Origin of the sequence: Streptomyces sp. NPDC005728, assembly GCF_040630895.1 — a bacterium.
Lineage (GTDB): Bacteria > Actinomycetota > Actinomycetes > Streptomycetales > Streptomycetaceae > Streptomyces.
In genome coordinates this window covers 328,207-385,187 of the sequence record NZ_JBEXYL010000001.1, presented here as the reverse complement: position 1 = coordinate 385,187, position 56,981 = coordinate 328,207, and the positions used below count along the sequence as shown (strand labels likewise).

At 71.5% G+C, this 56,981-nt stretch carries 46 protein-coding genes and 2 pseudogenes (2 of these 48 only partly in view); 20 read left to right on the top strand and 28 right to left on the bottom strand.

Annotation, left to right across the window (positions count from 1 at the left end; translation table 11 throughout):
• On the top strand, positions 1-36 hold the 3' end of the coding sequence (locus ABZ471_RS01670; RefSeq protein WP_359061215.1) for a hypothetical protein. 234 nt of this gene lie to the left of the window's left edge; the window shows 36 of its 270 coding nt (coding positions 235-270); its start codon lies off the left edge, out of view; the stop codon is at positions 34-36.
• Between the two features lie 97 nt (positions 37-133).
• On the opposite strand, the gene ABZ471_RS01665 is transcribed toward ABZ471_RS01670, so the two are convergent.
• A complete protein-coding gene (locus ABZ471_RS01665; protein WP_359061213.1) occupies positions 134-337 on the bottom strand; it encodes a hypothetical protein in 204 nt (67 codons plus the stop codon).
• Between the two features lie 30 nt (positions 338-367).
• The gene (locus ABZ471_RS01660; protein WP_359061211.1) at positions 368-1,432 is read right to left on the bottom strand and encodes a substrate-binding domain-containing protein; all 1,065 of its coding nucleotides are present in this window, start codon (positions 1,430-1,432) and stop codon (positions 368-370) included.
• Positions 1,433-1,853: 421 nt separating this feature from the next.
• Here ABZ471_RS01660 and ABZ471_RS01655 point away from each other — a divergent pair, with 421 nt between their 5' ends.
• Positions 1,854-3,422 carry a carboxylesterase family protein gene (locus ABZ471_RS01655; RefSeq protein ID WP_359061209.1) on the top strand — a complete coding sequence of 523 codons (1,569 nt, stop codon included), beginning with the start codon at positions 1,854-1,856 and terminating at the stop codon, positions 3,420-3,422.
• A gap of 121 nt (positions 3,423-3,543) precedes the next feature.
• Here ABZ471_RS01655 and mmuM read toward each other — a convergent pair whose 3' ends face one another.
• On the bottom strand, positions 3,544-4,461 hold the full coding sequence (gene mmuM / locus ABZ471_RS01650) for a homocysteine S-methyltransferase (RefSeq protein WP_359061207.1): 918 nt from the start codon (positions 4,459-4,461) through the stop codon (positions 3,544-3,546).
• A gap of 101 nt (positions 4,462-4,562) precedes the next feature.
• On the opposite strand from mmuM, the gene argG reads away from it, so the two are divergent.
• Entirely contained in the window at positions 4,563-6,011 is a 1,449-nt protein-coding gene (argG, locus tag ABZ471_RS01645) for an argininosuccinate synthase (protein ID WP_359061205.1), read from the top strand.
• 73 nt (positions 6,012-6,084) lie between these two features.
• Here argG and ABZ471_RS01640 read toward each other — a convergent pair whose 3' ends face one another.
• Positions 6,085-8,193: an autotransporter-associated beta strand repeat-containing protein gene (locus tag ABZ471_RS01640; RefSeq protein WP_359061203.1), complete on the bottom strand. Its 2,109-nt coding sequence runs from the start codon at positions 8,191-8,193 to the stop codon at positions 6,085-6,087.
• Between the two features lie 186 nt (positions 8,194-8,379).
• On the opposite strand from ABZ471_RS01640, the gene ABZ471_RS01635 reads away from it, so the two are divergent.
• Both ABZ471_RS01635 and ABZ471_RS01630 read left to right on the top strand, forming a co-directional pair.
• Complete coding sequence (locus ABZ471_RS01635) at positions 8,380-9,459, top strand: glycoside hydrolase family 43 protein (RefSeq protein WP_359061201.1); 1,080 nt, start codon at positions 8,380-8,382, stop codon at positions 9,457-9,459.
• A 1-nt stretch (position 9,460) separates the two neighbouring features.
• Positions 9,461-10,870, top strand: coding sequence for an RICIN domain-containing protein (locus tag ABZ471_RS01630; RefSeq protein ID WP_359061199.1), 1,410 nt, complete (start codon positions 9,461-9,463; stop codon positions 10,868-10,870).
• Between the two features lie 129 nt (positions 10,871-10,999).
• On the opposite strand, the gene ABZ471_RS01625 is transcribed toward ABZ471_RS01630, so the two are convergent.
• Positions 11,000-11,740 (bottom strand): hypothetical protein, encoded by a 741-nt coding sequence (locus tag ABZ471_RS01625; protein WP_359061197.1) that lies wholly within the window; start codon positions 11,738-11,740, stop codon positions 11,000-11,002.
• Between the two features lie 84 nt (positions 11,741-11,824).
• The gene (locus ABZ471_RS01620; protein ID WP_359061195.1) at positions 11,825-13,504 is read right to left on the bottom strand and encodes a rhamnogalacturonan lyase B N-terminal domain-containing protein; all 1,680 of its coding nucleotides are present in this window, start codon (positions 13,502-13,504) and stop codon (positions 11,825-11,827) included.
• A gap of 189 nt (positions 13,505-13,693) precedes the next feature.
• Between ABZ471_RS01620 and ABZ471_RS01615 the strand changes: the two genes are divergently transcribed.
• Both ABZ471_RS01615 and ABZ471_RS01610 read left to right on the top strand, forming a co-directional pair.
• Positions 13,694-14,737, top strand: coding sequence for a rhamnogalacturonan acetylesterase (locus ABZ471_RS01615; protein WP_359061193.1), 1,044 nt, complete (start codon positions 13,694-13,696; stop codon positions 14,735-14,737).
• 251 nt (positions 14,738-14,988) lie between these two features.
• A complete protein-coding gene (locus ABZ471_RS01610) occupies positions 14,989-16,707 on the top strand; it encodes a DUF2264 domain-containing protein (RefSeq protein ID WP_359061288.1) in 1,719 nt (572 codons plus the stop codon).
• On the opposite strand, the gene ABZ471_RS01605 is transcribed toward ABZ471_RS01610, so the two are convergent.
• A complete protein-coding gene (locus ABZ471_RS01605; protein WP_359061191.1) occupies positions 16,652-18,040 on the bottom strand; it encodes a hypothetical protein in 1,389 nt (462 codons plus the stop codon). The two genes, ABZ471_RS01610 and ABZ471_RS01605, sit on opposite strands and share 56 nt — an antisense overlap.
• 77 nt (positions 18,041-18,117) lie before the next feature.
• Here ABZ471_RS01605 and ABZ471_RS01600 point away from each other — a divergent pair, with 77 nt between their 5' ends.
• Together ABZ471_RS01600 and ABZ471_RS01595 are read left to right on the top strand one after the other, a co-directional pair.
• Complete coding sequence (locus ABZ471_RS01600; RefSeq protein ID WP_359061189.1) at positions 18,118-18,486, top strand: VOC family protein; 369 nt, start codon at positions 18,118-18,120, stop codon at positions 18,484-18,486.
• A gap of 59 nt (positions 18,487-18,545) precedes the next feature.
• A complete protein-coding gene (locus ABZ471_RS01595; protein ID WP_359061187.1) occupies positions 18,546-19,355 on the top strand; it encodes an isocitrate lyase/phosphoenolpyruvate mutase family protein in 810 nt (269 codons plus the stop codon).
• Here ABZ471_RS01595 and ABZ471_RS01590 read toward each other — a convergent pair.
• From ABZ471_RS01590 to ABZ471_RS01535, 12 genes and pseudogenes are all read right to left on the bottom strand, one after another.
• Positions 19,289-20,005, bottom strand: coding sequence for an alpha/beta hydrolase (locus tag ABZ471_RS01590; RefSeq protein ID WP_359061186.1), 717 nt, complete (start codon positions 20,003-20,005; stop codon positions 19,289-19,291). The two genes, ABZ471_RS01595 and ABZ471_RS01590, sit on opposite strands and share 67 nt — an antisense overlap.
• Positions 19,998-20,582, bottom strand: a complete 585-nt coding sequence (locus ABZ471_RS01585; protein WP_359061184.1) for a TetR-like C-terminal domain-containing protein — start codon at positions 20,580-20,582, stop codon at positions 19,998-20,000. Before ABZ471_RS01585 ends, ABZ471_RS01590 begins: the two co-directional genes overlap by 8 nt.
• Positions 20,583-20,668: 86 nt before the next feature.
• On the bottom strand, positions 20,669-21,985 hold the full coding sequence (locus ABZ471_RS01580; protein WP_359061286.1) for a jacalin-like lectin: 1,317 nt from the start codon (positions 21,983-21,985) through the stop codon (positions 20,669-20,671).
• Between the two features lie 231 nt (positions 21,986-22,216).
• Positions 22,217-22,390 (bottom strand): annotated as a pseudogene (locus ABZ471_RS01575) (ABC transporter ATP-binding protein); the annotation flags it as partial.
• Complete coding sequence (locus ABZ471_RS01570) at positions 22,387-23,562, bottom strand: MFS transporter (protein ID WP_359061182.1); 1,176 nt, start codon at positions 23,560-23,562, stop codon at positions 22,387-22,389. The gene ABZ471_RS01570 and the pseudogene ABZ471_RS01575, both read right to left, overlap by 4 nt.
• Complete coding sequence (locus tag ABZ471_RS01565) at positions 23,559-26,450, bottom strand: glycoside hydrolase family 2 TIM barrel-domain containing protein (protein ID WP_359061180.1); 2,892 nt, start codon at positions 26,448-26,450, stop codon at positions 23,559-23,561. The genes ABZ471_RS01570 and ABZ471_RS01565 overlap by 4 nt, the downstream gene beginning before the upstream one ends.
• 12 nt (positions 26,451-26,462) lie before the next feature.
• The gene (locus tag ABZ471_RS01560; RefSeq protein ID WP_359061178.1) at positions 26,463-27,335 is read right to left on the bottom strand and encodes a carbohydrate ABC transporter permease; all 873 of its coding nucleotides are present in this window, start codon (positions 27,333-27,335) and stop codon (positions 26,463-26,465) included.
• On the bottom strand, positions 27,332-28,300 hold the full coding sequence (locus ABZ471_RS01555) for a sugar ABC transporter permease (protein WP_359061176.1): 969 nt from the start codon (positions 28,298-28,300) through the stop codon (positions 27,332-27,334). Before ABZ471_RS01555 ends, ABZ471_RS01560 begins: the two co-directional genes overlap by 4 nt.
• Positions 28,301-28,320: 20 nt before the next feature.
• The gene (locus ABZ471_RS01550; RefSeq protein WP_359061174.1) at positions 28,321-29,583 is read right to left on the bottom strand and encodes a sugar ABC transporter substrate-binding protein; all 1,263 of its coding nucleotides are present in this window, start codon (positions 29,581-29,583) and stop codon (positions 28,321-28,323) included.
• 240 nt (positions 29,584-29,823) lie between these two features.
• Positions 29,824-31,677 (bottom strand): glycoside hydrolase, encoded by a 1,854-nt coding sequence (locus ABZ471_RS01545; protein ID WP_359061172.1) that lies wholly within the window; start codon positions 31,675-31,677, stop codon positions 29,824-29,826.
• Positions 31,678-31,688: 11 nt separating this feature from the next.
• The gene (locus ABZ471_RS01540; protein WP_359061170.1) at positions 31,689-32,942 is read right to left on the bottom strand and encodes an ROK family transcriptional regulator; all 1,254 of its coding nucleotides are present in this window, start codon (positions 32,940-32,942) and stop codon (positions 31,689-31,691) included.
• A gap of 95 nt (positions 32,943-33,037) precedes the next feature.
• Positions 33,038-34,309, bottom strand: coding sequence for an FAD-binding protein (locus tag ABZ471_RS01535; protein ID WP_359061168.1), 1,272 nt, complete (start codon positions 34,307-34,309; stop codon positions 33,038-33,040).
• 108 nt (positions 34,310-34,417) lie between these two features.
• On the opposite strand from ABZ471_RS01535, the gene ABZ471_RS01530 reads away from it, so the two are divergent.
• The 4 genes from ABZ471_RS01530 (at position 34,418) to ABZ471_RS01515 (ending at position 39,337) form a co-directional block, all read left to right on the top strand.
• Positions 34,418-35,425, top strand: coding sequence for a hydroxyacid dehydrogenase (locus tag ABZ471_RS01530; RefSeq protein WP_359061166.1), 1,008 nt, complete (start codon positions 34,418-34,420; stop codon positions 35,423-35,425).
• A gap of 116 nt (positions 35,426-35,541) precedes the next feature.
• Positions 35,542-36,216 carry a pyridoxamine 5'-phosphate oxidase family protein gene (locus tag ABZ471_RS01525; RefSeq protein WP_359061164.1) on the top strand — a complete coding sequence of 225 codons (675 nt, stop codon included), beginning with the start codon at positions 35,542-35,544 and terminating at the stop codon, positions 36,214-36,216.
• Positions 36,217-36,273: 57 nt separating this feature from the next.
• Positions 36,274-37,593 (top strand): radical SAM protein, encoded by a 1,320-nt coding sequence (locus ABZ471_RS01520; RefSeq protein WP_359061162.1) that lies wholly within the window; start codon positions 36,274-36,276, stop codon positions 37,591-37,593.
• Positions 37,594-37,828: 235 nt separating this feature from the next.
• Entirely contained in the window at positions 37,829-39,337 is a 1,509-nt protein-coding gene (locus ABZ471_RS01515; protein ID WP_359061160.1) for a cellulose binding domain-containing protein, read from the top strand.
• A gap of 180 nt (positions 39,338-39,517) precedes the next feature.
• On the opposite strand, the gene ABZ471_RS01510 is transcribed toward ABZ471_RS01515, so the two are convergent.
• A complete protein-coding gene (locus ABZ471_RS01510; protein ID WP_359061158.1) occupies positions 39,518-40,087 on the bottom strand; it encodes an SDR family NAD(P)-dependent oxidoreductase in 570 nt (189 codons plus the stop codon).
• Between the two features lie 618 nt (positions 40,088-40,705).
• Between ABZ471_RS01510 and rsgA the strand changes: the two genes are divergently transcribed.
• The 3 genes from rsgA to ABZ471_RS01495 all read left to right on the top strand — a co-directional run bounded on the left by rsgA (position 40,706) and on the right by ABZ471_RS01495 (position 43,939).
• Positions 40,706-41,800, top strand: coding sequence for a ribosome small subunit-dependent GTPase A (rsgA, locus tag ABZ471_RS01505; protein ID WP_359061156.1), 1,095 nt, complete (start codon positions 40,706-40,708; stop codon positions 41,798-41,800).
• A 235-nt stretch (positions 41,801-42,035) separates the two neighbouring features.
• Positions 42,036-43,430, top strand: a complete 1,395-nt coding sequence (locus tag ABZ471_RS01500; RefSeq protein WP_359061284.1) for an AlkA N-terminal domain-containing protein — start codon at positions 42,036-42,038, stop codon at positions 43,428-43,430.
• Positions 43,430-43,939: a methylated-DNA--[protein]-cysteine S-methyltransferase gene (locus ABZ471_RS01495; protein ID WP_359061154.1), complete on the top strand. Its 510-nt coding sequence runs from the start codon at positions 43,430-43,432 to the stop codon at positions 43,937-43,939. The genes ABZ471_RS01500 and ABZ471_RS01495 overlap by 1 nt, the downstream gene beginning before the upstream one ends.
• Before the next feature lie 37 nt (positions 43,940-43,976).
• On the opposite strand, the gene ABZ471_RS01490 is transcribed toward ABZ471_RS01495, so the two are convergent.
• The 6 genes and pseudogenes from ABZ471_RS01490 to ABZ471_RS01465 all read right to left on the bottom strand — a co-directional run.
• Positions 43,977-44,846 carry a carbohydrate ABC transporter permease gene (locus ABZ471_RS01490; protein ID WP_359061152.1) on the bottom strand — a complete coding sequence of 290 codons (870 nt, stop codon included), beginning with the start codon at positions 44,844-44,846 and terminating at the stop codon, positions 43,977-43,979.
• Entirely contained in the window at positions 44,843-45,802 is a 960-nt protein-coding gene (locus ABZ471_RS01485) for a sugar ABC transporter permease (protein WP_359061150.1), read from the bottom strand. The genes ABZ471_RS01490 and ABZ471_RS01485 overlap by 4 nt, the downstream gene beginning before the upstream one ends.
• Positions 45,796-47,136 (bottom strand): ABC transporter substrate-binding protein, encoded by a 1,341-nt coding sequence (locus tag ABZ471_RS01480; RefSeq protein WP_359061148.1) that lies wholly within the window; start codon positions 47,134-47,136, stop codon positions 45,796-45,798. The genes ABZ471_RS01485 and ABZ471_RS01480 overlap by 7 nt, the downstream gene beginning before the upstream one ends.
• A complete protein-coding gene (locus ABZ471_RS01475; RefSeq protein WP_359061146.1) occupies positions 47,133-48,113 on the bottom strand; it encodes a GNAT family N-acetyltransferase in 981 nt (326 codons plus the stop codon). Before ABZ471_RS01475 ends, ABZ471_RS01480 begins: the two co-directional genes overlap by 4 nt.
• Before the next feature lie 77 nt (positions 48,114-48,190).
• A complete protein-coding gene (locus ABZ471_RS01470; RefSeq protein ID WP_359061144.1) occupies positions 48,191-49,387 on the bottom strand; it encodes a DUF1343 domain-containing protein in 1,197 nt (398 codons plus the stop codon).
• Positions 49,388-49,584: 197 nt separating this feature from the next.
• Positions 49,585-49,767, bottom strand: a pseudogene (locus ABZ471_RS01465) (PPOX class F420-dependent oxidoreductase); the annotation flags it as partial.
• Between the two features lie 119 nt (positions 49,768-49,886).
• On the opposite strand from ABZ471_RS01465, the gene ABZ471_RS01460 reads away from it, so the two are divergent.
• Positions 49,887-51,092 carry an SGNH/GDSL hydrolase family protein gene (locus ABZ471_RS01460; RefSeq protein WP_359061142.1) on the top strand — a complete coding sequence of 402 codons (1,206 nt, stop codon included), beginning with the start codon at positions 49,887-49,889 and terminating at the stop codon, positions 51,090-51,092.
• A gap of 177 nt (positions 51,093-51,269) precedes the next feature.
• Here the strand turns inward: ABZ471_RS01460 and ABZ471_RS01455 are convergent, their stop codons facing one another.
• Both ABZ471_RS01455 and ABZ471_RS01450 read right to left on the bottom strand, forming a co-directional pair.
• Positions 51,270-51,752, bottom strand: a complete 483-nt coding sequence (locus ABZ471_RS01455; protein ID WP_359061140.1) for a DUF456 domain-containing protein — start codon at positions 51,750-51,752, stop codon at positions 51,270-51,272.
• A 36-nt stretch (positions 51,753-51,788) separates the two neighbouring features.
• Entirely contained in the window at positions 51,789-52,778 is a 990-nt protein-coding gene (locus ABZ471_RS01450) for a helix-turn-helix domain-containing protein (protein WP_359061138.1), read from the bottom strand.
• Between the two features lie 458 nt (positions 52,779-53,236).
• Between ABZ471_RS01450 and ABZ471_RS01445 the strand changes: the two genes are divergently transcribed.
• The 3 genes from ABZ471_RS01445 to ABZ471_RS01435 all read left to right on the top strand — a co-directional run.
• Positions 53,237-54,835 (top strand): protein phosphatase 2C domain-containing protein, encoded by a 1,599-nt coding sequence (locus tag ABZ471_RS01445; protein ID WP_359061136.1) that lies wholly within the window; start codon positions 53,237-53,239, stop codon positions 54,833-54,835.
• Positions 54,836-54,902: 67 nt separating this feature from the next.
• Positions 54,903-56,645 (top strand): pyruvate dehydrogenase, encoded by a 1,743-nt coding sequence (locus ABZ471_RS01440; RefSeq protein WP_359061134.1) that lies wholly within the window; start codon positions 54,903-54,905, stop codon positions 56,643-56,645.
• Between the two features lie 182 nt (positions 56,646-56,827).
• Positions 56,828-56,981, top strand: partial view of an ATP-binding protein gene (locus tag ABZ471_RS01435; RefSeq protein WP_359061132.1) — the 5' portion only. It continues 296 nt past the right edge of the window; 154 of the gene's 450 nt are visible here — the first part of the coding sequence; its start codon is at positions 56,828-56,830; the stop codon falls past the right edge of the window.

Genomic DNA, 56,981 nt, shown 5'->3' with positions numbered 1-56,981 from the left:
GCCATCCTCGGCGAGCGCGAGCCGGACGACGACTGAGACAGGGAGAGCGCACAGCGGCCGGGCACCCCGTGCGGGAGATGCCCGGCCGCTTTCCGTGCGCGGTGCCGCTCAGTCCTCGCCGAGGTCCGGCGCGTCAGTCCTCGCCGAGGTCCGGGCGGCCGTTCTCGCCGATCTCGACGTCCTCCTTCGGATCGTGCTCGTCGGCGGGCGCGGCCACGACGGTGCGATGCTGCGCGGGGGCGAGGGTCCGGCTCGCGGTCCGGGCGGTGCCGTACGCGGCGGTCAGGGCGACGGCGGCCACGGCCAGGGCCGCTGCGGTGCGCGGGATGGGATTCATGCCCGGGAAACCATCCTGAGCTGGGTGCGGTCACCGTGGTGCGGCCGAACGGGCGGCAGGCGGCGCGGCCGTACTCGCCCGCCCGACCAGCCGGGTCGACAGCTCCGTACGCGTCCCCTCCGGACGCTCACCCTGCATCATCCGCACCAGCAGCCGCAGCGCGGTCGCCGCCATCTCCCCGAGCGGCTGGCGGACGGTGGTGAGCGCCGGGGTGACCCAGCGGGCCTCGGGCAGATCGTCGAAGCCGACCACGCTGATGTCGTCCGGCACCCGGAGCCCGCGCTCGGCCAGCGCCGAGTACACCCCGAGCGCCATCCGGTCGGAGCACACGAACACCGCCGTCGGCGGCTCGGGCAGGTCCAGCAGCTCGTGCATGCGCAGCCGGGCCGTCGGCTCCTCGGCCCCGGCGTGCCGCACGTATTCGGCGCGGTGCCACGACCCGGCCGCGGCGAGCGCCGAGCGGTAGCCCGCCACCCGGGCGCTGCTGCACATCCTGCGCCGGTGCCCGGCGATCACCGCGATCCGCTCGTGCCCCAGCGCCAGCAGATGCTCGGTCGCGCTCACCCCGCCCTGCCAGTTGGCGGCCCCCACCGACACCACGCCGGCCGGCGGCTCGTGCACCGGGTCGATCAGCACGAACGGGATCCGGTGGTGGTTCAGCCAGGCGTACTGGGCGGGGGACAGCTCCGCGAGGTTGAACAGGACGCCCGCGGAGCCGCGCACCGTCAGCTTGTCCAGCCAGCCGCGCTCCGGGCGGTCGCCCCGGGTGCGGTTCAGACCCGCCGAGACCACCACCTCCAGGCCCGCTTCGTACGCCGCCTGCTCCACTCCGTGCAGGACCGCACCCGACCGGGAGTTCTCCAGCGAGTGCACCACGAGGTCCACCAGGCCTGGCGCCTTCGCCGCGTCGAAACGGGGTCTGCGGACGTACCCGAGACGGTCCAGTGCCTCGGTGACCCGGCGGCGGGTCTCGGGCGCCACGTCCTCCCGGCCGTTGACCACCTTGGACGCGGTCGGCACCGAGACCCCCGCCTCGCGGGCGACGACGGCCAGCGTCGGCCCAGCGGCCACGCTCGCACTCCCCGCACGGACCATAGGGAACCCGCCTCTCCGACCCGCCCTTGGGCCCTCGAACGTTGCGACCGACGCTGTCTGTGCGGCCTGCTCGCCGACCACGCAGAAAGCGCTTCCTAAGATATGTGCGCGTCAACACGGCGTGAAGACATGGGAATTCACGGGATGGGGGCGGGCAAGGCTTTCGAAACTCCGAACGGCGACAGGGAGGGAAGGAAGCGGTCGCCTCTGTGACGGCCTCCTCGTGTGCCCCGAACGGCCCAGCGCAGAGTCCGTGCACCGGAATACATCCGCGCGATGTGGTGCTCTGATGTGAACGGTGCGCGACGCACAGCGTGAACGGTGCACGACGCGGAGTGCGCACGGTGCACGACGCGGAGCGCGATGGTGCACGACGCGGAGCGCGCACGGTGCACGACGCACGGCGAAGGGCTGGTGGGCGATGACGGCAGACCAGGCGGGCCCCGTGGTCAGAACGCCCCACGGGGCCGTACGCGGCCGGTACGAGCAGGGCGTCGCGGTGTTCCGGGGCATCCCGTACGCCGCCCCGCCCTTCGGACCCCGGCGGTTCCGGCCGCCCGAGCCGCCCGAGCCCTGGAACGGGGTGCGCGACGCCGGAGCCTTCGGGCCCACAGCGCCGAAACCGCCGTATTCCGAGGCGTTCGCCCAGTACCTGTCCGACCCGGTCATCCCCGGTGACGACTGCCTCAACCTCAACGTGTGGACCCCCGAGCCGGCCCCCGGCTCCCGGCTCCCGGTCCTGCTCTGGTTGCACGGCGGTGGCCTGACCAGGGGATCCTCGGCCGTGCCCGTGTACGACGGGCGCACCTTCGCCCGCGACGGAGTCGTCTGTGTCTCGGTCAACTACCGGCTGGGCGTCGAGGGCTACGGACTGTTCCCGGACGCACCCCCCAACCCCGGACTCCGCGACCAGCTCGCCGCCCTGCGCTGGGTGCACGACACCATCGCGGCCTTCGGCGGCGACCCGGCCAACGTGACCCTCTGCGGACAGTCCGCGGGTGCCATCAGCGCCGGCGCCCTGATCGCCGCACCCCAGAGCCAGGGCCTGATACGCCGGGCGGTCCTGCAGAGCGGGCCGCCGGAAGCCTCCGAACGCGACAAGGTGCGGCGCATGGTGCGCCGCATGGCCACCCGTCTGAAGATCCCCGCCACCGCCGAGGCCTTCGCCGCCGTCGACCGTGACCAGTTGCTGCGCACCCAGGCCGAGATGGGGCGGCTGGGCAGCCCCGTCCTGGGCGGCCCCTCGTTCGGCATCGTCGTGGACGGCGACCTCGTACCCCGCGACCCGCTCCGGGCCCTGATCGACGGCGAGGCCGCCCAGGGCGTCGACCTGCTCATGGGCTGGACCCGGGACGAGTACCGGCTGTGGCTCGTGCCCGGCGGACTCCTCGACCACGTCGACCGGCTCGGCGCGGTCGCTCTGGCCGGCGCCATGGCCCGCTGCCACGTCGGCCACGAGGTGCCGCGCGGCTACCGCGCCCTGCACCCCGACGCCCGTACCGCCGACATCGTCGGCCAGATGGTCACCGACCACCTGCTGCGCGTCCCGCTGCACCGGCTGGCCGACGCCCGCCCCGGCACCTCGTACGTCTACGAGTTCGCCTGGCCGTCCCGCCTCCCCGACCTCGACGCCTGCCACGCACTGGAACTCGGCTTCGTCTTCGACACCGGTGGCGTGCCGGAGTCGGCCATGCTGGCGGGTGAGGGCGCCCCGCCGGAGCTGTGCGAGACGATGCACGCGGCGTGGGTGCGGTTCGCCGCGACCGGGGATCCCGGCTGGCAGGCCTGGGACGCCACGCATCCGGTACGGATCTTCGACGACGGTGTACCGCATACCGTATACGGTCCACGGGATGCGGAATTCGCCCTCTGGTCGACCGCCCCCACCGTCCCGGAACCGGCCCCCGCCCCCGACATCCGCGCCCCGGGAGCCGAACTCGCCTCGGCGGTACGGCGCCTGCGCCGCTCGGTGGGAGCCAGGCGCCGCTGACCGATCCGCCGCCCGCACCCCGAGGGGGCGCGGGCGACTGCGCGACCGGCCCGGAACGGCCCGTGGCTGTCCGACGACAGGACCCCTACGACCCCTGCGGCGATCAGGTGACCCCTGCCCCTCACAGCGCCCGTGCGATCGCGGCGATCTCCTCCGGCCCCACCCGGCAGCACCCCCCGATCAGCCGGGCCCCCGCATCCCTCCACGCCTTCACCTGCTCGGCGCCGAACGTGGCCCGCCCCTTCCAGGTACGCGCCTGCGCGTCCCACGCCTCCCCGCTGTTGGGGTAGACGACGACCGGCTTGCCCGTCACGCGGGCCGCCGTCTCGACCGCGTGTTCCGCATCCTCCGGGGCGCAGCAGTTGACGCCGACCGCGATCACCTCGTCCACGCCGGCGGCCAGAGCGAAGGCGTCTTCGAGCGGCTGACCGGCACGGGTGCGTCGACCGTCGACCGTATACGAAAGCCAGGCCGGCACCCCCAGCCCCCGCACCGCGCGCAGCAGTGCCGCCGCCTCCTCCGCGTCCGGGACCGTCTCCAGCGCGAGGACGTCCGGCGCGGCAGCGGCCAGCACCTCCATCCGCGGCCGGTGGAAGCGCTCCAGCTCCCCGACGCTCAGCCCGTACCGCCCGCGGTACTCGGACCCGTCCGCGAGCATCGCCCCGTACGGCCCGACCGACGCCGCCACCCACAGCGGCCGCAGGGCCCCGGCGTCCCGCGCCTGCCGGGCCGCCGCACGGGCCAGCTCCACGCTCGACGCCAGCAGCCGCGCCGCCTCCTCGCGACCGGTCCCGCGCTTGCCGAAGCCCTCGAAGGTCGCCTGGTAGCTGGCGGTGATCGCCACGTCCGCGCCCGCCGTGAAGTAGGCGAGGTGCGCCTCGGTGACCGCCTCGGGCTGTTCGGCCAGCAGCCGCGCCGACCACAGCTCGTCGCTCAGGTCGTGCCCGGCCGACTCCAGCTGGTTGGACATGCCGCCGTCGAGCACGACCGTTCCGGCGGCGAGGGCTTCGGCGAGGCTGGGGGAGGTGTCGCTGCTCATGTCACGACGCTAGTCCAAGCGGAACGGCCGGCGCGCGTACCCGGACCTGCGGTGGACCTGCGGACGTTGCATGAAAATGCGAAGTGCTGCATAGTGATTCCATGTCCAAGGTCCTCACCTCCCTCCCCACCGGCGAACGGGTCGGTATCGCCTTCTCCGGCGGCCTCGACACCTCGGTCGCCGTCGCCTGGATGCGCGACAAGGGCGCCGTCCCCTGCACCTACACCGCCGACATCGGCCAGTACGACGAACTCGACATCGAGTCCGTGCCCGGCCGCGCCTTCGCGTACGGCGCCGAGATCGCCCGTCTCGTGGACTGCCGTGCCGCGCTGGTCGAAGAAGGGCTGGCGGCGCTCTCCTGCGGCGCGTTCCACATCAGGTCGGGCGGTCGCCCGTACTTCAACACCACGCCGCTGGGACGCGCCGTGACCGGCACACTGCTGGTACGGGCCATGCTCGAGGACGGGGTGCAGATCTGGGGCGACGGCTCCACCTTCAAGGGCAACGACATCGAGCGGTTCTACCGCTACGGGCTGCTCGCCAACCCGCACCTGCGGATCTACAAGCCCTGGCTGGACGCGGACTTCGTCACGGAGCTGGGCGGCCGCAAGGAGATGTCGGAGTGGCTGCTCGCGCACGGGCTGCCGTACCGGGACTCGACGGAGAAGGCGTACTCCACGGACGCCAACATCTGGGGCGCCACGCACGAGGCCAAGACCCTGGAGCACCTGGACACCGGCATCGAGACGGTCGACCCGATCATGGGTGTGCGGTTCTGGGACCCGTCGGTGGAGATCGCCACCGAGGAGGTGACGATCGGTTTCGACCAGGGCCGCCCGGTCACCGTCAACGGCAAGGAGTTCGCCTCGCCGGTCGACCTCGTCATGGAGGCCAACGCGATCGGCGGCCGGCACGGGCTCGGCATGTCCGACCAGATCGAGAACCGGATCATCGAGGCCAAGAGCCGCGGCATCTACGAGGCGCCCGGCATGGCACTGCTGCACATCGCCTACGAGCGCCTGGTCAACGCGATCCACAACGAGGACACCGTGGCCGCGTACCACAACGAGGGCCGGCGTCTCGGCCGGCTGCTCTACGAGGGCCGCTGGCTGGACCCGCAGGCGCTGATGGTGCGTGAGTCGCTGCAGCGCTGGGTCGGCGCCGCGATCACGGGAGAGGTGACCCTGCGGCTGCGGCGAGGCGAGGACTACTCGGTCCTCGACACCCGGGGCCCGGCGCTCAGCTACCACCCGGACAAGCTCTCCATGGAGCGGACCGAGGACTCGGCGTTCGGCCCGGTGGACCGGATCGGCCAGCTCACCATGCGGAACCTGGACATCGCCGACTCCCGTGCGCGGCTCGAGCAGTACGCGACCCTGGGCATGGTGGGCAGCGACCAGCCGAGGCTCGTCGGCGCCGCGCAGGCGGCCTCGACCGGTCTGATCGGCGCCATGGACAAGGGCGGCGCCGAGGTGATCGCCTCGCGCGGCGAGGCGACGGACGAGGAGACGATGCTGGACCGCGCCGCCATGGAGTCCGGCACGGACTGAGCCCGCGGTCGTACGTCCTCAGGCAGTGGGCCCCGGCGGATTCCGTTTCGCCGGGGCCCACTGCCGTACGCCCCTACTCCTGTGCCGCGTGCCGTCCGCCCCTGCTCCGGCCCCTGCCCCGACGGGTGCGCAGGGCCGCCGGGAACACCAGGCCGCCGAGCAGGCCGAGTACGAGGACGTACGGCCACCAGCCGAAGCCCTCGGCCGCGGTGTTCGCGGTCCGGGTGGCCACGGCACTCGGACCGGCGGCGGCCTCGGCGTGGGCGCCGGGGGCGCGGCTCGCGCCGGTCGAGGTCAGGACGACGTCGTTGCCGTCGCCGCCGTTGTAGCGGATCCGGTAGTCGGTGTCGGCGAGCCTCAGCCGGGCGCCCTCCGGCAGACCGTCGAAGGCGCCCGTGGTCCGGGAGCGGCCGCCGTGCTCGACGACGGTGATCTCGGGCGCCGGGTCGGTCCCCGCGGCGGACATGTCGAAGGCCCCGGCCAGACGCAGCCTGCCCGTCACCTTCAACGGCCTCTCTCGCAGCACCAGTTCGCCCTTTGCGTGCTGCGTGTAGTCCCCGGTCACCGTCAGACCGCCCGTCACCAGGCCGTCGTTGGTCACGGCGCCCCGCACCGTGCCCTTGCCGGAGAGCGAGGTGGCCACCCGCAGCCCCGAGGTGCCCGCGTCGAGCCGCGCGGCCGCCGACGTGAGCTCGATCGCCTTGCTCTGCAGCAGAGTCGCCCCGGAGCGCAGGGCCAGCGTGCCCCTCGAGACGGTCGTCGTCCCGGTGTACGTCACCGCGTCGCCCGTGAGCGTCGTCGTCGCGGCGCCCGACTGGACCAGCGCGCCGCTCCCGCCGACGTGGGCCAGCCGCACGGGGGTCGAGACGTTCCGCAGGAACAGGGTGCCGTCGTTCACGATCCGCCGGCCGGCCGTCCCCGTCAGCAGGCCACCGTCGCCGCCCTTCGCGCCCGAGCCCAGCCGCAGCACCGCGCCCTTCCCGACGGTCGTCGAGCCGTCGTAGTACTGCGCGGCCGCGAAGGTCACGTCGTTGCCGCGCGTCCCCGCGATCACCACATCCCCGGCGCCGGGCGCGGCCAGCGTGTCGTGGTACCTGCCGCCGCCGATGGGGGCGCCCAGTGTCACCGGGCCGTTGTAGTCGAAGGTCAGCCGGGACCGTCGACCGCCGGCGGTATGCAGATTGATGTATACGGTATCCCGCGTACCTGGCATGAAGATCCGGTGCGTGGTTCCGTCGCCCCACTGAACATCGGCACCCTCGATGTTCGTACCCCGCTTGTTCAACTGGTGCGGCACGGCCCGCCAGTTCAGGCCCGGGATGCTGAGCGAGGGGTTGGTGTCGCCGCCCCGGTCGCTGTAGCTGTACTGCCCGGTGAGCACCACCTTGCTGCCCGGCCGGGTGTGCACGTTGATGTCACTGCCGTACTCCCGCTGGTAGAAGTCCTGCCGCAGGGTGATCGTCCGGTACAGCGGGGTGTCGATGATCCACGAGCCCTGGTTGAGGATCGCCCGGGCCCGGGGTAGCGCCACCGGGAACTCGGGGCGGCCCACGGCCATGCCGGTGCCGTTGTCTATGACCCCGGAGAACGGATGGGTGCCGGCGAGGTCGAGGGTGCCCCACATGTTGCGGGGCTGGGTGACCAGGCCCGAGCCGCTGATGGTACCGATGTTGAAGGTGCGGGTCAGGGACAGGCGGAGGGTGCCGTCGACGCGGACGTTGAGCTGGTTCAGCCGGTAGCCGGGCGTGTTGTAGGGGAAGTGGCCGATGAGGCCGGTGGCGCCGCCGGTGCCGTACTGCAGGGTCGCCCCGCGTTCGACCGTGATCGCGGGCGGGTCGGGGTTGGTCACGGTGGTGTACGGGTGATTGCCGCCCTGGGTGCGCACGACCTGCCGCCGCCGGGACTGGGGCAGCGTGAAGTCGCTGTCCCTGCCGAGGATCAGCGTGCCGTCGCCGCGCACCGTGAGCGTGCCCTGGCCGCGGAAGACGCCGTCGTACATGGTCGTCCCCGACGGGACGGTGACCACCGTGTCTCCGGTGAGCGTCACGTCCCGCCCCGCGAGAACCTCGGCGGTGACGTCCTGGGTGCCGGCGGCGGCGGAAGGGGAGGGAGCGCCGATCGTGAAGGCGACCGCCGCGAGGGCGCCTACGGCCGCTGCTGTCCTGTGGGTATGGGTGCGCACGACTGGGAGACGTACGGGCCCGCCGGCGGATAACAGAAAATCGCCCCCGTCAGAAATCGCTTACTCCCTTGTCCGTCAGACCCGTTGACCTCCTGGTTGCTCGCCCTTACCTTTTCGGCGTTCGGGATGACAGATGATGTTCGATAGATCGAACATCCTCGCTCACCTCACCGAGAGGCAGTCCGCATGAGCCGCGACCCCCACGCCCCCCACCCCTCCCGCCGCCTGCTGCTGAAGGGCGCCGCGGCCGCCGGCGCCCTGGCGGCCACCTCCGCGACCCCCGCCCTCGCGGCCCCGGCCGCGTCCCGCGCGACCGCCCCCTTCGTGAACCCCCTCGTCCAGCAGCGCGCCGACCCCCACATCACCCGCCACACCGACGGCCGGTACTACTTCACCGCGACCGTCCCCGAGTGCGACCGCATCGTCCTGCGCCGCTCCCGCACCCTGAACGGGCTTTCCACTGCCCCCGAGTCGGTCATCTGGCGGGCGCACGCCACCGGTCCGATGGGCGCGCACATCTGGGCGCCGGAGCTGCACCGGACAGGCGGCAAGTGGTACATCTACTTCGCCTCCGCACCCGCCGAGGACGTGTGGGCGATCCGCATCTGGGTGCTGGAGAACGCCAATCCCGACCCGTTCCGGGGAACGTGGGTGGAGAGGGGGCAGATCAAGACCGCCTGGGAGACCTTCTCCCTCGACGCCACCACCTTCAAGCACCGCGGCACCCGCTACCTCGTCTGGGCCCAGCACGAACCCGGCATGGACAACAACACCGCGCTGTGGATATCGAGGATGTCCGACCCCTGGACGCTGACCGGCCCCCAAGTCAGGCTTTCCACCCCGGAGTTCGACTGGGAATGCGTCGGCTACAAGGTCAACGAGGGCCCGTACGTCCTCCAGCGCAACGGCCGCGTCTTCCTCACCTACTCGGCCAGCGCCACCGACTACCACTACTGCATGGGCCTGCTCACCGCCGACGCCGACAGCGACCTCATGAGCGCGGCAAGCTGGTCCAAGTCCCCGACCCCCGTCTTCACCAGCAACGACACGACGAAGCAGTACGGGCCCGGCCACAACTGCTTCACCGTCGCCGAGGACGGACACAGCGACGTCCTCGTCTACCACGCCCGCCAGTACAAGGAGATCACCGGCGACCCGCTGCACGACCCCAACCGCCACACCCGCATCCAGAAGCTCGGCTGGAAGCCGGACGGCACCCCGGACTTCGGCATCCCCGTCGCCGACACGGTGAAGGAGAGTGTCTGAGATGAGACGCGCGTACGCGATCCTGCTCGCCCTGTGCTGCGCGCTCGCCGCGGCCCTGGCGACTGCCGGCCCCGCCCAGGCGGCACCGCAGACGATCACCAACGGCACCCAGTTCAAGGACACTTCGGGCAACCCCGTGCACGCACACGGCGGCGGGGTCATCAAGGCCGGCTCCTTCTACTACTGGTTCGGCGAGGACCGCAACTCCGACAACACCTTCCGCTACGTGGACGCCTACCGTTCCACCGACCTGAAGAACTGGGAGTTCCGCGGCCACGTCCTGTCCCAGTCCTCCGCCCCGGAGCTGGCCACCGCCTACATCGAGCGCCCCAAGGTCATCTACAACGCCACGACCGGCAAGTTCGTCATGTGGATGCACAAGGAGAACGGCGTCGACTACAGCGAGGCCCGCGCCGCCGTCGCCGTCTCCGACACCGTCGACGGCACCTACACCTACCGGGGCAGTTTCCGGCCGCTCGGCCAGTACATGTCCCGGGACATCACGACCTACGTGGACACCGACGGCACCGCCTACATGGTCTCCGCCGCCAACGAGAACTACGACCTGCACCTCTACAAGCTGACCGCCGACTACACCGGCATCGAGAGCCGGCTCGCCAACCCCTGGCCCGGCGGCCACCGCGAGGCACCGGCACTGTTCAAGCGGGGCGGCGTGTACTTCATGCTGACGTCGGGCGCCACCGGCTGGAACCCCAACCAGCAGCAATACGCCACCGCCACCTCCCTCGCCGGCCCCTGGACCGGGTGGAAGAACATCGGCGACTCCACCGCCTACGGCTCCCAGACCGCCTACGTCCTTCCCGTGCAGGGCAGTTCGGGCACCTCGTACCTCTACATGGGCGACCGCTGGGGCAACTCCTTCGGCGGCACGGTCAACGACTCCCGGTACGTGTGGCTGCCACTCACCTTCCCGACCTCCACCTCGATGTCCATGTCCTGGTCCCCGGAGAACACGGTCGACACCACCGCCGGCACGGTCACCGGCACGAGCGCCACGTACAACACCCTGGTCGCACGGCACAGCTCCAAGTGCGCCGACGTACCGAGCCAGTCCCTCGGGCAGGGCGTCGCGATCAGCCAGTACACCTGCAACGGCGGTGCCAACCAGAAGTGGTGGTTCAAGGACCTCGGCAACGGCTTCTACGAACTGATGGGCCGGGGCAGCTCCCTGTGCCTGCAGGAGAACGCCGCCGACGTCACCCAGGAGAACTGCACCGGCGCCACCGCCCAGCAGTGGTCGCTCGTCACCTCCGGCTCGTACGTGAACCTCAAGGCCCGAGCGAGCGGCGAGTGCCTGGACGTGTCCGGCGCGTCCACCGCCGACTCCGCCGCGATCATCACCTACACCTGCAACGACGGAACCAACCAGCAGTGGACAGGGGGTAGTTGACCGCAAGGACCGGACCGCGACGCCGCATTCGGGCCCGCGGCGGAACTCCGGAACGAACTCGCCCAGCGGGTGACATGGAGGCGGGCGGTCGCCGTTGTGCTCGGTGAGGTCCCGGAACGGTGAGCGCCGTCAACGCGCGAACGCGGCGGCGGTGACATCCCGTTCCAGGTCCGCGCGATGGAACTCGTAGGTGCCGATGTCAGAGATCTTGATCAGGATGCAGAAGCGCTCCAGCGAGGACAACTCCATGGCCACCCGCGCATACGCGCGGCGCAGGAAGTGAATCGCCGCCAGGTTGGCCATGGACGTCTGTCCGGAGACCAGGAAGACCGGGAGGCTCGACTCGGCGGGCGTGAACTTCGCCACCAGGGCGTACTCCTGGTTGCCCCGGTCGAACAGGAACTTCTCGCCGCCGACCTCTATGGCCGCCGAGTCCTGGCGGCTGCCGAGGTGGGGGTGGATGGTGACTCCGGGCAGATGGGCGGCGAGGTGGCCGCCCGTGCGGATGTTGGAGTCGCCGGTGGGGCCGCCCACGCAGAACTCGGTGCGATCGCCGTTGCTGCCGCGGAAGTCACCGGCCTCCACCGAGACCCCACAGCCCAACTCGCCTGCGAGCAGGGTCAGTTCTACGACCGCCCGCACATCCCGGTAATGCGCGGTGCCGGGTGCGTTGTACTTGCTGCCCAGCACGATCAGGCACGTCTGCCCCGGCCGGACGCCGAAGAAGGCCGCGCGCCTGTTCACCGCCCGCGTGCGCTTGGCCCGTTCCCACAACCAGACGAACCCACCGCCGAGCAGGCTGGTCACCAGCCCGATCACGACGTTCGCGACGACCGACAGAATCGTGTGCCCCCTCTCCCCGCCCGGCATCGTGCCACGGCCGGTCGCGGTCGCACCACTGGAACTGTCGACGAAGAGCCGAACCGACCCGCCCGCTCAGGCGCTGCTGCGGAATCAGGCCAGCAGATCGATCGCGTCGACCGCGGTGCCCGCGCTGAGATAGTCCGTCGTTCCCGAACCGCTCACCACGTTGATCTTCAGCACGTTGTACTGGCTGGTGTCCGTCAGCCATGCGCCGGCCGGGATGCTGTAGGTGAACGTGTAGTTGTTGCCCCGGTAGGAGCCCACCGTCAGGGACCGGGTGCTCGGCTGGGTGGGCGGGGAGGGGATCGCCGAGGTCCAGGTGTCGTTGACGGTGATCTGCGGCCGGCCGTTGGCGTACGTCGTCGTCACGCCGATCCGCAGGGTGTGCGCGGCGGCGGCCTGGGCCGCGGTCAGCCTGAAGTAGACCAGCAGACCGCTGTTGACGTCCTTCCAGAGGTACGCGGGGAAGGCGGAGGTCTCGCTGCCGCTGCCGATCACCACGTTGCCGGTCCAGACGGCGGCCCGTACGTCGGAGGGATGCGCGTACGTCATCAGGTCCGCGTTCTTGAAGCCGCTCGGAGTGCCGTTCCAGTCGCCGATCCGCCAGATCGCGCTCGCGTTGGAGGGGTCGTTGGACGAGGGGATGGTGATCGTGTTGAGGGTCGTCGTCGCGCCCGCGGATACGGTCACCTGTGTACTGTATGCAGCCAACTCGCCTTTGTAGACAGTCAGCGTGTATGCACCCGGCAGTACACCGCCGACCGAGAAGTACCCGTCCGACGACCGCGCCGCACCCCAGTACTGCGCCGCCGAGTTCGCGAGCCCCACCGTGTACGGGTACGCCGTGTTCCGCCCGGCGATGCCCACGCCCGCCACCCGGCCCCGCCCGCTCGCGCCGACGTACCCGGAGATGCCGAGCGAGTCCGCCCACGAGGTGGTGAGGTTCGCGTGGTACAGCGAGGCGGAGGGCGCACCGCCGTCCGTGAACGCGATGACGTACGGCCCCTGGAGACCGAAGCGCTGGTCCTCCGTCTGGTTCTCGCCGTAGTACAGGATCTCGTACAGGCCGCCGCCGTCGGCGCTCTGGTGGCGCAGCAGCGAGCGGTAGAACGGGCCGCCGGACGCCTTCTCGTGGTTGCTGCGCACGATCCACAGGCCGACGCTGCCGGTCGTCCAGCCGGTGTAGTCGTAGTCGATGACCCGGAGCTTCGAGTAGTGCTTGGACCGCGTCTGCCCGTCGGACTTCGCGAACACGTCCGAGGCCTCGACGGTGCTGTTCGTGTACGTGTAGGAGTCCGGCTCGTCGTTGAGGAACAGCCCCGCCTTGACTCGCACGATGTATCGGGTCGCGGAGACGGAGGTGTCCGCCTTGTTGGTCCACACGTAGACGTTGTTCTCGCCGCTGCGGGCCGCGTAGTAGTGCCTGAGGGTGCCGTACGCGACCGAGATCAGGATCGTCGAGCCGGACTGAGTGATCGTCACCGTCGACGTGCCGAGGCCGGATTCGACGTGCGAGTTCTTGCCGCCGTAGCCCTGGTACTCGGTGCCCTTGTAGACCAGCGAGGTCAGGTCGCCGTTGCTCTTGCTGACCTTGAAGACGAGGTTCGCGCCGGTGTCGACGACGTAGTGGGAGCCGTCGTCCGACCAGCCGAAGCCGGCGGCCGAGGCGGCCGGGGCGAGCGGACCGGCGAGGGCTGCCGACCCGGCGGCGGCCGCGGCGCCGAGCACGAAGGTGCGGCGTCCGACCGAACTGCTCTCAGATGCGGACATGGGGGTGCCTCCTTCGGAAGCGGGTGGGGGTGCGGGTGCTGGCAGGGTGGCAGTTGAATCGATTTCGCGAAAGGGCTTTCGCGTCCAGAAGGTTGGCAGTCTTGTGAAATCAGTCCAGATACTGGAAAGCGCTTGCCGAAGGCGATACGGTCCAGCTGTCACCTTGTCGGCGTGACGGAGGAGCCCCGAGTGAGACGCTTCAGCATCGCCCTGCTGGCGGCGGTCACCCTGAGCGGCGCGCTGTCGGCCGTACCCGCGCAGGCGCACGACCGGCAGCAGTCCCTGGGCATCGACCACTGCACCGCGACCGCCTGCCACTTCGACGTCCCGCCCGGCACGTACGACGTCCGGGTGACCCTCGGCGGCGAGGCGGCGTCGGGCACGAGCATCGGCGGTGAGACCCGCCGCTCTCTGCTCCCGGAGACCGCCGTCGCAGCCGGTGAGCGGGTCACGCGCAGCTTCACCGTGAACGTCCGCACCCCCGAGGGTGAACCGACCGGCCCCGACGGCACCCCCGGCCTCGACCTCACCCTCGGCGGCTCCGCCCCCGCCCTCGCCGGCATCCGGGTCACCCCGGCCCTGCACGCCCGGCAGATCATCCTGATCGGCGACTCCACGGTCTGCGACCAGCCCGGGGACCCGTACTCCGGCTGGGGCCAGCAGCTCCCGCAATACCTGCGCAGGGGACTGTCCGTCGCCAACTACGCGGATTCCGGCGAGAGTACGGTCACCTACCTGCAGAACCCCCAGCTGTGGGCCACCGTCCAGCCGCTGATCCGGCCCGGCGACCTCGTCCTCGTGCAGCTCGCCCACAACGACAAGACCACCGACGAGGCGACCTACCGGGCGAACCTGGAGACCCTGGTGGCGGGCATCCGGGACCGGGGCGGCGAGCCGGTGCTCGTGACCCCGATCGTGCGCCGCTGGTTCAACGCCGACGGCACCCTGAACAACAACACCGCTCTGCTGGTCAACGGTCTCGGCGTCGACCACCCGGCCGTCATCCGCGCCGTCGCCGCGGCCGAGGGCGTCCCGCTGATCGACCTCACGGCGAAGACGAAGGCGCTGGTGGAGTCGCTCGGCGTCGAGGGCTCCAAGGCCCTCTACCTCTACAACGAGAAGCGGGACAACACGCACACCTCCGCGCACGGCGCCTTCGTCTACGCGGGGCTGGTCCGCGACGAACTCCTCGCCCGACATCTGGTGCCGGAGGGCAAGGCGCGGGTGGGATGAACTCCTGGGGCGCCCCGACCGGAACCGGGGCGTCCCAGGACCGCCGACAGCGGGGCGCCACGGGCTCGCCGACGGCCGGTAGACGGAAGACGGAAGACGGAAGACGGAAGACGGAAGACGGCAAACAGTGGACGGTAGACGGCAAACAGTGGCCGGTGGTCGGTCGACCGTAGATCGTAGACGGAAGCCCCGGGGTCACCGGACCCGGGCGCCGCCCCGGGCCCGTCAGGAAAGGAAAGCCACCCGCCGTGATCGAACTGCCCGCCGACGACCGCTCCGCGAGCCCCTGTACCGGCTACACCCGCGCCCACTGGGAAGCCGCCGCCGACGCGCTGCTCGCCGCCGTCGAGCCCTGTGCCACCGCCGACCGCGCCCTCTACCACCTCCCCGGCGACCACGTGAGCCACGCGGGCCACCTCTCCGACGGCCTGGAGGGATACGCCCGGACCCTGCTGCTGGCCGCCTTCCGCCGTGACGAGACCGCGCTCGGCCGCTACGCCGAGGGCCTCGCGGCCGGTCCCGGCGGAGTCTGGCCCGAGATCGCCGACCGCAGCCAGCCGCTCGTCGAGGCCGCCTCCATCGCTCTCGCCCTGCGGCTGACCCGCCCCCTGCTGTGGGACCGCCTGGACCAGTCGGTGCGCGAGCGCACGGCGGCCTGGCTGACGGACGCGCTGGCCGCCGAACCCTGGCCCTGCAACTGGGAGTTGTTCCCGGTCACCGTCGGCGGCTTCCTCGCGGAGATCGGCCACGCACCCGAGGCGGCCCGCAAGGCGATCGACCGCGGCCTCGCGCGCATCGAGGACTGGTACGTCGGCGACGGCTGGTACACCGACGGTGACGGCCGCAAGTACGACTACTACAACGGCTGGGCCATGCACCTCTACCCGGTGCTCCACGCCTGGCTGGCCGACGACGCCGAGCTGCTGGAGCTGTACGGCGGCCGGCTCGAACGCCATCTCTCCGACTACGCCCGCCTGTTCGGCGGCGACGGCGCACCCCTGCACCAGGGCCGCTCGCTGACGTACCGGTTCGCGACCACGGCCCCGCTGTGGCTGGGCGCGCTCACCGGCCGAACGCCCCTCACGGCGGGCGAGACACGGCGGCTGGCCTCCGGAGCGCTCAGGTACTTCCTGGACCGGGGCGCCGTGGACTCCCACGGGCTGCTGACCCTCGGCTGGCACGGCCCGGACGAGGCGGTCCTGCAGACCTACTCGGGGCCGGCGTCCCCGTACTGGGCGAGCAAGGGCTTCCTGGGGCTCCTGCTGCCGCCGGACCACGAGGTGTGGACGGCCGCCGAGGAGCCGGGCCCGGCGGAGCGCGCCGATGCGGTGACGGCGATCGCGGGTCCCAACTGGCTGCTGCAGTCCACCCGTTCGGACGGAGTGGTCCGCCTCCACAATCACGGCAGCGAGGACATCCGCTACGACCCGTACTACACGCGGTTCGCGTACTCCACGGTCACGCGGCCTCTCGGGTCGCCGCCCGACAACATCGTCATGGTCGGCGGCGACCCGGTCCGCACGGGCATCGTGCCACTGGGCGTGGGGGAGGGCTGGGCGGCCTCCCGGTACACGGTGGCCTCCGGGGCGGAGGTGACCAGCCTCGTCGTGGCCGACGGCGCGGTGGAGGTGCGGGCCCATCTGGTGGCGGGGGCGGACCCCGGCACCGAGGTGCACATCACCGGATGGGTGCCGTGGGAGGACGAGAAGGCCGAACTCGTCCCGGTCCACGGCCTGTCGGACGGCTTCGCCCTCTCCGGAACGACCGGCGACACCCCCACCCTGTTCGTGGCCCTCGCCCGTCTCACCGCGGAACCCGACCCCCTGTCCCTCGGGGACCTGGCGACCGTGGAGGTGCGGGGGGACCACGACCTGAGTGTCCGCTGGGCCTCGGGAGAGGTCAGGCAGTTCCGGTTCACGGCTTCAGACGGGCGATCCGCAGCGTCGTCGTGGTCGGTGACGCCCCGCTGAGGGGGGTGGCGTAGGACGGGGTGACGGGCGCGTAGGCCCAGGTGAGGGAGCCGTTCTTGAGGACCGCGACGTCACCGGTGATCCGCGCGCTCACCACCTTGTCGGCGCTGACGAACTTGCCGCTCCAGTCGACGAGCCGCAGATGCGTGCCCGTGAAGGTGCCGGTGCAGGTGCCCGCCGAGCACTTGGCGTTCTTCAGGGACTCCCAGGACAGCAGCAGCTTGTCCTTGCCGTACGGGGCGAGGTGCACGTTGACGTGCTCGGTGCCCTTGGCGGTGGAGAGGTACATCGCCTTGCCGGGACCGGAGTCGCGGTTCTTGAGGAAGGCGATCGCCAGCTGGTGGGTGCTGGTCCTCGGGGTGACCGTCCGGCCGCGGCCGCTGGAGTCGTCCGGGTTCTTCTTGGCGAAGGCGGCGCCCCGGGAGGCGAAGGCGGTCGCGTACCTGCCGGTGGAGGACTTCACCAGGTCGCCGGTGCGGCTCGGGAACGTGCCCCCGCAGTAGCCTGCCCAGCACTGCTCGCGCTGCACCACCGGGGCCTCGTCCGGGGCGCCGATGCCGGTGGAGACGAAGAGCCCCGAGCGCCAGTCGTCGAAGCAGAGGGAGGTGAAGGCGCCGGAGGTCTCGGCTTGCAGGGCGATTCCCTCGTTGTGGCTGCAGCCCCAGCTCCAACCGCCGCTGAGCTTCGCGCCCTTGGTGCTGATGTACGACAGCTTGTCGCCGTAGTGGCCGTCCGCGAAGCCGCCCGCGCCGTGGACGACGAAGTAGGCGCCGTACTTGGTGCCGTTCCAGGTGAGCCGGCCGTCCAGGGTGGGGGCGGTGTCGTGGGAGGCGGTGCCGGTCAGCTCGGTGCGCCAGGTCTGCCTGCCGCCGGTGTAGCGGACGATGGCGGCGGCGGTCTCGTTCCACTTGTTGCTGTCGGAGACCCGGGTCAGGAGCGCGAAGCCGTCGTTGTGGGCGACCAGGCCGCCGACCTCCTCGGTGCCCTTGACGACCGTGTCCGCGCCGGAGCGCTTGCCGGCCGCCGTGAGCGGGGTGACGTGGACGCCGTCCGCGGCCGGCCAGGCGACCCGCAGGGTGCCGTCGGGGGCGGCCGCGGTGGCGGTGCGGTTCCACTCGCGGGTGTTGTTGTAACCCGCCGACAGGTACGGGTACTTGGCGCTCAGGCTCACGGCGGTGCTGGTGACCGTGAGGCCGGGGGAGCCGGTCGGCGCCGCCCCGGCGGTCGCGTACCACGCCCCGGCGAGCACCCCGGCCGCCGCCAGGGCGCCGATCGCGGGCTTGCGGGCCACCCTGACCCGGCGGTGGTGTGTCGTGCGTCGTGCAGATGTCATGCCCTTGGGTGGCCGCCGGGCCGGGAAAGGTTGCCGCACGTTGCCCTTTCTCACCGCCGCCGACGAGAATCCCGCACATGACTTCCAAGATCCGCCATGTGACGATCGACTGCGCCGACGCCTACGCCCTGGGCAGCTTCTGGTCGAAGGTGCTGGAACAGCCCCTGCACGAGGACGACCACCCGGGCGACGAGATGGCCCTGATCGAGGGTGCGGGCCTGCTCTTCATCACCGTGCCGGACGCCAAGACCGTCAAGAACCGGGTCCACTTCGACCTCCAGCCCCAGGACCGCAGCCGCGACGAGGAGGTCGAGCGGGTGCTCGCCCTCGGTGCCACCCTGGTGGACGACCGGCGTAACGCCGACGGCACGGGCTGGGCGGTCCTCGCCGACCCCGAGGGCAACGAGTTCTGTGTGGAGCGCAGCGCGGCGGAGCGCGGGGAGTAGGAGGGGCAACTCCGCACAGTTCGGCGGGCGCCGAAACGACCCGCGCCTAGCGTGGGCGTATGACCGCAGAGCCTGCCGCGACACCCTTCGCCGCACTCCACCACCGCCACGGCGAGCCGCTGCTTCTGCCCAACGCCTGGGACCACGCCTCGGCCGCCGCCCTCGCGGCCCGCGGCTTTCCCGCGATCGGCACCACCAGTCTCGCCGTGGCGGCGGCCGTCGGACTTCCCGACGGCCAGGCCGCGACCCGCGACCACACGCTGCGCCTCGCCCTCACCCTCGGCCCGGAGCCGTACCTGCTCTCCGTCGACGCCGAGGACGGCTTCTCCGGCGACCCTGACGAAGTCGCCGACCTGGCACGGCAGTTGTGGGCCGTCGGGGTCGTCGGCATCAACTTGGAGGACGGGCTCGGGCCGACCGCCCGCCACGCCGCGAAGCTCGCCGCGGTGAAGGCTGCCGTGCCCGGCCTGTTCGTCAACGCCCGCACGGACACCTATTGGCTGGGCGACGGCGACGAGACGGACACCCTGCGCCGCCTCCACGCCTACCAACGGGCGGGCGCCGACGGGGTGTTCGTGCCCGGGCTGACCGACCCCGGCCGGATCGAAACCCTCGTCCGGCACGTCGAGGCCCCGCTCAACCTCCTCTACTCGCCCGCCGGACCCACTGTTCCCCAGCTCGCCCGCCTCGGCGTCCGCCGCATCAGCCTCGGCTCGCTGCTCTACCGGCGGGCGCTGGGCGCGGCCCTGGACGCGGTGGCCGACATCGCGGCCGGGCGGGTACCGGGCGGTACGACACCCTCCTACGACGAGGTGCGTGCACTGGAGAGGAGTGTTTCGGCGAGGACGTCGGCGAACTCCACGGGGTGATCCAGGGTGCCGATATGCCCGCCCGGGAACTCCACCCGTCGACTGCCGAAGCGATCGGCGAGCGACTCGCCGGTGCGGTAGAGGAGTTGGCCGCGCGAGTCGGTGCCGACCGCGAGGGTGAGACGGTGCTCGGGGGCGGTGAGGGAGGGTAGGTGGGCGGAGAACGGGCGCAGGACGTGGGCGAGGAAGATGCCCATCGGGGTTGCGTCGGCGCCCTCGGCGGGCGGCCGTCCGGGGCCGTCCAGCTGCCCGATCAGCTCCTCCCGCCGCTCCCGGCCGTCCGGCAGCACCGTCACACACGGCGGCTCGTGCGCCACCACGTGCGCCAGGCGCCGCGGGTGCCTGGTGAGCAGGTCGAGGACGGCGATGCCGCCGGAGCTGGTCCCGAACACGTAGGCCTGCTCGTCCGGGGGCAGCACCGTCTCCAGCACGCGGTGCGCCCCCTCGCTCCAGTCCGCCGGACGCTGGTCCGGGACCGGCTGGCCGAGCCGGCCGTGGGCGAGGCCCAGCGGGTCGTACGTCACCACGGTGAAGCGCTGCGCCAGCCGCTCGACGAGCGGGCCGAGCCCCATGGGGTGCCCGGCACCGCCCGGCACGAGCAGGAGGACGGGACCGCTGCCCGTGACGTCGTGATGAAGGGGTTCAGTCATCGTTCTTCTGCTCCCGGGGCCAGTGTGTGAGGGCGAGGTGCAGGGCTTCGACCGCCTTGTCCCAGGAGGCCTGGACGTCGCGGGCCGCGCCGAAGCCGCCCGTGGACTCCAGGGCGCAGTAGCCGTGGAAGGTGCTGCGCAGCAGACGGACGGCGTCCGTCAGATCCGGCTCGTCCAGGCCGTAGGCGCGCAGCATGCCGTAGGTGATCTCGGCCGTGCGGCGCAGGGCGGGGGAGCCGGCGATCAGGGCCTGGTCGATACGGATCTGGGTGGCCGCGTACCGGCCCGGGTGCTCCAGCGCGTACGCCCGGTACGCGCTCGCGAACGCGGCCAGCGCGTCCTGCCCGGCCCGGCCCGCCACGGCCGCCGCGATCCGGTCGATCAGCTCGCCGCCCGCGTGCAGCGCGAGCCGGGTGCGCAGGTCGTTGAGGTTCCGGACGTGCGAGTACAGACTCGCGTCCTTCACCCCGAAGCGCCGGGCCAGCGCGGACAGGCTGACGTTCTCGAAGCCCGCCTCGTCGGCGAGGTCGGCGGCGGCCGCGACCAGCCGGTCGACGGTGAGTCCCGCACGTGCCATGAGCCACCTCCTTGGATGCCTAGGGATTATCCTAGGGTATCTAGGTAGGTGGCCGGGCGTCTGCGTGGGGGCGTGTCCGGGCGGCCTCAGTCGATCGGGGCGTACAACACCCCCAGCTTGTCGATCTCGTCGCCCGAGCGGCCGGTGAAGCCGACGATCTGCCAGCCGGACGGCGCGGTGAAGGTGGTGGTGTCCGTGGTCGCCGTACCGGCGGACAGGGTGCGCCCCCTGTCGGTGCCGAAGGAGGCCGAGAAGATCCGCGTACGGCCGTCCTTCTGACCCTCCGTCAGCTTGACCGAGGAGAGGTGCTCGCCGGCGCCCAGGGTGAGGGAGACGGCCGTACCGCCGGTGCCGCCGTGCGCGAGGACCGTACCGTCGTCGTGGGTCAGGGAGACCGCGTCCAGGCGGGCGTCGCCGCGCAGGGTCAGCGTGCGGGGGACGACAGCGGCCGGGAGGTCGTCGGCGTCGTTGAAGGCCGTGCCGTGCGGCCCGCCGAAGAAGCCGCTCGCACGGAGCTTCGGGTTGAGGGTGTAGGAGAAGTCGACGGTGTGCGGGAAGTGGTCGGAGAGGTTCCCGCCGCTGGAGTCGACGAACTCGGCCCACTCGTCGTTGTAGCGGGTCGCGTCGAGGGAGAGCAGGTCGCTGCCGCGGAAGAGGACCTTGTCGACGACCTCGCAGCCGTTCGACGGGGCCGACGTCGGGCACAGCAACGGGTCGGCGCCCTGTGCGGGGGCCGTGCCGCCCTTCACCAGCCGCACCCAGGCATCGGTCAGACCGTTGTCGTTCACGAGCGTGCGGATGTTGTCGCCGGCGCGCGTGTAGCGGGTGTTGGTGTCGCCCATGACGATCACCGCGTTGCCGGCCGAGTTGGCCTGGATGAACGCCGACACCTGGGCGATGTTGGCGCGGCGCGCGGCGAGGGCGTCGTCCGTGTCGTCGGCGTTGGGGTGCAGGTTGTACAGGTCGACGTACACGCCCTCGGCCACGCGCACCCGCGCCAGCGTGAATCCTTTCGGGGTCAGGCAGTTGGTGCCGGTGCAGGCGTTCCACCTGACCCTTTCGAAGTCCTCGAAGGGGTACTTCGAGAGGGTGTTGAGCCCGTCGCCGATGCCGGCACCGCCGCTGGTCGCCGTGCGGTAGGGATGGTTGTCGCCCGCGTACAGCGCCGCGTGGTAGTTGAAGTCCTCCTGGACGTTCACGATGTCGTACCCGGCCAACCTGGGTGAGATCAACGGAGTATTGGTCGCCGGACGACTGGAGCTGAGGCCCTCCGGAAGGCCGGCCACGTTGTACGTGAGCACGCTGAACGAGCCGGAGGTCGCAGCCTGGGCGGTGCCGGCGGAGGCGGACATCCCGGCGAGGGTCAGCGCGCCGGCCGCGAGGGCGGTGAGGAGTCGTCTCATGGGTCGCATGACTCTCATGCTCATCTCAACACCACTGATTTTGAAGGGTAGTTGAGAAAACTGTTCAACATTAATACATGACGTGAGAGTGCCGCTTGAACCGCTGAAGCGGCGGTGCCGCCGACCGGCCGGCCGCCGGTTGTCCGGCTCCGGCTCCCGTCATCCGTTCACCCCCGTGTAGTGCCCGAGGCTCCACCGCCACAGCAGCCGCGCCCCCAGGTACGCCGCCACGCCGAGCAGGGCGAGGAGTTCACCGGGGGCGACGTCGAAGGAGATGTCGCAGACGGCGTGCTTGGCCACGCGCTCCGGGTTGACCAGCGAACGGAGCGCCCCCGCGAAACCGGGACGGCGGACGGTGGTGCGGAAGGTGCGGGACAGGCCGCGCACCTGGATGCTGCCGGTCACTCGAGGAACCTCCGGGTCAGTCGGATCAGCCATAGGGTCGCCGCGAGCGAGGCGGCGGACAGCGCCGTGAGCAGCCACGGGACCGCCTGGATGCCCGAGGCCTCGATGCCCGCCCCGAGCAGCGGCGGCGCTGCCACGCCACCGATCAACGAGGCGGCGATCACCCAGGCCCCTGCGCGTCGGGCCTGCGGCAGAGCCCTGTTCAGCCAGGGCAGTCCGGTCGGGAAGACCGGCGCGATGAACAGACCGACTCCGGCGTACGCCACCGGCGCCGCCCCTTCGACGAGCGCCAGCAGCAGGCACACCGTCATGCCCGCCGCGCACACGGTGAGGATCCGCTCCGGCGGGTACCGCAGCGTCAGGGGGACGACGAGGAAGCGGCCCGCCGTCATCATCAGCCAGTACACGGAGGTCGCCGAGGCGGCCACGGCCGCGCTGTGACCGACGGTCTCCAGATGCGTGGGCTCCCAGCCGCCGACGCCCGCCTCCACCGCGACGTTGAGGATGTAGAGGGCGAGGAAGCCCAGGAGGATGCGGGGGAGCCCGAGGGCGCCCCGGGATGACGCGGATGATGTGTTGCCGGATGCCTGTGTCCGTACGCCCCTTGAGCCGACGAGCGTCAGCAGCGCCGCCAGTGCCGCGCATGCCCCGAACCCCCAGGCGTAGTCGTCCGGGCCCGCCCACGCCACCACCGCCGGGCCGAGAACCGCACCGATGCCGAAGTGGGCGTTGAGGACGTTCAGCATGGCCGTGGAGCGGTCGCCGAAGCCGACGGCGAAGAGTTGGTTGAGGCCGTAGTCGATGCCGCCGAAGCCGAGGCCGCCGAGGAACGCGGCGGCCAGGGCCATCGGCCAGCCCGGGGCGAGCGCGAAGCCCGCGCCGCCCACCGCCATCAGAACGTAACCGGCCGCCAGCAGCGAACGGTTGCTGATCCGGGAATGCACGGCGTTGAAGACGAGCACGCCCGCCACCCCGCCGGTGAAGTGCAGACTCAGACCGAGGCCCGCGCCCGAGGGGGACAGACCGAACTCGGCACGCAGGCCGGGGACCGCCGGGCCGTAGAGCGCCTGGAGCATGCCGATGAGGACGAAGCCCCCGCAGGACGCGACCGCGGCCGGCCGGGTGAACAGCCGCCGGCCGGCCGCGGAGGTCGTCAGGACCGTGTCAGTCAACTGGTCTCCGAAGAGGAGTCCGGCGAAGGGGTCTGCGAGAACACGAAGGAGAACTGCGCGGGCTCGGCCCGCAGGTGGTACTGGGGCAGCGGGCCGGGTCCGCAGGACTGGGAGCCGAGGCCGTGCAGGCCGTGGTCGAGGTTGACCCACACCGTTGCGCCGGGCGTGAGGTCGGTGCGGTGGGCGGCCGCATCCAGCTGCTCGGTCGTCCAGCGGCGGGCGGAGAAGAAGAACTCCGGGTCGCCCTCGATGCGCAGGCCGCCGATCTCCGCCCAGCGGACGTCGGCGCGGGCGCCGTTCTCCTGCGGACGGACGTACGGCGTCTGTAGATCATCCACGGTCGACTGCCAGCGGTCGACGGTATACGCCATCCTGCTGTCCGGATACGCCTCACCCGGGCCGCCGCCGTACCACTGCACACGGTCGGCTGTATTCAATCCGAAGCGGATGCCGAGCCGGGGCAGTGGAACGGTCCAGTCGCCTTCGGGTGTCACGGATACGGTCAGCTGTAGACGATTCCCGTCCGACGTCCAGCGGTATACGGTCGACAGTCCGATCTCCCAGGCCGCAGGCGCCACCCGGGTGCGCACCGTCAGCGCGTCGTCGCCCAGCTCCACCGCTTCCAGCCGGTGCCGCATGCGGTGCAGACCGAGCTTGCGCCACAGCAGGCCGTAGCGGAGGTCGGTCTGCCAGGCAGCGCCGTCGTCGTTGTCGGTGGTCGCCCGCCACACGTCCACCCGCAGCCCCGAGACGTCCACCCCGCCGATCGTCCGCAGCGCGCCCGTGCGCGCGTCGAAGGAGGCCGGGCCGAGGGTGATCCGCCCGTCTCCGAGCACCGGACCGTCGGTCGCCGCGACCGACGGCGCCTGCCGCGCGGACACGGCGAACTGGCCCCAGGCCACGACATGGTCCTTCGGCGCCCACGGGGTCTCGTCGGCGAGCACCGCCCGTACCGTCCAGTGGGCCTCGCCGGCCGGCGTCGCGGCGGGCGGCTCGGGCAGCTTCACCTCGGCCGACTCGCCGGGCGCCAGCGCGGGCACCGGCAGGGCACCGGAGCCGACCGTCTCGCCGTCCACCTGGTAGGACCACGTGAACGCCAGCGCCGACAGGTCGGCGAAGTCGTACTTGTTGGTGACGCGGACGGTCCGGCCCGAGCCGTCGGCCTCGATGCCGACCGGTTCGATCACCTTCTTGTACTCGACCAGGCCGGGGGAGGGCTGCCGGTCGGGGAAGAGCAGGCCGTCGCAGACGAAGTTGCCGTCGTGCAGCTCCTCGCCGAAGTCACCGCCGTAGGCGTAGCCGTACCGCTCGTCCCTGATGCCGTGGTCGATCCACTCCCAGATGAAGCCGCCCTGGAGCCGCTCGTACGTCTCGAAGATCCGCTGATAGTCGGCGAGTCCGCCGGGGCCGTTGCCCATGGCGTGCCCGTACTCGCAGAGAATGAAGGGGAGTTCGCGGCGCCTGTGCGTGCCGCCGTCCAGGCCGCGGCCGATCCGCTCGACCTCGGCGTGGTCGGCGTACATCCGCGAGTACATGTCCGTGTCACGGCAGCCGAGATCGCCCTCGTAGTGCACGAGCCGTGAGGAGTCGCGGCCGTGGATCCACTCGGCCATCGCGGTGAGGCCGCGGCCGGTGCCGGCCTCGTTGCCGAGGGACCAGATCACGACCGAGGGGTGGTTCTTGTCCCGCTCGACCATCCGGCCGGCGCGGTCGAGCAGCGCCGGGGTCCAGCGGTCGTCGTCGACCGGGTTGCCCCGCCACGCCTGCTCGGTGAAGCCGTGGGTCTCCAGGTCGCACTCGTCGATCACCCACAGGCCCAGCTCGTCGCACAGGTCCAGGAAGGCGGGGTGCGGCGGGTAGTGGGAGGTGCGGACGGCGTTGATGTTGTGCCGCTTCATCAGCAGCACGTCCTCGCGCATGGTGTCCGGGTCGAGCGCCCGGCCCAGCTCTGGGTGCCACTCGTGCCGGTTGACCCCCTTGAAGAGGACCGCCCGGCCATTGACCTTGATCAGGCCGTCCGACAGCTCCACCGTGCGGAAGCCGATGCGCAGCGGTACCCGCTCGCCCTCGGTGGCCAGCACACCGTCGTACAGCCGCGGACGCTCCGCCGACCAGGGCTCGGCCGGCACCGTCACCGGCTCGCCGGTCGGGATGTCGATGCCGAGGTCCGGGACGGTCACCCGGCCGTCCACGTCGGAGTCGACACGCAGAGTGCCGGTGCCGGTGACATGGTCGTAGGAGGCGTGCACGAAGAAGTCGAGGGCGCTGCCCGCCGGGCGGTGCAGCAGGGTGACGTCACGGAAGATGCCGGGCAGCCACCACTGGTCCTGGTCTTCCAGGTAGGAGCCCGCCGACCACTGGTGGACACGGACCGCCAGTACATTGCCTACAGTCTTCAGCAGATGGCCGACCGCGAACTCGTGCGGCAGCCGGGAGCCCTTGAACTCGCCGATGTCGGTGCCGTTCAGCCACACCCGGGCGCAGGACTCCACGCCGTCGAAGCGCAGCACCGCCCCGCCGCCGGCCGGCCAGTCCTGCGGCAGGTCGAAGACGCGCAGATGGTCTCCGGTGGGGTTCTCGGTCGGCACGCGGGGCGGGTCGACCGGGAACGGGTAGAGGTGGTTGGTGTAGATGGGGGATCCGAAGGAGCCGCCGCCCTGGAGGACCCAGTGGCCGGGGACCGACACCTCCGCCCAGCCGCCGGCGTCGTAGCCCTCCTCCGCGAAGGAGTCGTCCTCGGCGTCGGCCGTGTCCGACAGCCTGAAGCGCCAGCTGCCGTTCAGTGAGAGGGACTCGGCGTCCGAGGACGCGTACCAGGCGCGGGGCGGCAGGGCCCCGGAGCCCGGCGAGACGTCCTCGACGTAGTCGGTGGTGGTGTGCAAAGACATCGGTCTCCTAGCTCAGCCCTTGATGCCGGTCTGTGCGATTCCCTGTACCAGCCAGCGTTGGAGGAAGAGGAACACGAAGAGCAGGGGCAGGATGGAAATGGCGGTCGCCATGAAGATCAGGTGGTAGTTGACGGTCTGGTTGGTCATGTACGACGACAGCGCGACCTGGACCGTCCAGGCGCTCGGATCCTGGCCGATGACCAGCGGCCACAGGAAGGCGTTCCAGCCGCTGATGAAGGTGATCGTCGCCATGGCGGCGAAGAAGTTCAGTGAGTTCGGTACGACGACCCGCCAGTACGCGCTCCAGTGGCTCAGCCCGTCCACGCGCGCCGCCTCCTCCAGCTCCTTCGGGAACCCGAGGAAGTACTGCCGGAAGAGGAAGCAGGTGAAACCACTGAACAGGCCCGGGATGATCAGACCCCGGTAGGTGTCCACCCAGCCGAGGGAGGAGACCAGGACGAAGCTCGGCACGAAGGTGACGGCGGTGGGGACCATCAGGGTCGCGAGGACGGCGTAGAAGATTTTGTTGGCGTGCCGGTAGGGGATGCGGGCGAGGCCGTAGCCGGCCATGGAGCAGATCAGGAGGATGCCGGCGGTCATGAGGACGGCCATGACCGTCGAGTTCCACAGGGCCCTGCCGAAGTCGACCGTCTCGTCGTCGAACAGCTCGCTGATGTTGCCCCACCGCAGGTGTGTGGGGAACCATTTCCAGTTCTCTCCCGTGATCTCCGGGTCCGTCGACAGTGCGTTGCGGACGATCAGGTAGAAGGGGAGCAGGAAGAGCACGGCGGCGACGCTGACGGCGAGGTACAGGCCCGTGTTGCCGAGGACGCTCCCGCGCCTGACGCGATGCGTTGTGTCCGACGAGGGTGTCTGGGTGGTCACTTGGCCTCCTCACCCCTTCCGAAGCCCATGATCTTGCCCTGGAGCAGGGTGATGACGCAGATCAGTGCGGTCAGGATGACTGCTCCCGCGCTGCCGGAGCCGTAGTCCTGGTTGGCGCCGAGGGCTGTCTTGTAGAGCTGCATGAGAGGCGTCTGACCCCAGGTCGCCCTGGTCGTGATGATGTTGTAGAACTCGTCGAAGGCCTGGTAGGCGGCGATGAGCAGCAGCAGGATCACCGCGGTGGAGGTCGCGCGCAGCTGCGGCAGCGTGATGTACCGGAAGGTCTGCCAGCCGGGCTTGGCACCGTCGATCGAGGCGGCCTCGTACAGCTCCGCCGGGATGTTCTGCAGCGCCGCCAGGAACAGGATCATGTAGAAGCCGGCCTGCAGCCACAGCCGTACGGTCACGATGACCAGCCAGTACCAGGGCGGGCTCGGGTTGGACACCCAGGCGACGTTGTCGGCGCCGAACCAGCCGAGCACCGTGTTGGCCAGGCCGAACCGGACCCCGTTGAAGACGGCCATCTTCCAGATGAGGGCGGCGGCGACATAGGAGCAGGCGGTGGGCAGGAAGAACACCGACCGGAAGAACGCCCGCATGAACCGCAGCCGGTGCACCAGCAGTGCCAGACCCAGCGAGAGTGCCCAGGTGGTCGGCACGATGAAGGCGGCGAAGACGGTGAAGGTCACCAGCGAGCCGGTGAAGTCGCTGTTCGTCAGCATGTGCCGGTAGTTGGCGAAGCCGACGAAGTCGCTGGGCGTGACGGTGAAGCGGGCGTCGAAGAAGCTGAGCCAGATGCTCCAGCCGATGGGGACGAAGACGAAGATCACCAGGCCGATGAGGAACGGCCCGGTGAAGAGCCAGAAGTTCAGGGTGTTGGCGGCCCGCAGGCTCCGCCGCGGCCGGGTCCTGGAGGTCTTGGCCGGGGTGGGGCGCGCGGTGCCACGCGTGGTGGTGGTCGACATGTCGTGGTCCGTCCGTCGACCTATCCGAAGAGCTTCTTGAGCTCGCGGTCGATCTTCTTGTCGCAGGCGTCGAGCGCGGCCTCCGGGTCCCCGCCCTTGCGGACGCAGTCGGCCATGACGGCGTCCCAGGCGCTGTACATGGCCTGCGTCCAGCTGATGTTGTCGAAGTGCCCGTAGGTGTTGAAGAGCTTCACGCCCTCCGAGGGCAGACCCGACTTGAGCTTGCCGGCCTGCGCGGCGATCGACGTGCGCGGCGGGATGTGGAACCCGTAGGACGTGGCGAAGTCCTCCTGGTACTTCCTCTGGTCGAGCCACAGCCACTTCACGTATTCCTTGGCCGCGTCCACGTTGCTGCCCTTGGCGTTGACGAACATCGACCAACCGCCGTTGTAGACCGAGGGCCTTCCGCTGCTGCCGACCTTCGGGAAGGCGAAGACGCCGAGATCGTCGCCGAGCGCCTGCTGCATCACGGGCATCGCCCACATGCCGCAGAACTGGATGGCACACAGCCCCTGGCTGATCGCGGACGGGTCCCAGAAGTCGGCCGGGGCGTCCAGCAGCAGGTTGCCGCTGGAGAACAGCTTGCGGAGCAGGCGCAGGCCGTCGACGACCGCGTCGGTGTGGTAGCCGATCTCGTTCTTCTCGGTGAGAGGCTCGGCGCCGGCCGACCAGATCAGCGGCAGCTCGATCGCGTGCAGGTCATTGCCGAGGAAGAGGCCCTTGACCTTGGAGGTGGTGAGCTTGTCGGCAGCCTCGATCAGTTCGTCCAGGGTGGTCGGCACGGAGACGTTCGCTTTCTCCAGCATCGACTTCCGGTAGAAGAAGAACTGCGGGTCGTCGATCATCCGGACGCCGTAGATCTTGCCGTCGAACGTGTGCGACGTGATGTCGGCCGGATTGAAGTCGTCCTTGACCGGGTCGATGATGTCGGACAGGTCCGCCACCTGGCCGCTCTTGACCATCTGGATCTGCGGGTGGAACTCGAAGACGTCCGGCGCCTGCTTGGTGAGCAGAGCGGCGAAGAGCTTGGTCTCGTAGTCGGCTCCGGTGATCCACTGTGTGGACACGTCGGCCTTGTCGTATGCCTTCGCGTACCGCTTGACCGCCTGCTCGACCCCGGCCTCGCCGTACGCGTGGAAGTACTGGACCAGGTTCTTGCCCGAACCGGAGCCGCCGCCACGGCCGTTGTTGCCGCCGCATGCGGCGAGCGTGCCGGCGGCGGCCAGGCCCGCTGCGGCCCGGAAGATCGATCGGCGGTCCCAGGTGCTGCTCTGTGCCGACATGCTGACGTCCTTGTCTGTCGAGTACTGCTGCGGCTCTCCGCGTGACTGCCAGATGGCTCGAAGTGCTGTGCGGTGCGGGGACGTTAACCTTCGGCTAAGCCTTCGGCAAGGGGTCGAACGAAGTCTGTTCGAAGTGTTGTGTCTGGTTCGGAATCCCGAACATAGGGAGGGAGAGAGGGAGTTGAGGGCCGCCGGGTCAGGGACGTGACCGGCGGCCCTCGGCCCGCGGGGAGCGGCCGACTACTGTCTGGTCCAGGCCTCGTTGCTGCCGCCGGTGCAGCTGTAGAGGATCACCTTGCTGCCGTCGGCGGTCGCCTGCCCGCTGACGTCGAGGCACTGGCCCGAGGCCTCATTGACGATCTGCCCGTTGGAGTTCAGCAGCCAACGCTGAGTGCCGTCACCGGTCGCGGCGGCCGATGTCAGCCCCGAAGTCCCGGCCGTCAGGTAACCGTCGGACCCCTTCAGGGTGCCCTGTGCGTCGTACGACCACGCCTGTCCGGCCGCGCCCGTGCACGTGGCGATCGCCGCGCCCGAGGCGTCGGCGGTCAGGCACTTGCCGGACTGCTTGCCCACCAGCGCACCGGTCAGCGCCGAACTGCCGTGCCCCTTCTGGTCGAAGACGTACGTCGTGACCGAACGGGCCGCGAGCGTCGCCGAGACCGTGCCGCCGCGCACGGCCGGCTTCGCGGCCTTCGCCCAGTTCTCGTCCGCCGAAGTGCGCACCGCCTGCGTGGCCCGCACCGGCGTACGGCTGTTGAAGTGCAGGTTCAGCGCGGTGTCGGTGGTGTTGTGGTTGTTCACCACGACCACCCACGTACCGTCCCGGTCGTAGGACGACACCTCCACGCCGTCCGGCGCGCCGGTCACGTCGTGCGCAACCGAGCCCGGCTTCACGAACTTGCTGTACTGGCCCAGCGCGTAGTAGCGCTTGGTGAAGTACAGGGTCTGGTTGCCGTTCGTGGCGTAGTCCGGGTCGTAGTAGATCAGGCCGTCGTTCCAGCCGTCGCCGTTCTTCGCGAGCGGGTCGCTGCCGATCATCTCCGACAGCGCCACCCACCACTGGAACGCCGAGTCGTGGGCGGTCGCGAAGTCCTTGTGGATGATCCGGGACAGGTTCAGGCCGCCGTCGATCGTCGGGTCGTACTCCTGCGCCCAGCCGGTGCCGCCCTTGCCGAAGCAGCAGATCTCCGTCGACCAGGACTCCTTGCCGGCCGCCCTGGAGGTCTCGTACACCTTCGCCCGGTCCGCGTCGGACGGGTTGTCGTAGGTGTGGTGAGCGAGCTTGGACACGTACTGGGCCGTGCCCGGCTGCGAGATCCACTGCGGGACCTCGGAGTTGAACTTGACGGTGCTGGTCGACTCGTCGGCGATGATGCCCGTCCTCTGGTGCCGGGCCCGCTGCTCGGCGCCGAGTGCGCGCACGATGTCGTCCCGCTGGGACGGGTCGACGAGCATGCCCTCCTGACCGCAGGAGTCGAAGCTGTTCGTCGGCTCGTTGAAGGGACTGATGTAGTCGAACTGCACGCCCTGCCGGGCGAAGTGGTCGGTGACGTCGGCGACGTACCGGGCGAAGTCCTGCTCGTTCTCCGCCTTCAGATAGCCGCCGCAGCTCTTGCCGTTCGTCTTCCACGCCGCCGGCGCGCTGTTGACGAACCCGATCAGGTCCTTGACGCCGTACTTGGCGGCGGCGTACAGGAAGTACCGGCCGGCCTGGTCCTTGCTCCAGTCGTAACCGCCGTCCGGTTTCAGGAAGTCCTCGGGGGCGCGCGGCGCGTAGGTCACGCCGGTGCCGCCCCCGCCGATGTTGTAGCGGTACGCGCTCAGGTCCAGGCCCTGTTTCGAGAACAGCAGCTTGGCGACCCGCGCCTGGACCTCGGGGTCGAAGTTCTTCAGGTCGTTGACCCACCAGGCGCCCGAGGCGCCTATGTCGTCGATGGTCTGGGCTGCGTGGGGGGAGACCTCTGCCGTCGCGGGTTCGGCGGCGTTCGCGGCCGGGGAGGTGAGGAGCGGGCCGGTGACAGCCAGTGCGGCCGCGGCTGTCAGCAGGACCGATCTCCTGCGGGCGGGAACGGTGCGGGGGTGAGACACGTGCATCCCTTCCGTCGTCATGAAGGCGGTGCGGTACGGCTCCTTGCAGGTGCGGTGGTGCGCTTGGTGGTGCCGGTCCTCTGCCCGACGGACTGCAGAGCACCCTCGAGCGCGAACGTGGCCGCGCCCAGGGACACCGGGTCGGTGGGGATCGGGGAGAGGACGATCTCGGTGGCGGCCAGCGGCCGCCTCAGCGCGTGCCGGGCGACGGCCGCGCGCACCTCGCCGAGCAGCGGCTCGCCCAGCCGGGACGCCACCCAGCTGCTGAGCACGACCACTTCGGGGTTGAGGAGGTTGATCAGGTCGGAGATCCCGGCGCCCAGGTAGCGGGCGGTGTCCCGGACCACCTTGAGCGCGACGGGATCCTCTGCGGCGACCGCCCCGGCCAGCGCGTCGATGGTGGCCGTCTGGTCCCCGGGGTGCAAGAGAGCGGACTGCGGACTGAGTTCGCGCAGGTTCTGCATGATGCCGGGCGCGCCGACGTACGTCTCCACGCAGCCGTGGTTGCCGCAGTGGCACAGCCGCCCGTCCAGCACCAGCGTGGTGTGCCCCCACTCGCCGGCGCTGTTGCTCACACCCCGGTGCAGGCCGCCGCCGAGGGCCAGGCCGGCGCCGACGCCCGTGCCGAGGTTGACCACCACGGCGTCCCCGCGGCCCCGCGCCGCCCCGAACCACAGCTCGGCGATCGCGCAGGCGCGCAGCGGATTGTCCAAGTACAGGGGGTGGGCGATGTGTTCGGCGAGCAGATCGAGCAACGGCACGTCGTGCCAGTTCCAGTTGGGCGCGTACTCGGCGATCCCGGTGTCCCGGTCCACCTGGCCCGGCACGCTCACCCCGACGCCGAGCACCCGGGCCGCCTCGACCCCGGCCTGCGCGACCACCGAGCCGACGGCGGCGGCGACATGGCCGACCACCTGCTCCGGCCGGCTCTCGCCGGGCCGCATGTCCTCGTCGGCGCGGGCCAGCACGTTCAGCGCCAGGTCGAACAGCTCGACATGGACGTACGTCTCCGCGATGTCGACGCCGATCAGCGCGCCCCCCGAGGCGTTGACGGCGACCAGCCCCCGGGGGCGGCCCCCCGCGGAGTCCTCGAAGCCGACCTCGGTGATCATGCGCAGGTCCAGCAGCTCGCCGACGAGCGTGGCGACCGTGGCCAGGCTCAGTCCGGTGGCGGCGGCCAGTTCCTGCCGGGAGGTGGGAGACTCGGCGATGATCTGGCGCAGCACCTCGTAGCGGTTCGCGGTGCGGATGTCACGTGATGTGCGCTTCACGGAGCTGCCCCTCCCATCCCGTCAGGCCGGGCCGGGGCGGGGTGGGCACCGGCGCGGCGTCAGGCTATGGGCTGGGAGGGACGTTCGACAAGGGCTTAGGAAAGGGGGTGTAGAAAGTCTCCCAGGACATCCCGGACGAAGGCGTTGGTGAACTTGCCGGTGGGGTCCAGGGACTGGGCCAGATGCCGGAAGTCGGCCAGGTGTGTATACCGTCCACGGAGTACCGTCGACGGCACGGTGAAGACCTTGCCCCAGTGCGGGCGCGGATCGAAGGGCTCCAGTGCCTCCTCCACCCGGCGGACCACCGGCAGCACGGCCTCCGTGTCCGCGATCCAGGTGAAGTGCAGGGCCACGGAGTCGCGGCCGTGGGCCGGGCTGAGCCACTGCGGGTCCGCGGCGATCGTACGCACCTCGCAGGTCTGCAGTACGCCGGCGACCGCCGACCGAATATCGTCGATTGCATACAGCGCATCGACGGCCGTCGACCGCGGCAGCAGATACTCCGACTGCAACTCCTCACCACTGCTCGGCGTGAACTGTGCCCGGAAGTGCGGTAGCCGCTCGTGCCACGGCCCCGGCACCCCGAACTGCTGCGTGCAGTTACCCGCGGGCATCCCGGGCACAGGGTGCAGTGCCTCGGTCGCGGCAGCGGCCCACGGGAAGTCCACCGGCGCCTGGTCGGTGCGGCGCTTGACCCAGACCTGCCGGAAGCCCGGCGCCCCCCAGTCGGTGAACAGACTCACGCTGTACGCCGACGCCGCCACAGCCGCGTAGTCCAGCCCGTCCAGCGGAAGTTCGGTGAACACGTACTGCTCGACCTCGTAGGCCGGCTCCAGGTCCAGGGTGAGCCCGCTGACCACGCCGAGCGCGCCGAGCGAGGTCACGGCACCGTCGAAGCGGGCGTCCCCCCGGCCGATCGACACCACCGATCCGTCCGCCGTGACCAGCTCCACCTCCCGCACCGCCGCCGCGAGCGGGCCGTTGCCCACCCCCGAGCCATGGGTGCCGGTCGCCACCGAGCCGGCCACCGAGATGTGCGGCAGTGAGGCCATGTTGGGCAGCGCGAGGCCGTGGGCGTGGACCCTGCGGGCCAGCTCGGCGTACCGGACGCCGCCCGAGACCCGCACCGTACGGGCCGCGGTGTCCACGTCGATCAGCGGCGGCAGACTGGCGATCGACAGGAGTACGCCGTCGCCGCCGGGGTCGGCGATCCGGTTGAAGGAGTGGCCGCTGCCCAGCACCCGTACTCTCGCGCTGCCGGCCACCAGGGTCCTGAGCGCGTCGAACGTGTCCGGCCGGTGGAACGCCCCGGCCCTGTAGGTGATGTTGCGCGCCCAGTTGGTGACCGTAGGCGCCGTGTCCGTCATCCCTGTCGTCCTTCCCGCAAGCGCATGTCCGTTGACCCTCTCTTTCGCCGGGACCTAACTTAGAGAGCGGTTGCTGTCCGCAGGTCACCGAGTCGGAGGGGTACGTCCTTGCCCGAGCGTCCGCAGGCGCTGTTCGCCATGGCGGCCCGCAACGTGCCGCACGTCTTTCCGCCGGAGCTGCTCGCCCGGTTGTGTGAGCACGTGGAGATCGATCCCGGGCTGGTGGCGCAGGACTTCACCGACCCCCGGCTTCGAGAGCCCCTCGCCCGCACCGAGGTCCTGATCACCGGCTGGGGCTGCCCCCGCCTGGACGCGGCCGCCCTGGACGCGGCCCCGGAACTGCGCGCGGTGCTGCACGCGGCCGGCTCGGTCAAGGGCTTCACCACGCCCGAGGTCTGGCGGCGCGGCATCGTCGTCTCCTCGGCCGCCGCCGCCAACGCGCTGCCGGTCGCCGAATACACCCTCGCGATGATCCTGCTCGCCGGAAAGGACGTGTTCGCCCAGCGCGACCTGCTGCGCACCCGCCGCACCTTCCCCTACGGCGACCTCGTCCCCGGCATCGGCAACCACGGCCGCCGCGTCGGCATCGTCGGCGCCTCCCGCGTCGGCCGTCGCCTCATCGAACTGCTCCGGCCCCACGACCTGAGGGCGAGTCTCGCCGACCCGTACGTCGACGAGGCCGAGGCCGCCCGGCTCGGCGTGCCCCTGCTGTCCCTCGACGACCTGCTGCGCACCTCGGAGATCGTCACCCTGCACGCCCCGCAGACCCCGGAGACCCGGCATCTGGTCGGCGCCCGCGAACTCGCCCTGATGCCCACCGGATCCGTGCTCGTCAACACCGCGCGCGGAGCCCTGGTCGACCATGACGCGCTGACTGCGGAACTGCGCACCGGACGCCTGAGCGCCGTGCTGGATGTGACCGACCCCGAGCCGCTGCCCGCCGACTCCCCGCTGTTCGACCTGCCCAACGCCTTCGTGACCCCGCACCTCGCCGGTTCCCAGGGCAATGAGGTGGCCCGGCTCGGGCGGACGGTGGTGGAGGAAGCCGGTCGACTGTCGGCGGGCGACGGTCTTCTGTATGCAGTCGACCGCGCGGAGCTGGAGCGAACGGCGTGACGAGGGTTCGCGCGAGCGATGCGTCGATCAACTGATTCGGTTGTGCAGGTGGCTCACGCCTTCGTTTTCAGCAAAGGTATGGCCAATAATCTGCGATTTCGGTAACTTCGGTGGACATGACGTCTCACCCGCTCGACCCCCGGCTTCCGCAGACCGACCTCACCCGCCACCGCCGCCTGCGCGAGCAGGGCAGTCTGGAGCGGGCCGATCTCGACGCGATCCTGGACGCCGGTTTCGTCTGTCACCTGGGCGTGGTGGTCGAAGGGCGGCCGGTGGTCGTCCCGACCGTGTACGGACGGGACGAGCGGCAGCTGTACGTCCACGGATCCGTGGCCGGCCGCAGCCTGGCCGGTGATCTCCCGGTCTGTGTGACCGTCACGCACGTCGACGGGCTGGTGCTCGCCCGGTCCGTCTTCGAGCACGGGGTGAACTACCGCAGCGCCATGATCCACGGCACCGCCCGCAAGGTCACCGGTCCTGAGCAGAAGCTGGAGGGGCTCCGCCGGCTCACCGAGCAGGCGACGCCGGGGCAGTGGTCGTACGCCCGGCGGCCGAACCGGAAGGAACTCGCCGCCACCACCCTCCTCGCCCTCTCCCTCGAAGAGGCCTCCGTCAAGATCCGGACCGGCGCTCCCGACGACGGCGACGGCCCCGACGCGGAACTCGGCCTGTGGGCCGGAGTCCTGCCGCTGACCTCCGTCTGGGGCGAGCCCGTGCCCGACCCGGCGCTGCCGGCCGACACCGCCGTACCGGGCCACGTCGCGCGGCGTGCGGGGACCCGGCACGGCTGACGCGGGAGCGGGGGCATACGGTGAGAGGCGAACGCCTGAGCCGGGAGGAGATTACGGATGGGCAGTCGCACCGCGCTGGTCGAGGATCTGATGGAGCGTTTCCCGCATGTGCCACGGGAGGCCGTCTTCAAGGAGGACCTGCTCCGCGGCGGCGTCGCCTTCGACCCGTCCGCCCTCAGTGACAACGAGAGCGGCGAGGTCAAGCCGAAGTCGTACTTCATCTTCTCCTTCGACCACGGCACCCTGCCCGAACTGGGCGAGGCGGCGCTGCGCCGGCCCCCGGAGGAGATCGTCCTCACCGGCGGCCCGTACGACCTGCGCCGTACGGTGGTCTCCGTACGGGTGAACCCTGCCTCGCCGTACCGGGTCGCCGCCGACGAGGAGGGGCTGCTCGGGCTGTACCTCGACGGGAAGCGGATCGCCGACGTCGGTGTGCCGCCGATGCCCGAGTACTACCGGCACACGCTCTCCAACGGGAAGTCCGTCATGGAGGTGGCACCCACCATCCAGTGGGGCTATCTGATCTACCTCACCGTCTTCCGGGTCTGCCAGTACTTCGGCGCCAAGGAGGAGTGCCAGTACTGCGACATCAACCACAACTGGCGCCAGCACAAGGCCGCCGGTCGACCGTATACAGGAGTCAAGGACGTCGAGGAGGTCCTCGAGGCCCTCGAGATCATCGACCGGTACGACACCCAGAAGGCGTCCACCGCCTACACCCTCACCGGCGGCGCCATCACCAAGACGGTGGCGGGGCGGGACGAGGCCGATTTCTACGGCCACTACGCCAAGGCCATCGAGGAGCGCTTCCCGGGCCGCTGGATCGGCAAGGTCGTCGCGCAGGCGCTGCCGAAGGCGGACGTGCAGCGGTTCAAGGACTACGGCGTGCAGATCTACCACCCCAACTTCGAGGTGTGGGACCGCCGGCTGTTCGAGCTGTACTGCCCCGGCAAGGAGCGCTACGTCGGCCGGGACGAGTGGCACCGGCGGATTCTGGACTCGGCGGAGATCTTCGGCGCGCGGAACGTGATCCCCAACTTCGTGGCGGGCGTGGAGATGGCCGAGCCGTTCGGTTTCACCACCGTCGACGAGGCCATCGCCTCCACCACCGAGGGCCTGCGCTTCTTCATGTCGCACGGCATCACGCCGCGCTTCACCACCTGGTGCCCCGAACCCACCACCCCGCTCGGCAAGGCCAACCCGCAGGGCGCGCCGCTGGAGTACCACATCCGGCTCCTGGAGGCCTACCGGGCCACGATGGACGAATTCGGCCTCTCCTCGCCCCCCGGCTACGGCCTGCCCGGACCCGGCCGTGCGGTGTTCTCCGTCAGCTCCTTCATGGACAGCCTGCCCGCCGCCGACCCGGTGGAGGTGTGATCCGTCCCGGCGAACCGGCGAGAGGGTGAGCGGAACGGCACCCGTATCCGTATCAGAGGCCGGAGTTATGGGCACGGGCGGCCACGGTCACATCACGCGACCTTCTGGTCACCGGATTTGAATACGGCGCTTGTCAGTTGTGTCGAAGACGTGAAAGGCTCCTGCCGCCGCGAGGTTCCCTCCAACTCCATTCCCCCTATGGTGAGTTGACCTCGCTCGTGGATGCAGGAGTCCCATGTCCGACCTGCCGACCCCCCAGGACGCCACCGAGGCCGCGCTGTTCTCGGAGTGCTGGGACGCCGTGCTCTCGTACGCCGACCTGTGCACCTCCGGCTCCCTGACGGCGCATCAGCTGGCCACCGAGGCGTTCACTCTCGGCATGCGCGAGGTGCGCGGCGCCGGGACCGTGCCCGTGCGCGGCACCGCCCGGCGCGTCGGCCGGCTGCCGATGATCCCGGAGCTGCTGACCGCCGTGCGCAACACGGCCGCGGGCTGGGAGGCCGACGGCCAGGGCCACAAGCTGGATCCCGACCTGAGGCTGTGGCTCAACTCGGGCCAGGCCGCCCGCTACACCGGCCCGCCGCTGCAGCGCCCGGTCGCGCTGCGCGGCCTCAGGGACATGCAGGACGCGGACGCCTCGCTGCTGTGGCTCGCCGAGGTGGAGGCGCTGCCCCTGCCCACCGTGGCCCGTCGGCTCGGCCTCGACCCGGCCACCGTCACCGAGGAACTCGACCAGGTCCGCGCCCTGTTCCGGGACCGCTGCCACCGTGCGCACGTCGACACCCCGATGGACGCGCAGTGCCGCAGCTATGCCCGTCTGCTGGACGCCGTCACCCGCTCGCCGGCCGCGGACACGCCGGGCGACCTCTCCCGGCACCTCGCCACCTGTGTGCAGTGCGCCGAGGCCGCCGCCTGCCTGCGGCTGCACGGGGGCGGCCTGCCCGCCGCGCTGGTCGGCGGGGTCGTCGGCTGGGGCGGCCTCGCCTATCTGGAGCGCCGGCGCCGCGCCGCCGAGGTCCGTCTGGGTGCGGGCCGGCCGGGCGCGGCCGAGGCCGACCCCGGCGACCCGAAGGAGAGCGCCGGCCGCAGCCGCGTCCTGCGCAACGGCCTGCTCGCCGCCGCCGTCCTGCTCTCGGTGCTGGCGCTCGGGGTGTCGATGATGCCGTTCGACGGCTCGGGCGACGCGGGCGACGGCAAGGCGGCCGCCGCCCGCGACGACCGGCAGCCGGTCGCGGACCCCGACATCCCCGACACCGCCGGCACCGCGTCCGGCACCGCCACCGAGCCGACCCCTTCCCGCACGCCTTCCGCCACCCCCTCGGCGACCGCGATCAAGGGCCGGTCCGGCCGGAAGGACCCCGGCCCCGAACCCCAGGGCACCTCCTCCGCCACCACCGGCAGCAGCCCGAGCCGTACGACCGCACCCGCCACCGCCTGCCGGGTCGCCTACAACCTGGACAGCCAGTGGCCCGACGGCTTCCAGGCCACCGTCACCGTCACCACCGACAAGGCCCTCACCGGCTGGCAGGTCGCCTGGACCTTCGGCGACGGCCAGCAGGTCGGCCAGATGTGGGACGCGACGGTCCACCAGAACGGCTCCCGCGTCACCGCCACCGCCGCCGACTACAACAAGTCCGTCGCCGCGCACTCCACCCTGAGCTTCGGCTTCCTCGCGACATGGCAGGGCGAGAACGGGGCGCCGTACGGCTTCACGCTCAACGGCGCGGCCTGCGCGACGAACTGACGGCGGCTGCGGCTGCGGCTGCGGCTGCGGCTGTGACCGCGGCCGCGACCGGGCGGGCCGGCGCCGGAGGCGGGCCAGAGCGATCACGCACGCCCGGATGGCGTGCGTTGCCCACGAGCGGAGCGAGGAGATGCCGACCGATGACTGTCTGAGCTGGGCGCTGCCCTCGAAGGCGTCCGCTCAGATGGCGGTGGAGAGTGCCACGTGACGCCATTGGTCGAGTTCACGTCGCACCAGATCCGGCTTCGCCTCGACGCGCTCGACCGCGTCCGCGCCCAACTGCAGGCGCAGCGGCGGCTCGGCGGCCTCGGTGACGTCGACGACGGCTTTGGCCGCCTTCGCCGGATCGCCCGGCTGGCGGCCGTCGTTCTTGGCCAGCGCCTCGCGCACCGGTCCCGCGCCGGCGACGTAGTCAACGATTCCGGCTGGTTCGACCTGGATGCCGGAGCTGTTGAGGAAGTCGGTGCGAAAGCCGCCCGGCTCTATGATCGTGACGCGGACGCCGAGCGGGGCCAACTCGCCGTGCAGTGCCTCGGGAATGCCCTCGAGGGCGAATTTCGACGCGCCGTACAGGCCCACCGCCGGAGCGGTGGCGAAGCCGCCCACGGAACCGATGTTCAGGACATGTCCGGATCGCTGAGCACGCAAAGTCGGCAGGGTCGGCGGCGTGCCGCTGGTGTACGCGGTGGTGGCCAGCAGCGCCTTCCCAGGGGCGGAGCCGCCTGTCGCTGTCCAAGAGCGGCGGTACATGGACGCTGCCCTGCGGTCGGGCACCAACGCCGATCTCGCAGCCGGAGCCCGCACGCTGGTCGCGGTCGAGCCGCAGGCGCACCTGTCTCCCCCCGAGAAACTCCGGCAACAGCCGGCAGTCGTAGGGGCAGAGACAGTGGTGACGATCGGTCCTGATCGGGATGCGGCGCGCGCCTTCGGCCCGACCCGAATGCCCGCGCGAACTGGGAACCGGCCTTCCTGGGCGATGCTCTCGGGCACGTCGGTCACGTGTTCCCTCGTCGCAGCCTAGTAGTCACATGGTCCGGGTGACCGGAAGCCTCGACCACCGCTGCGCAGGTCGCCCCCGTCCACGAGCACCAGCGGAACCCGATGAGGCTCCTCGATCAGTACGGCCTGTGACCCTGCCGGAAAATCGGTGGTGCCCGAGTGTGCGCGCGTCTAGGGTTGGGCTCGCTTCGTGCGGTGGCTGTTGGCCACTGCTGTCGGCCGAGTGAGTAACGGGAGGTGTGACCAATGACTGTCACTGTGCTGGGCGTTGCCCTCATCCAGGAGTTCATCAAGTCCACCTCCGTGGCCACCGGCTGACCTGTCCGCGCCGTACGCGCTCGCCGGGGCCACCCTTGTGAAGGGTCTCCCTTGACTTCCAGCTCCACTGTTTTCGCCGCGCTGGCTCCCTACGGCTGGGACGAGGCCTGGGCCGACGCGTTCACTGTGCACGAGTCCGAAGGGCTGCTGCCCGGGCGGGTGATCCGGGTCGACCGCGGCCAGTGCGACGTGGTCACCGCGGGCGGTGTGCTGCGCGCCGACACCGCCTTCGTCACCCCGCACGACCCGATGCGGGTCGTGTGCACCGGCGACTGGGTCGCCGTCGAACCCGGCGGCACCCCCCGCTATGTGCGTGCGTATCTGCCGCGCCGCACCGCCTTCGTGCGCTCCACCTCCTCCAAGCGGTCCGAGGGGCAGATCCTCGCGGCCAACGTCGACCACGCCGTCGTCGCCGTGTCCCTCGCCGTCGAACTCGACCTCGGCCGCGTCGAACGGTTCCTGGCCCTGGCGTGGGAGTCCGGCGCACAGCCCGTGGTCGTCCTCACCAAGGCCGACCTCGTGCCGGACCCGGTGACGCTGGCCCACCTCGTCCAGGACGTCGAGACGACCGCGCCCGGCGTGCCCGTGCTCACCGTCAGCGCCCTGCACGGCGACGGCCTCGACACGCTGGTCGCCCTCGTCGGCTCGGGCACGTCCGTGCTGCTCGGACAGTCCGGCGCCGGCAAGTCCACCCTCGCCAACGCCCTCGTCGGCGAGGACGTCATGGACGTACAGACCGCCCGTGACGTGGACGGCAAGGGCCGGCACACCACGACCACCCGCAACCTGCTGCCCCTGCCCTCCGGGGGCGTGCTGATCGACACCCCCGGGCTGCGGGGCGTGGGCCTGTTCGACGCCGAGAGCGGGGTCGGGCAGGTGTTCTCCGAGATCGAGGAACTGGCCGAGCAGTGCCGTTTCCACGACTGCGCGCACGAGTCCGAGCCCGGCTGCGCGGTCCGCTCCGCCGTGGACAGCGGGCAGCTTCCGGTCCGCCGGCTGGAGAGCTACCGCAAGCTGATGCGGGAGAACCAGCGGATCGTCGCCAAGACGGACGCACGGCTCCGGGCCGAGATCAGGAAGGACTGGAAGCGGAAGGGGGCGGAGGGCAGGGCCGCGATGGAGGCCAAGCGGGGCCGCCTGTCGTAGGGCCCCGGGTGCGGTGGCACACGGGGCCGCGTTCCCGGCGGGTGCTTCGGTACCCGCCGGGACCGGCGGCACCGAACCCCGCCGGCCGATACCGCACCCTCGGCGTGGAGCGGACGGCGCACGGCCGAGGAACTCCTGGACCAGGGGGACGGCCCTGATCTCCGGCCGCGACGCAGCTGCACGTCCGATTTCCGCCAGCCGGTCCGGCCGTCGCGGCCCCACACTGGAACACGTGATGGACGAGGACACCAGGTACGAAGCGGTGCGCAGCCGGGACGGACGGTTCGACGGCGCGTTCTTCTTCGCCGTCGAGACAACCGGGATCTACTGTCGGCCCAGCTGCCCGGCGGTCACCCCGAAGCGGCGTAATGTGCGGTTCTTCCCGACGGCCGCCGCCGCGCAGGGCTCGGGCTTCCGGGCCTGCCGGCGCTGCCGGCCGGACGCGGTGCCGGGTTCCGCCGAGTGGAACGTCCGCGCGGACTCCGTCGGCCGGGCCATGCGGCTGATCGCCGACGGCGTCGTGGACCGCGAGGGCGTCCGGGGCCTCGCCTCGCGGCTCGGCTACAGCGCCCGGCAGGTGCAGCGGCAGCTCACGACCGAACTCGGTGCCGGACCCGTGGCACTCGCCCGCGCCCAGCGGTCGCACACCGCCCGGGTGCTGCTGCAGACCACCGACCTGCCGATCACGGACATCGCGTTCGCGTCCGGGTTCGCCAGCGTGCGGCAGTTCAACGACACCGTCCGCGAGGTGTACGACTCGACGCCGACCGAGGTACGGGCCGCCGCACCCCGGGGCCGGGGCGCCCGCCGGGCCACGCCGGCCGCGGGCATCCCCCTGCGGCTCGCCCATCGCGGCCCCTACCAGGCCGCCGCCGTCTTCGACCAGCTGACGCGGGAGGCCGTACCGGGCGTCGAGGAGGTGAGCGGCGCCCCGGGCGGCCGTACCTACCGGCGCACACTGCGGCTGCCGTACGGCACCGCGCTCGTCGCCGTCGAAGAGCGCACCGGGGGGCCGAGGACGGGCGGCGGCACGCATCCGGGCGGCTGGCTCGACGCGCGGCTGCACCTCACCGACCCTCGGGACCTGACCACCGCCGTGCAGCGGCTGCGGCGGCTGTTCGACCTCGACGCCGACCCGTACGCGGTGGACGAGCGGCTCGGCGCCGACCCGAGGCTCGCCCCGCTGGTCGCCGCCCGGCCCGGACTGCGCTCGCCCGGCGCCGTCGACGCCCTGGAACCGACCGTACGGGCGCTCGTGGGCGTCGCCGGGGCGGAAGACCTGGTCCGCCGGTACGGCAAGGCACTCGACGCCCCCTGCGGCAGCCTCACCCACCTCTTCCCGGAGCCGTCCGTCCTCGCCGAGGCCCGGCCCGGCGGCCCGCTCGGCGCACTGGCCGCCGCCCTCGCCGACGGCACCGTGCATCTGGACCCGGGCGCCGACCGGGACGACGCCCAGCGGGCCCTGCTCGCGCTGCCCGGCATGACCCCGGCCGTCGTCGCCACCGTCCGCGTCCGCGCGCTCGGCGATCCGGACGTGGCGCCGCCCGGCCTCGACACACCCGACACCTGGCGGCCCTGGCGCTCCTACGCCGCCCAGCATCTGCGTATCGCGGGGGAGCTGACCGACTGATGGAAACGACGACCTACTGGACCGGCACGGACACCCCGATCGGCCGGCTGCTGCTCACCGCCGACCCGGACGGCGCCCTCACCTCGCTGTCGATGCCCGGGCAGAAGGGCGGCCGGACCGTGCAGGACGGCTGGCGCCACGACCCCGGCCCGTTCCGTGCGGCCGAGGAACAGCTCGCCGCCTACTTCGCCGGTGAACTCAAGGACTTCCGGCTGCCGTTGCGCACCCACGGCACCGAGTTCCGCGAGCGGGTGTGGGCCGCGCTCGACTCCGTGCCGTACGGCGCCACCACCAGCTACGGCGAGATCGCCGCCCGGATCGGCGCCTTTCGCGCAGCGGTCCGTGCCGTCGGCGGAGCGATCGGCGCCAACCCCCTGCTCATCGTGCGCCCTTGCCACCGCGTCATCGGAGCGGACGGCTCGATGACCGGGTACGCCGGGGGGCTGGAGAGGAAGGTATGGCTGCTGACACTGGAGGGCGTGCTCCCGGCCCAGGATCTCCCTTCCTGATCACGGGACACGGGGGTGGGCTCAGGATGCGTATGCGCTACTTGAGGCCGCTGAGCATGACGCCGCGGATGTAGTACTTCTGCAGCAGCAGGAAGAGGACCAGGACCGGCAGGATGCTCAGGACGAGGCCGGCCATGACGATGGGCATCGTGCGGGTCGGGTCGACGTAGTCCTGCAGGAGCTGGATACCGACGGGCAGGGTCATCACGTCCGGGTCGGCGGTCGAGACGAGCAGCGCCCAGATGTACTCGTTCCAGGCGTCGACGAAGGTCAGCAGGCCGAGCGTCACCACGACCGGCTTGGTCTGCGGCACCACGATCCGCCACCACACGGCGAACTCGCCGGCCCCGTCGATGCGGGCGGCCTCGAGGACCTCGTCCGGGATCGACACCATGAACTGGCGCATCAGGAAGATCCCGAAGCCGTTGACGAGGAACGGCATGGCGAGCGCCGCGATGCTGACGGTCAGGCCCGCGCCGCCGCGCCCGAAGAGGTCGTTGCCGCCCGCCAGCGGCCAGTGCACCAGGATCAGGAAGTGCGGGACGAAGAAGAGGAACGGCGGGAACATCATCGTCGACAGCACAAGGCGGAAGATGAAGTTCCGGCCGGGGAAGCGGAGTTTGGCGAGCGCGTATCCGGCGAGGGACGACGTGAGCAGCACCGATCCGGTGATCAGGGCGGTGGCGACGACGCTGTTGCGGAAGAGCACCGGCAGATCGAGCTGGTCGACCGCCGCCCGGTAGTTGGACAGGTCGAACGCCTCGGGCAGGAAACGGTACGGCAGCGTGCCGGACTCACCCGGCCCCTTGAACGACGTCATCACCATGTCGAGGAACGGCACCACCGTGAGCACGGCACCGGCCACGACCACCAGATACGAGAACCACGGGAAACGGCGGCGGGTCATGCGTCCTCCCCCTTGCGCCGGAAGATCCACAACTGCACCAGGGTGACCACGAGGACCACCACGAACAGCACGAAGGCGGCGGCGCTCGCCGTGCCCCAGTCGCCGTACGAGAAGGCCTGCCGGTACATCTCCAGCGCGGCCACGTTGGTCGCGTCACCCGGCCCGCCCTTGGTCATCACGATGATCAGCGCGAACGACTGCAGGCCGGTGAGGAACTGGGTGATGCACACGAACAGCAGGGACGGCCGCAGCAGCGGCAGTGTGATCTTCCGGAAGACGGTGACGGGCCCGGCGCCGTCGAGCGCGGCGGCCTCGTAGTACGACTCGGGAACGGACTTCAGCCCGGCGGTGAGGACGAGGATCGCCGAGCCGACCGAGGCCCAGGCCTGGACGACCACGACCGAGGGCAGTGCGGTGTCCGGGTCCTGCAGGAACGCCACCGAGCCGAGCCCGAGGGCGTTGAGGACGCCGTTGACCAGGCCGCCCGGCTCGTACATGTACTTCCACACGTTGCCGACGGCGACGACGGTCGTGACGATCGGCAGGAAGTACAGGGTGCGCCACAGCCCCTGGAACCGCAGCCTGTCGATGCAGGTGGCGACGAGCAGGGAGCCGGCGAGCGCGAGGGCCACGGTGCCCAGGGCGAACAGCAGCGTGTTGGTGAGGATCGGCGCCAGGAACGTCGATCCGTCCGCGAAGAGGCCGGTGAAGTTGTCCAGGCCGACCGGATCGATGTCGCCGAGGTCGAAACCGGCCCAGCGGGACATCGACAGCAGCAGCGCGAAGCCGAGCGGCAGGATCAGGAAGACCGCGAAGAACAGCAGCGTCGGCGCCAGGAAGAGGTAGGCGACGACGGCTTGGCGGCGCCGGGTCCGGCCGCGGTGGTCGACGGCGGGCCCGGCGGACCGCGGGCTGTGCGCCCGCTCGGCCGTCTCCGGCGCCAGGGTGTTCACCATGAGCGCGACACCTCCTGGTCGACCTGACGGCGGGTGGTGCGCAGTGCCTCGTCGACCGACTGCTGACCCGTCCACAACGCCTCGATGTTCTTGCGCAGCAACGACTTGGCCTGCTGCGCGCCCGGCACGTTCGGTTCCGGCACCGCGTACGCCAGCGCGTCCAGGAACGGGCGCAGGTTCGGATCGCCGCCCTTGCCCAGGAGCGTCCGCATGTCGTCGGCGCGCCCGGTCAGGGAGCCGACCGACACCTGCAGGGAACTCATCCGGGTCGCTGCCGCACCCTTTGCGGCGCTCTTCACGCCCACCCTCTCGGTGTTGAGCCAGCGCAGGAACTCCCAGGCCTCGCGCGGGTGCTCGCTGGCCGTGTTGACCCCCAGCATGAAGCCGGTGGAGAGCGTGGCGTGCTCGTCGTCCGCCTCGGGGACGGGCACGGGCGCGACTCCGACATCGCGGTAGTCCTGGCCCATCAGGGGCTTCAGACTCCCGGTCCACCAGCCGGCGCTGACCACCATGGCCACCTGCCCGGACGGGAACGCCTTGTAGACGTTGACGCCGGGGGCGCTCGCCGCTCCGGCGACGAGGCGGTGCTCCAGGTCGAACACGGCCCGGCCGGCCGGCGAGTCGATGGCGGTGCTTCTGCCGTCCGCGGAGACGAACGTTCCGCCGGCGGCGCTGAGCAGCGCAAGGGTCTGGCCGACGGTGGTGGAGTCGTCGTAGGTCGACAGCCCGAACCCCTGGACCAGCGTGTTGCCGTACCGGTCCCGCCGGGCGGTGCGGTGGGCCGTCTCCTCCAGCTCCCGCCAGGTGCGCGGAGGGCCGTCGATGCCCGCCTCGCGCAGCAGCCGCTTGTTGTAGTAGAGGGCGTACGTCTGCACCTCGGTGGGGTAGCCGTAGACCTCGCCCGCCACCGACGAGGCGCCGACCGCGGCCTCGCCGTAGCCGCGCGTGATCTCCTCGGCGTGCTCGGACGGAGCGGGCCGCAGGACGCCGGCCCGGACGAGCTGGCCGTTCCACAGGCAGTACGGGTGGAGGATGTCGGCGCCCTGGCCCGCGGCCTGCCGGACCATGAACGTGGTCAGCAGGTCCGTGAACTCGACGGCCTTCGTCCGCACCTTGACCCGGTCGTGCGTGGCGTTCCACTCGTCGACCGGTCCCTGCAGGGCCTCCTTGAGCGCCCCGCTCGCGTAGTGGGAGAGCAGGGTGAGGACGATCGGATCCCCGGGCCGCCCGGTGCCGTGGTGCGGCGCGGCGCATCCGGAGGCGAGCAGCGCCGAGGGGAGCGCGAGCGCGAAGTGACGGCGGCTCAGGCCCCCGGTGCGGCGTGACGGCGTCACCGTGCGTCCTCCCGGCGCATCACGCGGAACACCCGGGTCGTGGTGAAACCGGTCGCGCGGTACAGGTGGCCCGCCGGGGACTGCTCGCCGGTCCACAGGAACCACGCGGAGTGCGCACGGCGCGCCCGCATCCGTTCCAGGACCAGGTGGAGCAGCACCTTGCCGAGCCCGGTGCCGCGCATCTCCTCCAGCACGCCGAACGGCCCGAACCGCTCGTCCACCGCATCGAACGTGCCGTGCATCGCCCAGCCGACCAGGCGGCCCGAGGGTTCCCGGGCGACGACGATCCGGTCGAGCGGCGTGCCCGTGGCCAGACACCCCCGGATCGTGCACGCCCAGTCCGGGCCGAAGTGGTTCCCGGCGAGCGCGAACAGGTCCACCAGGTCGTCGTCGCACGGGGTGGCGAACCGGTAGCCCTGCGCCGTCAGTTCGTCCAGGCGGCCCGCGACATCCTCCGGGATGCGGTAGCCGACCAGGCCGCGCTCCATCGCCGCCGCCTCGTACAGCGTGCGAAAGCCCAGGGACCCGAGGAGCCCGGCCGCTTCCGGGTACGCCTCGGCGTCCAGGCCGGGGAGGACGTAGTTCGGGGTGTACGAGGAGAAGTCCACCCGGGTGCGGCCGTGGCTGTGCAGCCAGTCGAGGGCGTCGGTCAGCAGCCGGCGTCCGAGGCCGCGCCCTCGGACGGCCGGGTCGACGAAGAAGAACGGGATCCAGCCCTGCTCCGGCTCCAGGTCGGTGCCGGCCATCGGCGTCAGACGGCGCACCGCGTAGGCGGCGCCGACGACACGGTCGCCGTCGACGGCGACCCGAAGCCCCTCCGGATCGAAGTTGGCGTCGAGCAGCACCAGGGAGCGGAAGCGGTCCGAGGAGATCGCGTCGGCCGGCGCACTCCGGCGCCACGCCTCCACCAACTGCGGGCCGTCACCCGCGCGAAAGCCACGCATCTCGGTCCGGGATGTCGTCGTGCGATCGGTCATCGACGGGGATGTCCTTCCATACGCAGGTCGCGTCCGCGGCGGCGACGGGGCTGTGCGCGACGTCGGGACAGGAGGTCTCAGGGGTAGAGCAGCACGTCGTCGCCGGCCCACCGGCCGGGCGGTGCCGGCGGATCGCACAGCGGCAGCGGGTCGTCGCCCGCGTCGACGGCGCGCCGCAACCTGTCGGATCCCCACAGCAGGTCGATGAAGTGACGGTGGCCGGTGCCCTCCTCGCCGCCGTCCGAGGTGCGCCAGGCGAAGGCGTCCGGGTACAGCCGGCGCAGCGTGGCGAGCATCGCGACGGCGGTGCGTACGGGAGCGAACACCTTGCGGTCGGTGATGTGGAGCTGGACCCCGCGCAGCGGCCGTCCGGCGTGTTTGTGGAAGGTCGGTACGTAGCGCAGATCACGGAAGTGCACTCCCGGCAGGGCGAGTTCGGCGAGCGAGGGCGCGAACCGCGCGTCGATGTACGGGGCCCCGACGATCTCGAAGGGCTGCGTGGTACCGCGGCCCTCCGAGAGATTCGTCCCCTCGAACAGGCAGGTGCCGGGGTAGACGATGGCAGTGGCGGGCGTCGGGACGTTCGGTGAGGGCGCGACCCACGGCAGGCCGGTGGTCTCCGCGTCCATGGCGCGGCGCCAGCCGGCAACCTCGATCACCGTCAGGTCGGCCGCACTGCCCGCTGCTCGGGGCACGTCCCAGGCGTTGAGATGCCGGGCGAGTTCGCCGCAGGTGAGGCCGTGCCGGACCGGTGTCGGGGCGCGCCCGACGAAGCTGGCCCACGCCGGGTCGAGCAGCGGGCCCTCGCTGACGAGTCCGCCGAGGGGGTTCGGCCGGTCGGCGACCACGAACCGTACGCCCGTACGGGCCGCCGAGACCATCAGGTCGAACATGGTCCACACGTAGGTGTAGAACCTGGCCCCGATGTCCTGAAGGTCGTACACCAGGGTGTCGACGCCGCTGTCGAGCAGCAGTTCGTCCAGGTGCTCGCCACTGCACCGGTAGGTGTCGTGGACCGGCAGCCCGGTGGCGGGGTCCGCCTGGGCGGCCTCGCTCTCTCCGTCCTGGCCGGTCCCGTGCAGCCCGTGCTCGGGACCGAACAGGGCGACCAGCCGCGCGCCGGCCCCGAGCAGCGCGGGCGCGGTGGGGCGCAGGTCGGGGAGGACGCCGGTGTGGTTGGTCACCAGCCCGAGCCGGCCGGGCCCGGCGAGTCCGGGCGACGCGTGCAGCCGTGCGATCCCGGGCGTCACCGCGACGCGGTCGTCCGTGCTCATCCTTGCCCCCGTCTGACGGTGACACCTCGAATCGAATGTCGGAAATTTACTTGCATGTCAGGCAATGTTGCAATGATCTACCGGCAGTTCGTTCCGAGCGCGGCCGCGGGCCTCCGGTGGCGGCCGCAGCTGAGGGCGCACCTTGAATCTCCCGCGCCGGGAACCCAGGGCGTGACACGCGAGGACACGCCCCAGCCCTCCTCCAGCCCCCAGGCGTGTATCCGGCGCGGATGGCCGCGGATCAGCTCCTCGCCGAGGTGCGTGTCCAACTCGTGTGGTCCGACGAGGAGTTCGGCCTCACCGAGGAGGTCGACGCCGTGCACCCGCCAGGGTCGTACGCTCACCACGTCGTCCACGACCAGGGCGATCCCCGGGTTCTGCCACGCCCTACGACGCACGGCCTACGCCGAGCGGGTGGACCGGCGGGGATGTTCCGGTGCCGGGAGGCGGCCGTGTGGCACGGTCGGCTCGGACAGGCACGGGAAGGGCGGGCGCAGGCATGGGCAAGGTCGGACGGTTCCTCGCGGCGCTCCTGCTCGCGCTGCTGCCGGGCACGGCGGCGGCCGCCGCCGAACCCGCCGCGCCCCCGTGGACCGGCAGCTGGGAGACGGCCCCCTCCGGCACCGCCGCCGCGCTGCCCGGGGCCGCCGTCCGCAACGTCGTCCACCTCAGCGTCGGCGGCACCGCCGTGCGGATCCGGCTCAGCAACCGGCTCGGCACCCAGCCCCTCCTGCTCGGCGGGGTCACGGTCGCGCTGCGGCGGGCCGCCGGTCCGGACGCCGTGCCCGGCACCCTGCGCACCGCCACCTTCGACGGCGCCCCCACGGCCATCGTCCCGCCGGGCCAGGACCTGCTCACCGATCCCGTTCCGCTGCCCGTGCCGGCCGCCGCCGACCTGCTGGTCACCGTCCTCACCCCGGTCGACTCCGGCCCGGCCACCTACCACCGCACCGCCCTGCAGACCAGCTACCTGGCCCGCGCCGGCGCCGGCCACGCGGCCGACGAGAACGGCTCCGTGTACACCGCCGCCATCGCCTCCTGGTACTACGTCACCGGCATCGACGTCCTCGGCCCCACAGCCGGCAGCGTGGTCGCCTTCGGGGACTCCCTCACCGACGGCACCGGCTCCACCCCCGACACCAACCACCGCTGGCCCGACCGGCTCGCCCAGCGACTGCGCGGCGACCGGCTCGGCGTCCTCAACGCCGGCATCTCCGGCAACCGCCTGCTGCGCGACGGCACCGGGCCGAGCGCCCTGGCCCGACTGGACGCCGACGCCCTGGACCGGGCCGGGGCACGGGTCCTGATCGTGTTCGAGGGCATCAACGACATCAAGGGCAGCCCGGAGGCCACCGACCCCGCCGCCTTCGCCGCTGCGTACCGCACCCTCGTCTCGCGCGCCCACGCCCGCGGTATCCGGGTCGTCGGCGTCACCCTGACCCCGTACGGGGGGTACTCCGGCTACACGGCGGCCCGCGAGGCGGTACGGCAGCAGGTCAACGCGTTCATCCGCACCGGCGGCGCCTTCGACGCGGTCGCCGACGCCGACGCCGCCCTGCGAGACCCGGCCGTCCCCGAGCGGATCCTGCCCGGCTACGACCCCGGCGACCACCTGCACTTCAACGACGCGGGCATGACCGCGGTCGCCGACACCGTGGCCCACGCCCTGGCCGGCACCACCGGCTCCGCCCCGGCGGCCGGCTGACCGGCCGGCGCTTCTGGTTTCGCCCTGACCGGCCGGCGCTTCTGGTTTCGCCCTGACCGGCCGGCGCTCCTGGTTTCGCCCCAGCCGTCGGTCAACCGGTCGGAACCCCCGGTTTCGCCCAGGCCGCCGCCCGACCCGGCGGCACCCCACGCCCCGCCCCGGCCGCCTGCCGGCAGGTCAGCCCCACAGGACCGCGCCCAGCCACGCTCCCGCGATCAGCAGACACGCGAACAGTTCGGCCAGCACACTGGAGCCTCCTGCGCGCATCGTCGTGCGCAGCGCCGCCATCGCCTCGTCGTGCCCGCCGAGTCGCAGCCGCTCGTGCACGTAGATCCCGGCCACGAAACCCGGCAGCGCGCCCACCACCGGGATCAGGAAGAAGCCGAGGAGAGCGCCGACACCGGCGTACACGCCCATGCGGGGTGTGGCGCCGCTCGCCCGCAGCCGGCGCGGCGGCAGCGCCCAGCGCACCACCAGCGACAGCAGCAGGATCCCGGTGGCCCCGACCAGAACCCCCCAGGCCACCGGCCGCGGGTCCTTGAGCGCCCACCACAGGACCGCGGCCCACACCAGCCACGACCCAGGCACGCCGGGCACCAGCACTCCGCACAGGCCGAGCACCAGCACCACGCCGACCGTCAGGAGTTCCCACGCTCCCATCTGCCCAGAGTGCCGGAGGCCGGAAGGCACCGCAGGTCACAGGGAGCCCTCGCGGGACACCCAGCCCCGCTCGTAGGCGTGCCAGCCCAGCTGGAGGCGGGTCGTCACACCGGTCAGCTCCATCAGCCGCTTCACCCGGCGCTGCACGGTCCGCAGGCCCAGGTCGAGCTGTTTGGCCACGCTCGCGTCGGTCATTCCGGCCAGCAGCAGCGACAGCACCTCCAGATCGGTGGCGTCCGGACCGTCGGGCTGCTGCTCGGTCACCCCGGACGCGCCCAGCCTGAGCGGCAGCGCCTCCCGCCACACCGACTCGAACAGGCCGGCCAGCAGCTCCAGCAGACCGCTCGCGTGCACCACCAGCGCGGCCGGCCCGGCCGTCCTGGAGGCCAGCGGCACCATGGCGAGGGCACGGTCGGCGATCACCAGCTTCGTCGGCACCCGGTCCACCGCCCGCACCTGCTCGTCCCGGCCGAGCGCCGCCGCCAGCTCGGTGAGCCCGTGCGGCAGGTCCAGCACCGACCGCTCCACCACCACCCGGTAGCGGACCCCGCGCCCGGCCGCCTGCTCCTCCGCTTCGTTCTCCAGCCCGGACACCACCACCGGATGACCGGTGACCAGCGCGCACACCTCCTCGGCGGCGCCCAGCTGCAGCTGGAGAAAGCGCTGGGCGACCGCCGAGGCGCCGGTCACCACCTCCACCAGGTCGTGCACCTCCGGCTCGGCCGCCGCCGCCCGGTACTCCTCGGCCAGCAGTGCCGCCGCCAGCTCCGCCTTCTCCAGCTCGTGCCGCTGCTGGGTGAGCAACGCGCCCAGTGCCACCCCGGGCGGGGCCGCCACCCAGCGGCCCGGCCGCGCCGGGGACTGGGCCGCCAGACCCTGCCGCTCAAGACGGCGCAGCGCACGCTCGGTGTCCGGCTCGGCCAGCGACAGGCGGCGCGCCAGATCGGCCACCTCGGCGGCGCCCACGGACACCAGCGCCCGGTACGCCGACTCGTGCGTCTCGTCCAGGCCTATCGCTGTCAGCATCGACCCACGTCCCTCCCGGAGAACAAGCCATCCACGCGGGCGGCCTGGCGGAAACCGGCCACGGCGCAAACCCGCCGCCGCACATCATCGCTGTACCGGTGGTGGCTCTGCGAAGGTGGGGGCACCGAAGGACGCGAAACCGTGCCCACGCGCCACAGCCGCGTCCCAGGAATCCAAGCCACAATCAGGCCATTCGACCGGCGCCTTCGGCGACCCGGTCGTGGTGGGACGGTGATCCGGGCCCGGACGTGCGCGAGCGCACGAGCGGAAGCGGGGCCGGGTCACTTCGATGTCGCCGGGCGGCCCTCCCGTGGGGGGTGGGGTCGCTCGGCGGCCATCAACCCGCGTTCGTACGGCCGTTCGCGTTGTCCCTCGACACGCCGTTCGAGGCGGTCGTGTGCGCCGGAATTTCCCGTTGCCCCGTTTTCCCGGGGCCCCTGCGGTGGACAATTAGGGGCATGAGCCAGCAGGGGGGTAGGCCCGCCCGTCCCGAGGACGACTGGTGGGGGCAGCTGTACGACGACTCGACCGAGGACACGGGCCCCACGGCCGCACCCGACAGCCTGGACGACCGCTTCACCTCGGCGAAGAACGCGGTGGCGGGGCGGCCCGGCGGTACGGCGGGGCCCACCGGCGGCACGGCGCCCCGCAGGCTGCGCCAGGAGCCGTCCCGTGAGCCCGCGGTACCACCCCAGCGAGCCGCGTCACCACCGCCCGCGCCCACCACACCGGGCCCGCAGGCACCGCCCGACGAACCCGCAGAGCCGCCCCGGGGCACCCCGACCGGCGCACCGCCCGGGCAGCGCGCCCCCTGGGAGCCCCCGCCGGCCGAGCCCGAGGCACCGGAGAGCTTCCCGTCCGCGCCGGACCGGCCTGAGGGCGAGCGCACCGCGGCCCCCGTCTCCGGTCTCGAGCCGCTCGGGATCTGGCCGCCCGCACCGGGCAGGTCATGGGACCCGAGGAAGGCGAGGGACGAAGCACCCCGGTCCGCCGCGCCCGGGGCACCGGGTGCTCAGCCACCGGTTCCGGAAAGTGCCGACGCCCAGATGTCGGCAGCACCCGCGCCGCCTTCCTCCGCGCCCCTCTCCTCCCTCGACTACGTCGGCTCCGGCCCGCCCACCTACGATCCCGAGCCCACCGCTCTGCCCGCCGCCGACCCCGACGTGCTCGACGAGCTGGTCGCCGACACGGTGCTGGACGGAGCCCGGTACGGGGCCTGCACTCTGCGGGCCGTGTCGCTGCGCGGGGACTCGGCGCGATTCCGGGGGGAGCCGCGTCGGGACGCGCTGCTCACCGCGCGGTTCGGGACGGGGGAGCAGGGGCTGGTGCTCGTCGCGATGGCGTCCGGCGCGCGGGCCACGCCGGGTGCGCACCTGGCGGCGGCCGAGGCGTGCCAGTTGATCGGGCGGGCCGTGGGCCGCAGCCATCAGCGGCTGGCCGACGACATCCGGGCCGCCCGGCGCGGTGACCTGAAGTCGGGACTGCACCGGCTGACCGACCGCAGCCTCGGCAAGCTGCGCGCCAGCGCCGTCGAACAGGACCTGGACCCCGAGGACTACACGGCGAGCCTGCGCTGCCTGCTGCTGCCCGCCGACCGGGACTGCCGTACCCGCGTGTTCTTCGGTGTCGGCGACGGGGGCCTGTTCCGGCTGCGGGACGGCGCATGGCAGGACATCGAGCCGCTGGTCGCGCCCGCCGACACCATCGGTGAACCCGTCCTCGGCTTCGGCTCCCCGCCCTCCGAGACCCCCGAGGGCGACCGGCTCACCATGGACCTCGGCATCCCGACCCCGCCGAGCCCCTACGAGCCCGCACCCGAGCCGCCCCGCGAACCCTTCCGCTTCCGCGCCTCGGTAGCCCGCCCGGGTGACGTGCTGGTGATGGGCACCTGCGGGCTCGCCGATCCGCTGCGCGGCGAGCCCGCCCTCTGCGCCTATCTGGCCCGCCGCTGGTCCGGCCGTACTCCGCCCGGCCTCGCCGCGTTCCTCGGGGACACCCAGGTGCGGGTGAAGGGCTACGCCGACGACCGCACGGCGGCGGCCGTTTGGGAGGCGTAACCCCGGCCTCTGTGGATTGATGGAACGGGAGGGGGATTCCGGGACATCGAAGGGGCAGACGAGAGCCGTGGCCAAACAGAACGTCGCCGAGCAGTTCGTCGACATCCTCGTCCGCGCCGGCGTGCGCCGCCTCTACGGTGTCGTCGGCGACAGCCTCAACCCGGTCGTGGACGCCGTCCGCCGCAACTCCGCCATCGACTGGATCCACGTACGCCACGAGGAGACCGCCGCGTTCGCGGCCGGCGCCGAGGCCCAGATCACCGGCAAGCTGGCTGCCTGCGCCGGCTCCTGCGGCCCGGGTAACCTGCACCTCGTCAACGGCCTGTACGACGCCCACCGCTCCATGGCCCCGGTGCTCGCGCTCGCCTCGCACATCCCGTCCAGCGAGATCGGCCTCGGCTACTTCCAGGAGACCCACCCCGACCGGCTCTTCCAGGAGTGCAGCAACTACAGCGAACTGATCTCCAATCCGCAGCAGATGCCCCGGCTGCTGCAGACCGCCGTCCAGCACGCGGTCGGCCGCAGCGGCGTCAGCGTCGTCGCGCTGCCCGGTGACATCGCCGACCAACCCGCTCCGGACAAGGCCCCGCAGAGTGCCCTCGTCACGTCCCGGCCCACCGTCCGGCCCGGGGACGCCGAGATCGACCGGCTCGTGGAGATGATCGACGCGGCCGGCAAGGTCACCCTCTTCTGCGGCAGCGGCACGGCCGGCGCCCACGCCGAGGTGATGGACTTCGCCGAGCGCATCAAGTCGCCCGTGGGGCACGCCCTGCGCGGCAAGGAGTGGATCCAGTACGACAACCCGTACGACGTCGGGATGAGCGGACTGCTCGGCTACGGCGCCGCCTACGAGGCCACCCACGAGTGCGACCTGCTGATCCTGCTCGGCACCGACTTCCCGTACAACGCCTTCCTGCCGGACGACGTGCAGATCGCTCAGGTCGACGTACGGCCCGAGGTCCTCGGCCGCCGCTCCCGGCTCGACCTCGCCGTGTGGGGCGACGTCCGTGAGACCCTGCGCTGTCTGCTCCCACGGGTGGAGGAGAAGACCGACCGGCGCTTCCTGGACAAGATGCTGAAGAAGCACGCCGACGCGCTGGAGGGTGTGGTCAAGGCCTACACCCGCAAGGTCGAGAAGCACGTCCCGATCCATCCCGAGTACGTGGCCGCCGTCCTGGACGAAGTCGCGGACGGGGACGCCGTGTTCACGGTCGACACCGGTATGTGCAACGTGTGGGCCGCCCGCTACATCTCGCCCAACGGCCGCCGCCGGATCATCGGATCCTTCTCGCACGGCTCGATGGCGAACGCGCTGCCCATGGCGATCGGCGCCCAGTTCACGGACCGGCGCCGGCAGGTCGTCTCCATGTCGGGCGACGGCGGATTCTCCATGCTGATGGGCGACTTCCTCACGCTCGTGCAGTACGACCTGCCGGTCAAGGTCGTACTGTTCGACAACTCCTCCCTGGGCATGGTCGAGCTGGAGATGCTCGTCGCGGGCCTGCCCTCCTACGGCACCGCCAACACCAACCCCGACTTCGCGGCCGTCGCCCGTGCCTGCGGCGCGTACGGGGTGCGGGTGGAGAAGCCCAAGCAGCTCGCCGGAGCGCTCAAGGACGCCTTCAAGCACAAGGGCCCGGCCCTGGTGGACATCGTCACCGACCCCAACGCCCTGTCCATCCCGCCGAAGATCAGTGCCGAGATGGTCACCGGATTCGCGCTGTCCGCCTCGAAGATCGTGCTGGACGGCGGGGTCGGCCGGATGCTTCAGATGGCCCGCTCCAACCTGCGCAACGTCCCGAGGCCCTGAACCGGGGCCGGGAACGGAACTTTCCGGCCAGTTTCATGGCCAAGGCGGTCGTCCGCCGGTCTCCAGGACTGCCCTCAGGCTCGCTGGGCATGGATTCCCGTGAACGTGTTCGACCAGGAGGGGCAGGGTCAAGCAGCGTGCGGGCGGGGGTCATGAAGAGGCAGGCGCGAGGGGGCGGTCCCGTGGCCATCGGGGCCTCCTCGGCGAAGGCGGGGGAAGAGACCGACACCATCACGGAAGGGGCGCACACGCCCCAGTTCAGGCGCAGACTGGGGCGGGCCGACCTCAGGGCGGTGCCCGAGGCCCGCCGGGAGCTGCGCGAACTGCTGCGGCACT

What these genes read in the sequence shown, in the direction of transcription:
- ABZ471_RS01665 (WP_359061213.1), bottom strand. Translation starts at nt 337, where the DNA reads ATGAATCCCATCCCGCGCACCGCAGCGGCCCTGGCCGTGGCCGCCGTC.
- ABZ471_RS01660 (WP_359061211.1), bottom strand. Translation starts at nt 1,432, where the DNA reads ATGGTCCGTGCGGGGAGTGCGAGCGTGGCCGCTGGGCCGACGCTGGCC.
- ABZ471_RS01655 (WP_359061209.1), top strand. Translation starts at nt 1,854, where the DNA reads ATGACGGCAGACCAGGCGGGCCCCGTGGTCAGAACGCCCCACGGGGCC.
- mmuM (WP_359061207.1), bottom strand. Translation starts at nt 4,461, where the DNA reads ATGAGCAGCGACACCTCCCCCAGCCTCGCCGAAGCCCTCGCCGCCGGA.
- argG (WP_359061205.1), top strand. Translation starts at nt 4,563, where the DNA reads ATGTCCAAGGTCCTCACCTCCCTCCCCACCGGCGAACGGGTCGGTATC.
- ABZ471_RS01635 (WP_359061201.1), top strand. Translation starts at nt 8,380, where the DNA reads ATGAGCCGCGACCCCCACGCCCCCCACCCCTCCCGCCGCCTGCTGCTG.
- ABZ471_RS01630 (WP_359061199.1), top strand. Translation starts at nt 9,461, where the DNA reads ATGAGACGCGCGTACGCGATCCTGCTCGCCCTGTGCTGCGCGCTCGCC.
- ABZ471_RS01625 (WP_359061197.1), bottom strand. Translation starts at nt 11,740, where the DNA reads ATGCCGGGCGGGGAGAGGGGGCACACGATTCTGTCGGTCGTCGCGAAC.
- ABZ471_RS01620 (WP_359061195.1), bottom strand. Translation starts at nt 13,504, where the DNA reads ATGTCCGCATCTGAGAGCAGTTCGGTCGGACGCCGCACCTTCGTGCTC.
- ABZ471_RS01605 (WP_359061191.1), bottom strand. Translation starts at nt 18,040, where the DNA reads ATGACATCTGCACGACGCACGACACACCACCGCCGGGTCAGGGTGGCC.
- ABZ471_RS01600 (WP_359061189.1), top strand. Translation starts at nt 18,118, where the DNA reads ATGACTTCCAAGATCCGCCATGTGACGATCGACTGCGCCGACGCCTAC.
- ABZ471_RS01595 (WP_359061187.1), top strand. Translation starts at nt 18,546, where the DNA reads ATGACCGCAGAGCCTGCCGCGACACCCTTCGCCGCACTCCACCACCGC.
- ABZ471_RS01590 (WP_359061186.1), bottom strand. Translation starts at nt 20,005, where the DNA reads ATGACTGAACCCCTTCATCACGACGTCACGGGCAGCGGTCCCGTCCTC.
- ABZ471_RS01585 (WP_359061184.1), bottom strand. Translation starts at nt 20,582, where the DNA reads ATGGCACGTGCGGGACTCACCGTCGACCGGCTGGTCGCGGCCGCCGCC.
- ABZ471_RS01580 (WP_359061286.1), bottom strand. Translation starts at nt 21,985, where the DNA reads ATGAGACGACTCCTCACCGCCCTCGCGGCCGGCGCGCTGACCCTCGCC.
- ABZ471_RS01565 (WP_359061180.1), bottom strand. Translation starts at nt 26,450, where the DNA reads ATGTCTTTGCACACCACCACCGACTACGTCGAGGACGTCTCGCCGGGC.
- ABZ471_RS01555 (WP_359061176.1), bottom strand. Translation starts at nt 28,300, where the DNA reads ATGTCGACCACCACCACGCGTGGCACCGCGCGCCCCACCCCGGCCAAG.
- ABZ471_RS01550 (WP_359061174.1), bottom strand. Translation starts at nt 29,583, where the DNA reads ATGTCGGCACAGAGCAGCACCTGGGACCGCCGATCGATCTTCCGGGCC.
- ABZ471_RS01545 (WP_359061172.1), bottom strand. Translation starts at nt 31,677, where the DNA reads ATGCACGTGTCTCACCCCCGCACCGTTCCCGCCCGCAGGAGATCGGTC.
- ABZ471_RS01535 (WP_359061168.1), bottom strand. Translation starts at nt 34,309, where the DNA reads ATGACGGACACGGCGCCTACGGTCACCAACTGGGCGCGCAACATCACC.
- ABZ471_RS01525 (WP_359061164.1), top strand. Translation starts at nt 35,542, where the DNA reads ATGACGTCTCACCCGCTCGACCCCCGGCTTCCGCAGACCGACCTCACC.
- ABZ471_RS01520 (WP_359061162.1), top strand. Translation starts at nt 36,274, where the DNA reads ATGGGCAGTCGCACCGCGCTGGTCGAGGATCTGATGGAGCGTTTCCCG.
- ABZ471_RS01515 (WP_359061160.1), top strand. Translation starts at nt 37,829, where the DNA reads ATGTCCGACCTGCCGACCCCCCAGGACGCCACCGAGGCCGCGCTGTTC.
- ABZ471_RS01510 (WP_359061158.1), bottom strand. Translation starts at nt 40,087, where the DNA reads ATGTACCGCCGCTCTTGGACAGCGACAGGCGGCTCCGCCCCTGGGAAG.
- ABZ471_RS01500 (WP_359061284.1), top strand. Translation starts at nt 42,036, where the DNA reads ATGGACGAGGACACCAGGTACGAAGCGGTGCGCAGCCGGGACGGACGG.
- ABZ471_RS01495 (WP_359061154.1), top strand. Translation starts at nt 43,430, where the DNA reads ATGGAAACGACGACCTACTGGACCGGCACGGACACCCCGATCGGCCGG.
- ABZ471_RS01490 (WP_359061152.1), bottom strand. Translation starts at nt 44,846, where the DNA reads ATGACCCGCCGCCGTTTCCCGTGGTTCTCGTATCTGGTGGTCGTGGCC.
- ABZ471_RS01485 (WP_359061150.1), bottom strand. Translation starts at nt 45,802, where the DNA reads ATGGTGAACACCCTGGCGCCGGAGACGGCCGAGCGGGCGCACAGCCCG.
- ABZ471_RS01475 (WP_359061146.1), bottom strand. Translation starts at nt 48,113, where the DNA reads ATGACCGATCGCACGACGACATCCCGGACCGAGATGCGTGGCTTTCGC.
- ABZ471_RS01470 (WP_359061144.1), bottom strand. Translation starts at nt 49,387, where the DNA reads ATGAGCACGGACGACCGCGTCGCGGTGACGCCCGGGATCGCACGGCTG.
- ABZ471_RS01460 (WP_359061142.1), top strand. Translation starts at nt 49,887, where the DNA reads ATGGGCAAGGTCGGACGGTTCCTCGCGGCGCTCCTGCTCGCGCTGCTG.
- ABZ471_RS01455 (WP_359061140.1), bottom strand. Translation starts at nt 51,752, where the DNA reads ATGGGAGCGTGGGAACTCCTGACGGTCGGCGTGGTGCTGGTGCTCGGC.
- ABZ471_RS01450 (WP_359061138.1), bottom strand. Translation starts at nt 52,778, where the DNA reads ATGCTGACAGCGATAGGCCTGGACGAGACGCACGAGTCGGCGTACCGG.
- ABZ471_RS01445 (WP_359061136.1), top strand. Translation starts at nt 53,237, where the DNA reads ATGAGCCAGCAGGGGGGTAGGCCCGCCCGTCCCGAGGACGACTGGTGG.